General features: G+C 54.8%; 56 protein-coding genes and 1 pseudogene (1 of these 57 cut by a window edge). 21 read left to right on the forward strand and 36 right to left on the reverse strand.

Annotated elements, in window-relative coordinates; all coding sequences use genetic code 11:
* The 27 genes from GKG36_RS07125 to GKG36_RS07255 form a co-directional block, all read right to left on the reverse strand.
* Window positions 1–1,418 carry the beginning of a hypothetical protein gene (locus tag GKG36_RS07125; protein WP_154259923.1) on the reverse strand. It extends 8,149 nt beyond the left edge of the window, so the window shows 1,418 of its 9,567 coding nt (coding positions 1–1,418); it begins with the start codon at window positions 1,416–1,418; its stop codon lies beyond the left edge, outside the window.
* 21 nt (window positions 1,419–1,439) lie between these two features.
* On the reverse strand, window positions 1,440–1,946 hold the full coding sequence (locus GKG36_RS07130) for a hypothetical protein (RefSeq protein WP_154259925.1): 507 nt from the start codon (window positions 1,944–1,946) through the stop codon (window positions 1,440–1,442).
* Between the two features lie 15 nt (window positions 1,947–1,961).
* Entirely contained in the window at window positions 1,962–3,341 is a 1,380-nt protein-coding gene (locus tag GKG36_RS07135; protein WP_154259926.1) for a hypothetical protein, read from the reverse strand.
* Window positions 3,342–3,356: 15 nt separating this feature from the next.
* On the reverse strand, window positions 3,357–3,959 hold the full coding sequence (locus GKG36_RS07140) for a hypothetical protein (protein ID WP_005941694.1): 603 nt from the start codon (window positions 3,957–3,959) through the stop codon (window positions 3,357–3,359).
* A gap of 3 nt (window positions 3,960–3,962) precedes the next feature.
* Window positions 3,963–4,154 (reverse strand): hypothetical protein, encoded by a 192-nt coding sequence (locus tag GKG36_RS07145; RefSeq protein WP_005941692.1) that lies wholly within the window; start codon window positions 4,152–4,154, stop codon window positions 3,963–3,965.
* Between the two features lie 16 nt (window positions 4,155–4,170).
* The gene (locus tag GKG36_RS07150; protein ID WP_005941690.1) at window positions 4,171–6,072 is read right to left on the reverse strand and encodes a hypothetical protein; all 1,902 of its coding nucleotides are present in this window, start codon (window positions 6,070–6,072) and stop codon (window positions 4,171–4,173) included.
* 3 nt (window positions 6,073–6,075) lie between these two features.
* A complete protein-coding gene (locus GKG36_RS07155; protein WP_005941688.1) occupies window positions 6,076–6,459 on the reverse strand; it encodes a hypothetical protein in 384 nt (127 codons plus the stop codon).
* Between the two features lie 184 nt (window positions 6,460–6,643).
* On the reverse strand, window positions 6,644–6,919 hold the full coding sequence (locus tag GKG36_RS07160; RefSeq protein WP_005941686.1) for a hypothetical protein: 276 nt from the start codon (window positions 6,917–6,919) through the stop codon (window positions 6,644–6,646).
* A gap of 12 nt (window positions 6,920–6,931) precedes the next feature.
* Window positions 6,932–7,954 carry a N4-gp56 family major capsid protein gene (locus GKG36_RS07165; RefSeq protein ID WP_044953652.1) on the reverse strand — a complete coding sequence of 341 codons (1,023 nt, stop codon included), beginning with the start codon at window positions 7,952–7,954 and terminating at the stop codon, window positions 6,932–6,934.
* 58 nt (window positions 7,955–8,012) lie between these two features.
* The gene (locus tag GKG36_RS07170; RefSeq protein WP_154259928.1) at window positions 8,013–9,377 is read right to left on the reverse strand and encodes a ribosomal-processing cysteine protease Prp; all 1,365 of its coding nucleotides are present in this window, start codon (window positions 9,375–9,377) and stop codon (window positions 8,013–8,015) included.
* Window positions 9,378–9,395: 18 nt separating this feature from the next.
* Window positions 9,396–9,659: a hypothetical protein gene (locus GKG36_RS07175; RefSeq protein WP_005941680.1), complete on the reverse strand. Its 264-nt coding sequence runs from the start codon at window positions 9,657–9,659 to the stop codon at window positions 9,396–9,398.
* Window positions 9,660–9,671: 12 nt separating this feature from the next.
* Window positions 9,672–11,621, reverse strand: a complete 1,950-nt coding sequence (locus tag GKG36_RS07180) for a hypothetical protein (protein WP_005941678.1) — start codon at window positions 11,619–11,621, stop codon at window positions 9,672–9,674.
* A 154-nt stretch (window positions 11,622–11,775) separates the two neighbouring features.
* Window positions 11,776–13,236, reverse strand: coding sequence for a terminase family protein (locus GKG36_RS07185; RefSeq protein ID WP_005941675.1), 1,461 nt, complete (start codon window positions 13,234–13,236; stop codon window positions 11,776–11,778).
* Window positions 13,217–13,927, reverse strand: a complete 711-nt coding sequence (locus tag GKG36_RS07190) for a helix-turn-helix domain-containing protein (protein ID WP_005941672.1) — start codon at window positions 13,925–13,927, stop codon at window positions 13,217–13,219. Before GKG36_RS07190 ends, GKG36_RS07185 begins: the two co-directional genes overlap by 20 nt.
* A gap of 243 nt (window positions 13,928–14,170) precedes the next feature.
* Window positions 14,171–14,482 (reverse strand): hypothetical protein, encoded by a 312-nt coding sequence (locus GKG36_RS07195; protein ID WP_005941669.1) that lies wholly within the window; start codon window positions 14,480–14,482, stop codon window positions 14,171–14,173.
* Between the two features lie 159 nt (window positions 14,483–14,641).
* Window positions 14,642–15,526, reverse strand: a complete 885-nt coding sequence (locus GKG36_RS07200; RefSeq protein WP_154259929.1) for a hypothetical protein — start codon at window positions 15,524–15,526, stop codon at window positions 14,642–14,644.
* Between the two features lie 460 nt (window positions 15,527–15,986).
* Window positions 15,987–16,604, reverse strand: a complete 618-nt coding sequence (locus tag GKG36_RS07205; protein WP_154259931.1) for a hypothetical protein — start codon at window positions 16,602–16,604, stop codon at window positions 15,987–15,989.
* Window positions 16,601–16,819, reverse strand: coding sequence for a hypothetical protein (locus GKG36_RS07210; RefSeq protein ID WP_154259933.1), 219 nt, complete (start codon window positions 16,817–16,819; stop codon window positions 16,601–16,603). The genes GKG36_RS07205 and GKG36_RS07210 overlap by 4 nt, the downstream gene beginning before the upstream one ends.
* Window positions 16,816–17,574: a hypothetical protein gene (locus tag GKG36_RS07215; RefSeq protein ID WP_154259935.1), complete on the reverse strand. Its 759-nt coding sequence runs from the start codon at window positions 17,572–17,574 to the stop codon at window positions 16,816–16,818. Before GKG36_RS07215 ends, GKG36_RS07210 begins: the two co-directional genes overlap by 4 nt.
* On the reverse strand, window positions 17,571–17,756 hold the full coding sequence (locus tag GKG36_RS07220; RefSeq protein WP_154259937.1) for a hypothetical protein: 186 nt from the start codon (window positions 17,754–17,756) through the stop codon (window positions 17,571–17,573). The genes GKG36_RS07215 and GKG36_RS07220 overlap by 4 nt, the downstream gene beginning before the upstream one ends.
* 13 nt (window positions 17,757–17,769) lie before the next feature.
* Complete coding sequence (locus tag GKG36_RS07225; RefSeq protein WP_154259939.1) at window positions 17,770–17,988, reverse strand: hypothetical protein; 219 nt, start codon at window positions 17,986–17,988, stop codon at window positions 17,770–17,772.
* A gap of 1 nt (window position 17,989) precedes the next feature.
* A complete protein-coding gene (locus GKG36_RS07230; RefSeq protein WP_044953647.1) occupies window positions 17,990–18,262 on the reverse strand; it encodes a hypothetical protein in 273 nt (90 codons plus the stop codon).
* A gap of 53 nt (window positions 18,263–18,315) precedes the next feature.
* Window positions 18,316–18,564: a helix-turn-helix domain-containing protein gene (locus GKG36_RS07235; protein WP_154259940.1), complete on the reverse strand. Its 249-nt coding sequence runs from the start codon at window positions 18,562–18,564 to the stop codon at window positions 18,316–18,318.
* Between the two features lie 15 nt (window positions 18,565–18,579).
* Window positions 18,580–18,828, reverse strand: coding sequence for a hypothetical protein (locus tag GKG36_RS07240; protein WP_005941639.1), 249 nt, complete (start codon window positions 18,826–18,828; stop codon window positions 18,580–18,582).
* Between the two features lie 316 nt (window positions 18,829–19,144).
* A complete protein-coding gene (locus GKG36_RS07245; RefSeq protein ID WP_154259942.1) occupies window positions 19,145–19,390 on the reverse strand; it encodes a hypothetical protein in 246 nt (81 codons plus the stop codon).
* Window positions 19,391–19,403: 13 nt separating this feature from the next.
* The gene (locus tag GKG36_RS07250) at window positions 19,404–19,547 is read right to left on the reverse strand and encodes a hypothetical protein (RefSeq protein WP_154259944.1); all 144 of its coding nucleotides are present in this window, start codon (window positions 19,545–19,547) and stop codon (window positions 19,404–19,406) included.
* Window positions 19,544–19,768, reverse strand: a complete 225-nt coding sequence (locus tag GKG36_RS07255; protein ID WP_173012915.1) for a helix-turn-helix transcriptional regulator — start codon at window positions 19,766–19,768, stop codon at window positions 19,544–19,546. The genes GKG36_RS07250 and GKG36_RS07255 overlap by 4 nt, the downstream gene beginning before the upstream one ends.
* Window positions 19,769–19,932: 164 nt before the next feature.
* Between GKG36_RS07255 and GKG36_RS07260 the strand changes: the two genes are divergently transcribed.
* From GKG36_RS07260 to GKG36_RS07270, 3 genes are read left to right on the forward strand one after another with little or no spacing between them, the layout of a single operon-like run.
* Complete coding sequence (locus GKG36_RS07260; RefSeq protein ID WP_154259947.1) at window positions 19,933–20,307, forward strand: helix-turn-helix transcriptional regulator; 375 nt, start codon at window positions 19,933–19,935, stop codon at window positions 20,305–20,307.
* A 59-nt stretch (window positions 20,308–20,366) separates the two neighbouring features.
* Window positions 20,367–20,912, forward strand: coding sequence for a hypothetical protein (locus tag GKG36_RS07265; protein ID WP_154259949.1), 546 nt, complete (start codon window positions 20,367–20,369; stop codon window positions 20,910–20,912).
* Window positions 20,913–20,960: 48 nt separating this feature from the next.
* Window positions 20,961–21,482 carry a DUF4231 domain-containing protein gene (locus GKG36_RS07270; RefSeq protein ID WP_154259951.1) on the forward strand — a complete coding sequence of 174 codons (522 nt, stop codon included), beginning with the start codon at window positions 20,961–20,963 and terminating at the stop codon, window positions 21,480–21,482.
* Here the strand turns inward: GKG36_RS07270 and GKG36_RS07275 are convergent.
* A complete protein-coding gene (locus tag GKG36_RS07275) occupies window positions 21,461–21,646 on the reverse strand; it encodes a hypothetical protein (RefSeq protein WP_154259952.1) in 186 nt (61 codons plus the stop codon). The two genes, GKG36_RS07270 and GKG36_RS07275, sit on opposite strands and share 22 nt — an antisense overlap.
* Before the next feature lie 34 nt (window positions 21,647–21,680).
* Between GKG36_RS07275 and GKG36_RS07280 the strand changes: the two genes are divergently transcribed.
* The 6 genes from GKG36_RS07280 (at window position 21,681) to GKG36_RS07305 (ending at window position 29,605) form a co-directional block, all read left to right on the forward strand.
* Complete coding sequence (locus GKG36_RS07280) at window positions 21,681–22,100, forward strand: TIR domain-containing protein (RefSeq protein WP_154259954.1); 420 nt, start codon at window positions 21,681–21,683, stop codon at window positions 22,098–22,100.
* Window positions 22,101–22,291: 191 nt separating this feature from the next.
* Complete coding sequence (locus GKG36_RS07285; RefSeq protein ID WP_154259956.1) at window positions 22,292–22,504, forward strand: hypothetical protein; 213 nt, start codon at window positions 22,292–22,294, stop codon at window positions 22,502–22,504.
* Window positions 22,501–22,755: a type II toxin-antitoxin system RelE/ParE family toxin gene (locus GKG36_RS07290; RefSeq protein ID WP_154259958.1), complete on the forward strand. Its 255-nt coding sequence runs from the start codon at window positions 22,501–22,503 to the stop codon at window positions 22,753–22,755. Before GKG36_RS07285 ends, GKG36_RS07290 begins: the two co-directional genes overlap by 4 nt.
* 219 nt (window positions 22,756–22,974) lie before the next feature.
* Window positions 22,975–24,108: a site-specific integrase gene (locus tag GKG36_RS07295; protein WP_154259959.1), complete on the forward strand. Its 1,134-nt coding sequence runs from the start codon at window positions 22,975–22,977 to the stop codon at window positions 24,106–24,108.
* A 680-nt stretch (window positions 24,109–24,788) separates the two neighbouring features.
* The gene (locus GKG36_RS07300; protein ID WP_154259961.1) at window positions 24,789–26,651 is read left to right on the forward strand and encodes an ABC transporter substrate-binding protein; all 1,863 of its coding nucleotides are present in this window, start codon (window positions 24,789–24,791) and stop codon (window positions 26,649–26,651) included.
* A gap of 5 nt (window positions 26,652–26,656) precedes the next feature.
* On the forward strand, window positions 26,657–29,605 hold the full coding sequence (locus GKG36_RS07305) for a PAS domain-containing hybrid sensor histidine kinase/response regulator (protein ID WP_154259963.1): 2,949 nt from the start codon (window positions 26,657–26,659) through the stop codon (window positions 29,603–29,605).
* A 109-nt stretch (window positions 29,606–29,714) separates the two neighbouring features.
* On the opposite strand, the gene GKG36_RS07310 is transcribed toward GKG36_RS07305, so the two are convergent.
* The 5 genes from GKG36_RS07310 to GKG36_RS14575 all read right to left on the reverse strand — a co-directional run bounded on the left by GKG36_RS07310 (window position 29,715) and on the right by GKG36_RS14575 (window position 38,089).
* Window positions 29,715–32,291 carry a response regulator gene (locus GKG36_RS07310; RefSeq protein WP_154259964.1) on the reverse strand — a complete coding sequence of 859 codons (2,577 nt, stop codon included), beginning with the start codon at window positions 32,289–32,291 and terminating at the stop codon, window positions 29,715–29,717.
* Window positions 32,281–33,108, reverse strand: coding sequence for a transporter substrate-binding domain-containing protein (locus GKG36_RS07315; protein ID WP_154259966.1), 828 nt, complete (start codon window positions 33,106–33,108; stop codon window positions 32,281–32,283). The genes GKG36_RS07310 and GKG36_RS07315 overlap by 11 nt, the downstream gene beginning before the upstream one ends.
* Before the next feature lie 210 nt (window positions 33,109–33,318).
* Window positions 33,319–35,625, reverse strand: coding sequence for an ATP-binding protein (locus GKG36_RS07320; RefSeq protein WP_173012916.1), 2,307 nt, complete (start codon window positions 35,623–35,625; stop codon window positions 33,319–33,321).
* Window positions 35,626–35,650: 25 nt separating this feature from the next.
* Window positions 35,651–37,438 carry an extracellular solute-binding protein gene (locus GKG36_RS07325; protein WP_154259968.1) on the reverse strand — a complete coding sequence of 596 codons (1,788 nt, stop codon included), beginning with the start codon at window positions 37,436–37,438 and terminating at the stop codon, window positions 35,651–35,653.
* A gap of 252 nt (window positions 37,439–37,690) precedes the next feature.
* On the reverse strand, window positions 37,691–38,089 hold the full coding sequence (locus GKG36_RS14575) for a hypothetical protein (protein ID WP_173012917.1): 399 nt from the start codon (window positions 38,087–38,089) through the stop codon (window positions 37,691–37,693).
* Window positions 38,090–38,188: 99 nt separating this feature from the next.
* On the opposite strand from GKG36_RS14575, the gene GKG36_RS07330 reads away from it, so the two are divergent.
* The 4 genes from GKG36_RS07330 (at window position 38,189) to GKG36_RS07350 (ending at window position 41,354) form a co-directional block, all read left to right on the forward strand.
* The gene (locus GKG36_RS07330; protein ID WP_154259970.1) at window positions 38,189–38,536 is read left to right on the forward strand and encodes a DUF6054 family protein; all 348 of its coding nucleotides are present in this window, start codon (window positions 38,189–38,191) and stop codon (window positions 38,534–38,536) included.
* 1 nt (window position 38,537) lies between these two features.
* Window positions 38,538–38,897 carry a DUF2500 domain-containing protein gene (locus GKG36_RS07335; protein ID WP_154259971.1) on the forward strand — a complete coding sequence of 120 codons (360 nt, stop codon included), beginning with the start codon at window positions 38,538–38,540 and terminating at the stop codon, window positions 38,895–38,897.
* 217 nt (window positions 38,898–39,114) lie between these two features.
* Complete coding sequence (locus tag GKG36_RS07345; RefSeq protein WP_154259973.1) at window positions 39,115–40,050, forward strand: hypothetical protein; 936 nt, start codon at window positions 39,115–39,117, stop codon at window positions 40,048–40,050.
* A 395-nt stretch (window positions 40,051–40,445) separates the two neighbouring features.
* Window positions 40,446–41,354 carry a DUF4300 family protein gene (locus GKG36_RS07350; protein WP_243139144.1) on the forward strand — a complete coding sequence of 303 codons (909 nt, stop codon included), beginning with the start codon at window positions 40,446–40,448 and terminating at the stop codon, window positions 41,352–41,354.
* Between the two features lie 141 nt (window positions 41,355–41,495).
* Here GKG36_RS07350 and GKG36_RS07355 read toward each other — a convergent pair whose 3' ends face one another.
* The 3 genes and pseudogenes from GKG36_RS07355 to GKG36_RS07365 form a co-directional block, all read right to left on the reverse strand.
* Window positions 41,496–41,744, reverse strand: a complete 249-nt coding sequence (locus GKG36_RS07355) for a hypothetical protein (RefSeq protein ID WP_055192190.1) — start codon at window positions 41,742–41,744, stop codon at window positions 41,496–41,498.
* 26 nt (window positions 41,745–41,770) lie between these two features.
* Window positions 41,771–41,893 (reverse strand): annotated as a pseudogene (locus GKG36_RS15030) (Tat pathway signal sequence); the annotation flags it as partial.
* A 7-nt stretch (window positions 41,894–41,900) separates the two neighbouring features.
* A complete protein-coding gene (locus GKG36_RS07365; RefSeq protein ID WP_005941554.1) occupies window positions 41,901–42,764 on the reverse strand; it encodes an AraC family transcriptional regulator in 864 nt (287 codons plus the stop codon).
* A 249-nt stretch (window positions 42,765–43,013) separates the two neighbouring features.
* On the opposite strand from GKG36_RS07365, the gene GKG36_RS07370 reads away from it, so the two are divergent.
* From GKG36_RS07370 to GKG36_RS15035, 8 genes are all read left to right on the forward strand, one after another.
* Complete coding sequence (locus tag GKG36_RS07370; protein WP_154259974.1) at window positions 43,014–44,384, forward strand: glycoside-pentoside-hexuronide (GPH):cation symporter; 1,371 nt, start codon at window positions 43,014–43,016, stop codon at window positions 44,382–44,384.
* A 114-nt stretch (window positions 44,385–44,498) separates the two neighbouring features.
* Window positions 44,499–47,582: a glycoside hydrolase family 2 TIM barrel-domain containing protein gene (locus tag GKG36_RS07375; RefSeq protein WP_154259976.1), complete on the forward strand. Its 3,084-nt coding sequence runs from the start codon at window positions 44,499–44,501 to the stop codon at window positions 47,580–47,582.
* Window positions 47,583–47,609: 27 nt separating this feature from the next.
* Window positions 47,610–47,738, forward strand: coding sequence for a hypothetical protein (locus tag GKG36_RS14950; RefSeq protein ID WP_279236598.1), 129 nt, complete (start codon window positions 47,610–47,612; stop codon window positions 47,736–47,738).
* Window positions 47,739–47,854: 116 nt separating this feature from the next.
* On the forward strand, window positions 47,855–48,010 hold the full coding sequence (locus GKG36_RS07380) for a hypothetical protein (protein ID WP_243139145.1): 156 nt from the start codon (window positions 47,855–47,857) through the stop codon (window positions 48,008–48,010).
* A 700-nt stretch (window positions 48,011–48,710) separates the two neighbouring features.
* Window positions 48,711–48,929 carry a hypothetical protein gene (locus GKG36_RS07390; RefSeq protein WP_080545308.1) on the forward strand — a complete coding sequence of 73 codons (219 nt, stop codon included), beginning with the start codon at window positions 48,711–48,713 and terminating at the stop codon, window positions 48,927–48,929.
* Between the two features lie 183 nt (window positions 48,930–49,112).
* Window positions 49,113–49,577: a hypothetical protein gene (locus GKG36_RS07395; RefSeq protein WP_005924522.1), complete on the forward strand. Its 465-nt coding sequence runs from the start codon at window positions 49,113–49,115 to the stop codon at window positions 49,575–49,577.
* Between the two features lie 83 nt (window positions 49,578–49,660).
* Window positions 49,661–50,371 (forward strand): recombinase family protein, encoded by a 711-nt coding sequence (locus GKG36_RS14820; RefSeq protein ID WP_243145077.1) that lies wholly within the window; start codon window positions 49,661–49,663, stop codon window positions 50,369–50,371.
* A partial coding sequence (locus GKG36_RS15035; protein WP_243145078.1) for a recombinase family protein occupies window positions 50,290–51,152 on the forward strand: 863 nt, incomplete at its 3' end. The genes GKG36_RS14820 and GKG36_RS15035, both read left to right, overlap by 82 nt.

A 51,152-nucleotide genomic window follows, 5' to 3' on the forward strand; every position in this document is an offset into this window, starting at 1 on the left:
GCCTGCCGTGCCCGTTCCATCTGTCCTTCGTAGTATGCCCGCTTCACATTACCCACAATGCTGGCATCGCCGCCGTTCGCCTTTGCAAGCCCTGTGCCCACAGCACCGCCCAAGGCACCGGATGCGCCGCCCGTCAGGCCGCTTTCCAGCGCCGTTAAAAAGGTGTCGCTTTTAAACAGGTCTGCCGCCGCTTCGCTGTCGCCCAGCGTCGCATCAATAGCCTTGTCTGCATAGGTCTCCACAAAGGCCTGCATGGCATTGTCCACGCCGCCGGAGATGGCATTTGCCACCGCCGGGTACCGCTGTGCCAGCGTGCCGTCCGCCGCCACGCTGCGCACCATGTCAGCCAGTTTGCCCGCCAGCGTATTCTTTGCGTAGTCACTGCCCATGGTCTTTGCAAGGTCTGCTGCGCCCACACTGTTAATGGCCCAACCCGCGCCAAATTTTGCAAGGCCCCCGGCCAGCGTCTTGCCTGCACTTTCGCCCTTTTCAACGCTCTGGCCCATAGCTTCCGCACCGCCCTGCGCACTCAGCACCGGCAGCACCCATGCCGGGTCAATAGCCGCCACCGCAAGGTTCTCGCCAGCACTGCTCACGATGCCCAGCGCCTGCTTTGCAATGGGGCTAAGGCCCGCCTGTGCAGCTGCGGTCAGATCCTGTCCTCGCTTGTACAGCTGGTAACCAAAGCTCTTCTCCGGGTCTACGCTGTCATGCACTTCCGTTCCGGCAATGCGCGCCCGCATGTTGTCGATCTCCTGCTGCGTGTAACCTTTCTCGATCAGCTCTGCATCCGTGTAGGCATCGCTCTGCGTTGTTTGTGCCGCCGGGGCACTGGCCATTGCACCGCTGCTCTGTGCCAGCTGCAGCGTGTTGTCCCGTGCTGCATACCGTGTCTTTCCGCCGGTCATCAGGCGCAGCAGCTCCTGCTGCCGGTCGTCGCTCTGTACATCCTGCTGCAGCTGCTTCCAGTTGCTGCTGGTCGCTGCTGCATTCTTTGCGCTCTGTACGCCGGTCTCACCCGCCAGAAAAACCGAGGATGCCACCGTGTCTCCAATACCGCCAATGGTATTGGCCGCGCGCCGCGCTGCACGCTGTCCTGCAGGCAGCGCATCAAAGTCGGCAATGTACTGCCGCGCTTCGCTGATCTCCTTGCGGCTGTATCCCTTTGCCAGCAGTTCCGCATCGGTGTAGTCCCGTCTGCCCGCACTCTTTTCCGGCACTGCTGCGCTGGCTGCAGCACCGCTCACGCTCTGGGGCTGCATGGCGTTGTTTTTCTCGGCATAGCTCTGTCCGCCGGTGCCAATGCGCATCAGCGTCACAAGTTCCCGGTGCTTCGGGTCAGCGTCCATCCACTGGTTCAGCCGGTCAAAATCGCTGAAGTCGTCTGTCGCTTTCAGATCTTCCGTGTACTGCTTCACCTTCTGCGCAGTCTGTGCATATCAGCCTTCATCTCCGCTGGCAATGCCTGCAATGCGCTGGCGCTCAGTGGGCTGCACCGTTCCCGTCACCTTTGCCGCCGGAGCTGCAGTGCTCTTCGCGTTCAGCCATTCCGGCTGCGCAGTGCTGCTGCGTGTACCTGTACCGCTGTCGGTCACAATGCCGCTTTTGCCCGGATATGCCTGTGTTCTGCCTGTTTCCTGCGGCACTGCCAGCTGCAGCTTGTGGCCGCTGTCCGCGCCCGTCATCTGCGCCAGCACCCGTGCACCAAGGCCCGTGCCGGTGTTCTGCCTTGCAGCCGCAGCCGGGCTGGCAGCATTCTGTCCGCTGCTTTTCGCTTCCCAGCTTTCCCGCGCTTTTGCAATGCGTTCCGGTGTCCACTTGTCCGTAGTGTTTGCTGTTCCCGCAGCTGTACCGGTGCTTGCCGTCCGGTTTGTGGTGCGGCTGTTGTTTTTCGCTTCCCAACTTTCTCTGTCTTTTTTCAGTCTTTCCGGTGTCCATTTGCTCATAACTGCCGGTCTCCTTTATCGTTCCGCTTCCAGAATTTTCATAATGGACGACAGCGTGTTGTCCGTAATGCCGTCTGCAGAAAGTCTGCCCGCAATATCGTCCAGACTGTAACCCCTCGCCTGCATGCCGCGCGCCGTTGCAAGTCCGCTGCGCAGCGGACTGCTGCGGGTGTTTGCCTGCCCACTGGTGCCGTTGCTTCCCGCCGTGCTGTTTTTCAGCCACCCCGCGTCCGTCAGGGTCTGCTGGTAGAAGTCATACAGTGGGTCTGTCTTCTTCATCCCGGAGAATTTTGTTGCCATCGTCTGCAGCTGGCTGTTGGTAAAGCCGGTCGTTCCCGTCTTGCCGCTGCCAGAGCTTGTGTTTCCGCTCTTCGTTCTGCTCGTTCTGCTGCTCCCGCTGCCGGTCGTCCTATAACGGTTATTCAGTGCCAGCTGGTTTGCTGTGTAATTCAGCTGCCGCTGGTTCAGTGTGGGCGAATAGTCAATGCTGCCGGTATCTACGCCCGCCATCTGCAGGTAGTTTTTGGCTGCAGTGTCATTGCCACTTCCTGCCAGACTTGCACCCTGCAGCAGTGCCGCCATCTGATCCTGCTGTACACTGCTCATGCCCTGCCATGTATCCAGCATCGTCTCGTCCAAACCATATTTCGTCAGCACTGCTTTCGCTGCATCATCAAAGCCTGCCTGTTTGTATGCGGTGGCCTGCTGCAGCGCCGCCACCTGATCGCTCAGCTGAGTGCGTGCCAGACTGTCATTGTACTGTTTTTCCTTGAACTCGTTTTCCCACTTCTGCTGGCTGTACCCCTTGTACGCATCGTATCCTTCCATCACCGTGCTGCCAATGCCCTTCACGGCGTTCCACACATTGTTCCAGAAGTCGCTGTTCTCCTGCCGTGCCTGCTGGGTGCGGTCATAAAGGTAATTGCGCCAGTTTGCTGCATTGCTCACGCTGCTGTCATACTCGCCGCGTTCCAGTGCGCGCTGTCCCAGCAGGGTGTCCAGCTGGTCGCCCGCACCGGCAAGCTCCTGCTGCCACTGGGCCAGTGCGTCCGCCCGTGCTGCAGCAAGGGTGCTGCCGGTGTTTGCCGTCTGCGCCGCTGCTGCCTGATCTGCCGCGCTTTTTGCATAGTCCGCGCCATACCCGCCGGAAAGCGCATCTGCGGTCGCTGCTGCCGCATCTGCACCGGCATTCGCATTGCCCACCATCCGTGTCAGTGCGTCCTTGTAGCCGCTGTCTGCCGTGGTAAAGTCAAATCCCGCGCCGCTGGCCGTGCCCATCTTGTCCAGCGTGTCGGCAATGCCCTGCGCATACTGGTCATCGTAGGCCCCCGGCATGGCGTTTTCCGCGTCCTGCAGGCGCTGCTGCGCGTCGTTCAATCTCTTGATGGTTCCCATTCTTTTCTCCTTTCCTTAAATAAAGAACAGCGGCAGGATCTTCGCTGCAATGCCTGCCACCTGCAGCGCCCCGTTCATAAAATTCTGCCACCCGTTCTGCTTTGCGCTGTAAGCGTTGTCGTACTCGTTCTTTTTGTACTGTAGGCCTTCGGTCCAGTTGGCAAGGTCGTTCTGGTACTGGCTGTAGTCCTGCTTTTCCGCGCTCTGCAGCCCGCTCAGCTGCTGCTGCAGGCCGCTCTTCTCCGTGTTGTACTGGGCCTTGCTCTGGCTGTATAGGCTGTCCAGCACATTGTCCAAGCTGTTCATCGTGCTGGCATAGGCGTTCTGTCCCGCCTGCGTACCGTAGCTGGAGCCGTAGCCGCCGGTCATGGCGGCGGCATTCGCCTGCGCATTCTGGTTTGCCAGCTTTGCCTGCCGGGTGTACTGGTTCTTGTACTGCTGGTAGGCTGCATCTGCATCCGGGTCGTAATCAAAATCGCCCATGTTTTCCAGCTTGTCCATCACATCCTTGATCTGGCCCTGATACTTGCTCTGGTAGTCTGCAGGCTTCGTTTTCTCATACTGTTCCAGGTTGTACCGTGCCGTGTTCAGGCGGTCATTGTTTCCAAACAGTCCCATTTTTTATGCTCCTTCCCCGTTCATCCGTTCTAAAAATTCTTCCGAGCAGTTCTCCCGGTCAATGTTCGTCAGCACATAGTTCAGCTGTTCCGTCAGCTGGTACAGGTAATTCCGCAGCGCACGGGCATCTTCTGCCGGCATCTCACTGCTGAAGGAAGGCAGCGCAATGCCTTCCAGTCCCGCCAAACTTGCCATTTCTACGCTCCTTCTCTCATTTCCTCGGCTGTGCCGCGCTCACGCGCCCACCGGTCGCCGCCGCCAGCGTAAAGGCCACACTGCGCAGCACCATCTGCCCGGTGCCATAGATCTTCAGCTGCAGCGTATCTGCCCGCCGGGGCACAAAGGGCAGGTTGATGCGCTGGTGGTCCTTCCCTGCTGCGCAGGTGCCCAAAGTTTCAAAGGCTCCGCCGTCATAGCTTGCAGCCACCGTTACCACCGTGTGGGCCAGCGCATCCAGCCGCACCGTCACCCGGCTGATGTACTTGTCGTCCGGTACGCTCAGGCCAATGTCTCCGCTCACCGCTTCAAACTGCAGCGCCGTTTCCTGCCCTGCTTCCTCCGTGCCGCTTTCCCGGTCAGGATCTGCGGCCCACAGTACGCTGCCGTCCCACAGGTACAGCTGCTGCCCGGTGGATACCATCTCGGTGCCTGCAGCGCTTTCCTCGTGCCACAGGCCTTTTTCCGTGTCGTATACCAAAAGCCGTCCGGCCTGCGGGCCGCCTGCTTTCTGGTGCAGGTACAGGTAATACCGCATGTCCATGCTTCCCGCCATGGCCCAGTCCACCGCAGTCAGCCCGCTGGTGTCCAGCGCAGCGGATACCTTTGTCGGCAGGCTTCCGTCCCATGCCATCACCCCGTCCGGCGAAAGATAATACAGCGTCTCTGCGATCACGCACAGGCTGTTCGCTGCGTTTGCCGCCACGCCCCGGCAGCGCACGCTGCTCATCTGGTAATCGCTGGGCTTTGTGCCGTACAGTTTGTGGATGCAGTTTTCCTTGAAGAATAGCAGGTATCCCAGACAGCTTGCAGCGCCGGTAAATGCGCCGTCACTGCCTACGCTCACGGCATAGCTGTCCGCTGCAATGCCCTGATAGCTGTACCAGTTGGTCGGGTCGCCCAGAGCACAGGCGTAAATGGTGTTTTCCTTCCGGCTGCATCCCCACACCCGGTTTCCCTGTTCCGTCACAAAGTCCAGTTCCGGCACCCGCCGCTCCACCTTCACCGGTGCGGCCGCTGCGTCGTTCTCGGTCACGGTGCCGTCAGCGCTCTTCCATGTCACACTGGTCTCCGTCATAGTCCAGCTTCCGTAATACCGGTTGCTGTCCTCGGCCCGTGTCAGCACTGCCACCATCTCGTCGCCGTCCATGGTCTGGATCATCACCTCACCGTTCAGTCCTTTTGCCACTGCATTGCACACTGTGTCCGGCATCCCGCTTATGGTCACAGTGTCCCCCTCCCGGATCACTCCGCCGATCCCCGGACACCGGATCTTCACCGCGCTCAGCAGCACTTCCACCCACTTTTTGTTTTTTGCACTGTAGCGTAGCAGCACCGCATTGCTGTCATAGGCTTCGTTGCTGTCACTTTTCAAAAACAGCTGTCCGTCCTCCGGCTCTTTCGGTTCGGTCTTGCCTGCGCCCGCCGGGGTGTATGTCCGGCCTTCGGCATCGCAGGGGGTCACGGTCACGCTTTTCCCGCCCATCTCCCACTGTGCGCCAAGGCGCGTCAGTTCGCCGGTGCCCGTGTCAAAAGCCACCTTGTCAGGCCAGATCAGCACTTTCGTGCCCATGCCCGCCATGGCCTTGCGGTCATCGGTCAGCACGTTCTCCAGCACCACCGCACCGGTACGTACTTCTTCGTCCGGGGTGTATTCCAGCGTCTTTCCGCGGCAGATCAGCAGCCCATTCAGGTGGTACATTCCGTTCACACCCTGTACCGTCCGCACATTCCTGCGCATTTTCCGCGTCTGCAGCGCCGGGTATCCCCGGCTGGAAAAATTCATTTCCCCGCTGAACTCTGCCTCGCTGCAGCCGTATCCTTCGTTCAGCCCGCCAAAGGCCCGCAGCATCTGGCGGCTCGTCTGCAGCACGTTCAGGTTCGTTCCATCCATCATCCCTCAGTACCTCCACTGCGCACCAGCGGCCGGTGCGTACCGCTTCCGCATCCATACGGCAAATTCCTGCAGGTAGTCGCTGTACACCTGCAGCTCATTCATGGCCCGTGCTGTCTCGCCCAGCGCCAGATCCATCTGCGCACACAGCCAGTGCACATACAAAGGGCAAAAGGCTTCCGGTGCCAGCAGCACCGTTTCGTATTCCAATCCTTCGTTCCAGTTCACATCCGCACCCACAGCATCAAAGTCCGCCGTCCGGCTGCGCTGCACAATGCTCGTGCGCATCCGGGCATCGCACTGGTGCAGCCAGCTCTGTTTCAGGCTGTCCGTAAACTGGTTGTTCGGCCGCAGTTCATCGGCCTGTTCTATCGCCTGTCCGGCTGTCATCTTATCAAGTCTCCTTTCCGGTCAGCTCCTGCTGCGCAGGTCACGGCTCCCTGCGTTCTTCCTGCCGCAGCCAGCAGTCGCCTCTGCTGCAAAAACACCCGGCACAGCCATGTGCCGCTGTACCGGGTGTCTGTTTTCATTTTGCAAAATGCTCTTTTCTTTGCAAGAGCTGTGCTCTTCGGCCTTACACGCGCTGCGCCTGCTGCACAGCAGCGCTTTCCGCCGCCACGATCTTTGCCATTGCCTCGCCGTCCATCTCTTCGCTGTGGCGCAGCACCTCAGCAACCGCCTTCGGTACCTCCACGTCCACACCGCGCTGGATCAGGTAGGTCTCACCGTTCACGCCCACGAACACCGGCGTTTTGTAGCGCTGGTTGTCCTTGAACAGCCGGATCACCTCCGTGTCCTTTTCCGGTGCTGCCTGCACAGCGGCTTCGGTTTCCTGCTTCTTTACTGCCATGTTGGTTCCTCCTTAGTTTGCCAGCGCCTTTGCGCTGTAGCGTGCCGAGCAGCTCTCAATGCGCACCATGTACTGCTCGCTCAGCCGTTCCGCCGTCTTGGTGGCCTTCCAGCCCACAGAAGCACGCTGGTTCAGCGGGTCATCGCCGTAGCCCAGCTGCTTCACAATGTGCTGCATACCGCCGCCTTCCAGTTCGGTGGTCGCGTAGGCGTGGGCACCCAGTACCAGCGTGCTGTACACAGCCAGCCCCGCCGGGCAGCCATCGCCCTTCCACACCTTTGCCTCGCTGGAAACCACGAACCGCACGTTGTTGATCTTGCCGATCTCGCCGTTGAAGATCTCCTCCGGTGCCGCATACTTGTGCGCCTCGATCCAGTTCGGGTCCTTGCGGATATCGTAGCTGGTGTGCGGGTGCACAATGGCCACAAAGCTGTCGCCAATGGTGTCTGCGTTCTGGGTCTGCAGCAGCGCCACTGCCTGGTCGATCAGATCCACCGTCAGCTGTGCAGTGGCATCCAGATCCGCACGGCTGGTCACGGCGGTCTCCGCGCCGCCCGTTCCGATCTTCGGTGCATAGATCACGTTGGTGCCGCCGTTCAGGATATCGCGCACAATGGTGTCCATGGTACGGCCGCCCTGGCTTGCCAGCACATTGGTGGCCTGCACGATGTTGTTGTCAATGGCCGTCAGATCCAGCATGTCGGTCAGGGGCACCCAGCCGCCGTACTGGTGCACCTCGGCGGTCACGGTGGTCACGTTCAGCGCCTGACCTGCCGGGGTCACGCCCTCGGTCAGCGGCGTGGTGGCCTTGGGCAGCGCATCATACTTGCGGAACTCAATGGTCTTGCCGTTGTTCGCCGGAATCGGGTAACTGTCGCCGAACTGGTCATGCACCAGTGCAGGCTCTGCCAGATCCAGCAGGGTCTTTTCGTAGTAGGTCTTCATCTCAGCCGTCATACCGGCTGCGCCCGTGGTGTTCTGCAGCTGTGCGCTTGCATCCGCAAACATCTGCAGATCCAGTCTCTTCTTGCTCATTTGTTTATCCTCCTTCAAAAGGGTTTATCTTTCTCGCATTCTTCGCGCGGGAAATCTCTCACAGCACAATGCGTTCTCCGCGCTGTGCCCTGCGTGCCAGCTCTTTCCGCTGCTGCCGTGTCATGTGGGCCACATCCACCTTCATCTCGGCCGCGCCGCCGGGGTGTGTCCCGTTCTCAGCCGGGCGCTGGCTGCGCTGCTGGATGCGCGTCGCCACGCCCTGCTCCACCTGTTTTGCCGTGCGGGCCGTCTGGTTTTCCATCAGGCGGTCAAAGTAGGCTGCACGGTATGCCGCTTCCAGCCCCACGCCCCGCCGGATCATATCCGCCACGGCAGGGTTGTTCAGCACTTCGTCCAGCTCAAAGTCCGGGTAGCTGTTTTTCAGCTTTGCCGCTTCTGCTTCCCACCGGGCACGCACTGCCGCTGCACGCTGCTGGTGCTCCGCGGCCAGCCGCAGCTGTTCGGCCTGCTGCTTTTCAGCATTGGCGCGCTGCAGCTGGCCCTCCATGCGGTCCATCTCCCGCGCGGTTTTCACGCTGATGCCCCGCTGCGCCGCCAGCGTTTCATAATATTCATCGTTCTTCACCCGGCCGTTTTTCACGGCATCGATCAGCCCGTCCATGTTGCTCATGTCAATGCCGTAGGCTTCGGCCAGCACCTTGCCCAGCTCGTTCAGCTGCGGGTTTTCCCGGATGCTCTGCACCGCCATCCGCGCAGCATGCTGCATGGCCTCTTCAAACTCTTCCGGGTACTGCTGCATCGCCTTCGCAAAGGCATTCCGGCGCTGTTCCGGTGTCAGCTGCACGTTTTCTTCGGTTTCGCTGCCCTGCTCCTGCTCGTTGCCCTTGTCCGGTTCAGCTTCCTCCTGCGCCAGCCGTTCGGCATCGACTTTGGCTCCCTCATTGAGGGAGCTGCCGCCCGCAGGCGGCTGAAGGTTTTTTTCTGTCGTCACTTTTGCTGCTTTGCCCGGCCTGCTGCGCTTCGCAAGCCGCTCCTGTGCGGGCCGCAGGGCAGGCGGTGCCACCGGGCTGCTTTCGCCCTCTGAAGCTTGCGCACCGTCACCGGAACTGCCAGCTGCTGCACCGTCACCAAATAACTGCAGATCCATGTTGTCTGCATCGTTTGCATGCAGGTTCATGAGCTGCACATTCTCAGGGTACTGCTGGGCCAGCAGGTACAGCCCATCTATCACCAGCTCAAACTTCGCCAGAGTGTCAAGGCTCCGGTTCGCCTGTACACGCAGGATGTTGTCCCCGCCCGGGTCGCAGGTCACAGTGCCGCTATCCACGCTGTAAGCCAGGCTCTGCATCAGTGTGCTCACCGCCGCGCACACAATGTCCTGTCCTTTCGGCGCATAGCCCGCGTGTCCCGATGCCTGCAGGCTCATGTCCTTCCCTTTTTCGTCGTAAATAATGGTGATCATTTTATTCTCCTTCCCCGGTCACTTGTTCAGATCGATCTGCTCGATCGCCGCCCGGATCTCCATCGTTTCCAGATACATTCCCATGCGTTTCTGCTGCTCCCGCAGCAGTTCAAGCGGGCAATCATGCCTCGGCTCTTCCCTTCCGGTCCTTTCCGCCGCCTCGATCCGGTTGCAAAACCCTTTCAGTCTTTCGTACCGTTCCTTCGTCTGCCGGTACTCCGCTTTAAAGCGTTCCCGGTAGTCGTTACTGATCATGCCATCGATGGTGTCTTTCAGCTCCATGCCGTTCCTCCTTCACTTGTTCGGGTTGTTCACGTCCATGGCCCGCTTTGCGGCCTGGGTCGCCATGCTGTTGCTCCCGCTTTCGCCCACCACATCTCCCAGACTGTTGGTGGTGCTCTTCGCGTCCGCGGTCCCGCCGCCCCCTGTTCCGGCAGCACCGGCAGCCTGTCCGGCCGCGCTGGCTGCTGCGCTCACGTTGGTGCCGTTCTGCTGGTCAATGATGGCGGCCATCTTCTGCATCTGCTGTGCCATCTGCTGCAGCTGCTGGTACAGCGTGCCGTTCTGGCTCACCCTCTCCCGCACCTTCTCAATGCCTTCAAAGTCCATCATTTCCAGCGCAGCAAGGGCAGCATCGGCGTTGGCCGGTGCAAAGAATCCCAGCTGGTAGCACTCCTTTGCCGTCTCGTTCTGAGAAAGGCGGCTGAAAGTGCTTTTCTTTGCCGCGCTTACCGTAATGTCGAACACCGGCTCATGGTCGCCCAGCTGCACACCGCCCACATTGCCGCCGGGCACGGCCTGCAGCATCGCATTGCTGAACGGCACATACTCCACGCCGCCGCTCTCGCCGGTAATGCGGTATACCCGCTCTTCGTCGTAGAACTGCCGCATCAGCTCGATCACAAGGTAGCATTCTTTTGCAAACGTCCGGTACGCGCTTTTCAGCATATCGCGGCTAAGTTTGCTGCCCGCCTCCTGCAAAGCCGCAATGGCGCTTGCCGCTGTCAGGCCGCTGGTGGTTCCGCCCTGGCTCACATCCCGGTTGCCGCTGATTTCCTTCAGCTCGCTCACCCGTGCATCCCGGTAGCTGATGCAGTTGCCGCTCAGTACATTGGTCTGCAAAGGCCGGAAACTGTCGTCCGTCAGCCTGCCCACCACGTGCACGATGTCCTTGCCAAAGTCGGCCAGCTCTTCTTCGTTCACACCCGCTGTGTCGCTCAGCACATAACGGGCCTTTGCAGCCAGTTTCACGTTTTCGTCCATGGCGTGGTTCATCTCGTCAATGGCGGTCTGGGTGTCCTTCATCACATCAATGTATCCAAAGCCCGCCGGGCTGTCCTCTTCCCGGAACAGCGGGTCAAACACAAAGGGGTATTTCCCGTGGTCGTAAAAGCCCCGCTGGGCATACTGCGGGTCGTTCTCGCTGGCATACAGCACCACACCGTTGCAGTATTTGCAGTAATGCAGCACCGTCTGCCCGCCCTCAAGGGCCTTTTTGTAATACCAGTCCACCACAACGCTTTTGTCGCCGGTGTCAATGCTGTCGTCGTGGATGTACTTTGCCACATCCATGCTGCTGCCCGTGTGCCCGGCCATCTGCGGGTATCGCCCTTCCAGCTGGTCATTGTCCATAAGGCTCAAGCTGAACAGGTGCGGCGTGTCCTGAATATCTTCCACGCCCGGCTCCCAGTACAGCATCAGCAGGTTCACGCTCCGGATGCAGATCTCGCCAAGCCCGCCGCGCGCCTCCGGGTCCCAGAACACGCCCTTCACGCCGGTGCCGGTCTTCAGCTTGCGCCACCATGTGTCGCTGTACACGGTCTCGTAGTCGCACTGCTCCAGTACCGTGGGCAGGATCTTGGAAAGCGCTTTTGCTGTTTTCTCGTCGTCCTCTGCCCGCGGCAGCACGTTCGGTTCCGGGTAGTTGTCCATGGCATCGGCGTGCTTGTTGGCAATGCTGTTGAACAGCCATCCGCTGGAAGGCTTGGGCTTGCCCTGCATTTCCTTGTTTTCGTAATTTTTCCAGTGCCCCATGCGAAACCACAATTCGTTATCCACAATGCGCTTGTCAAGGGCTGCTTTTCCGGCCTTGTATTTCTGCAAAATGTCGTTTGCCTTGCGGATGTCCTCTTCCCCGATCACCTGCTGTGCGGGCAGTTCCGGCTCTGTCGTCAAGCCGTTTTCCCCCACCAATGGTGCTTCATCGAAGTGGTTGATAAACTGTTCAAATTTTCCTCCGTCCACGTTCCCGCTCCTTTTTTCTGATGCCGTTTATCGCTAGGGTCTCTTCTCGTGAAAATGCATTCGGAGCGGCCCACAGGCCGCGACAAATGCGAAAAATAAAAATCAAATTCCGCTGCATATGCCCAGAGCGCACGCGGTGGGCATTCAAATCGTTTCACACCCTCATCACCCGCGTCCGGCTCTTGCGTCTGTCCATGTCCAGCGGGTCATCTTTCATCGGCTGCACCGGTTCGGTCTTTCTGGGGCTGATGGGGTTTTCCATCAGCACATACCGGCACTCGTCGTAAATGTGGTCTTCCTGGGTGGTGTCAATGTCTTCCACCCGGCTCTCGTCGTACACAAGGTTCGGAATGGTGCGGATAAAATGCCTGCAGGTATCAAATACCTGAAACATCGGCCTGCCCTCGCCGTCAAATGCCAGCCGGTAGTGCAGCTGCATCTTGCCTGCAAGTCGCGTGTGGTCGCCCGGTGTCCAGAAGATGTAATTCGGGTGCTTTTCCTGCATGGCCGCAATGCTCTCGCCCTGACTCTCGTTGAAGATAGCCGGGTCTGCCACGCCGGTAATTTGCCGCCCGCGCAGCATTGGGTCGTTTTCCTCCGCTTCCTTGATGCGCCGCGCCTGCTCTACCGGGTCTATCTTCAAGCCTTCGTTGGGCACGCCGGTGCAGCCGTACAGCTCCTTGATGCGGTAAAGCCGTCCTTCCTCGTCCGCTGCGTACCAGCCAACGGAGAAAGGCTTTGCATAGCCAAAATCGTACCCGCGCCAGATGCGCCAGTGTGCCGGAATGCGGAACGGCTTGATCACATGCGTCCACCGCTGATCCTCGTAGTGGGCCGGGTCGTTGCGCCATTCGGTAAATACCTGCCCGTTAAAACTGTCCCAGTCGCCGTAGAGCAGCGCCTGCTTTTCCGCTTCCGGTAAGCTTGCCAGTGTGCCCAGATATCCCGGGTCGTTTTCCAGCAGCTTTTTGTTGTCAAACACCGTGGACGGGATAAACACCCTTGTCCGCCGCAGCTTTTCTACACTGCCGTCCGGTTTTTTCACATCCACCAGCTGCACCATCCTCGTGCCCGGTGGTGCCGGTGTAATGAACCGTGCCTTCACCCATCCGTGGCCAATGCCGCCGGGGTTTGCCGTGGCCCGCATGTACACTGCCGTGCCCGGCCCGGTAGGTCGGTTGCGGCTCATCAGGTAGCTGTATTCCTCCCAGGTAAAGTGGGTCAGCTCGTCCACGCCGATAAAATCAAAGGCTTTGCCCTGATAGTTGTATTTGTCCTGCGTGCGGAACATGCTGCCAAAATAGATCTTCGCCCCGCTCGGAAAGGTCCATACGTGGCTGGAGGCGTTGTACCGCGCTTTCGGGAATACCGGCTTGTAGTACTGCATCGTCTTGTCGATCAGCTCCGAAAGCTGCGGGTAGGTTTTCCGCACGATCAGCCCGCGGTAGTGCGGAATGTCCACCTGCCGCAGCGCTTCGATCACCAGCGCATCGCTCTTTCCTCCGCCTGCTGCCCCACCGTACAGCGCTTCGTCCTCGCTGCGGCGCATAAAGGCTGCCTGCTTGGGCTGCGGCCGCCAGATGACCAGTCGGTTTTTATACAGTTCCGCTGCCATCCAGCACCACCTCCTGCTGCCCACCCTCGTCCTGCCGCTCCATCAGCACCGCCGGGGCCGCGCTCTGGCCGCTGCCTTCGTCCTTCGGCACCAGTGCCGCAGCCTTTTCTGCTGCTGTCAGCAATACCGCTGTCACCTTGGCCGCGTCTTTGTCGCTCATGGCAAGGCTCTCGTATCGCTCCAGCTGCTTTTCCAGCTCGGTGCGCTCTTCGTCCGTCAGCTGCCGGTCGTAGGTCCCCGGTGCGCTGCGTATCACAAGGCCTGTCTCGGCAGCGTCCTGCAGGTTTTCTTCCTCGCTCTTCAGCAGCACGCCCAGCTCATAGTTTCTGGCCCGTGCATCCTCATCCAGACGCTGCTGCAGCTTTGTCCGTATCTCGGCGGCGCGCTGGTTCTCTGCTGCGCGCTGCTGCAGGTAGCTCACCTGTGCTTTTGCGCCCAGCGCCGCTCTGGCTGCGATCTCCCGCGCCGCTTCGGCCCGTGCTTTTGCAAATTCTCCGTCCGGCTTCTTTGCTTCCTCTGCCACCCAGCTGCGGATGGTGCTCTCCGGCACGCCGTATTTTCTCGCCACCGCACAGATGGAGTTTGTGCCGATCATGGCCATCACCACCTCGGCCCGCACCTTTGCCGGGTACTTTTTGCCCCGGCCCTGCCTGCCCGGCACGGTGTTTTTGCAGTATCTGCGCTCAGCCATGCCCGGCCCTCCTTCCTGTGCTGTTGCTTTCAGCCTACCACCAAACAGCCTGCAAAAACACTGCGGACATTTTGCGGTCGTCGCAGCGAGTACGGGTTGTGGCTCCCAGCGTCTGCTTCGGCCCTTGGGGCGGGCCTTGCATCCTGCTGGCCACGGCCCCAACAACTCCTCCCTGTTTCCGCCACTGGCGGCGGTCGTCGTTGTTGCATCACAAAACCACCGGATGCATCCGCACCCAGTGTTTCAGATCAGCCCTGCTTTTGCAGCAAACACCGCTGCCGTGCTCAGCGTTTCCAGCTCCTTGTGGTAGTAGGTCGTCCGCCCAATGTGCAGCCTTTCGATCGTTTCCGCCTCCGGCCGCTCTTCCAGATACCGCAGCCTGAGCAGAGCCGCACAGGTCCCGTCCGCCTCGGCATAGTAGTCCAGCACCTGCCGGATCACCCGTCCCCATGGGTCCGGCCCTGCGGCCGCACAGCCTGCCGCGTCCGCTGCTTTCTGCTTGCGCCCGTACTGCCGCAGCGCCTTTCTCACAGCCTTCTTCTGCTGTCTGGTCACTCATCCACCGCCTTTCACGGCTCTATCTGCTTTCCAAAATTTCCCTTCATTCGCAGTTTCGGCCCGTTTCCGTCACTGTCCGCGCATTTTTACGCTGATTTTGTGTATTTCTCCGCGTTTCGCGCAATTATTACACGCAAAATAAAATAATTTTATCTGTCAGGTGCGAACTTTCGCAAACCCTCTCCGCCGCAGGATCAGATACGCCTGCGCTTCGGTGGCCTCCCATCCGTCTGGTCGCGGCCTGTCCGCTTCGTACAGCTGTCCGGGGTCATAGATCATCACCTGTACCACCTCAAAACCCGGATAGTGCTGCTCCCACCAGTAGGCATTCTCTGCGCATTCGGTGCAGCCCTTGCGCAGCTGGCGGCGGCTCCACTTCGTGTCGCTGGGTGCCAGTTCTTCCGGCTGGCTCAGATTGCGTGTTTCAATGCAGGCCCGCTCTTTGTGGCCGTATATGTAGCCTATGGTCCCGTTCTTGCCCTGTCCGTCCACGCCCAGCAGCTTCTTCATGTCCATGCGGTCGGCGTTCATGGTGCCCAAAGGCTCGTACTCACCTGTTCCCGGCACGCGCCGCCGCCACAGATCTTCCAGCATTTCGCGCCATTCCCGCCGGTCGGCAGCTCCCATCCCCACACATTCGGCAAAGCCGTGCATGTGCAGCCGTCCAGCTTCGCCTTTGCGCACCGCCCATAGCATCATTCGTATCTTGTCCCGGTTCACACCAAAACGCTTTACCGTGGCACCGATCACCCGCCGCTTGTAGTTCTCCACATCTCGCCTGCAGGCTGCAAAGTCCTCCGGCAGATAAAGCTCTTCGTATGTTCCGGTCAGGAAAAAGCCGTCCCGGCCAAAGTTCGCAATGGCCTTGCGCTGCTTGCGGCGTAAGCTGGCGTGCTTGTTCCGCTCTTTCTGGCCCCGGTCGCTCTCCTTGTGCTTCTTGCCGCGCCTGCGGTGCTCCTGATCTGTCACTGCATAAATGCCAACGGCCATGTACTCGCTGCCGCACCGGTATTTCTTTTCCCGAATGTAGCTCTTCTTCATCTGGCCGTCCTCCTGCATCGGTATGCTGCCGGTGTTTGTTTTCTCTTCTGTGCCCATCACCGTCACAGAAATAACGGGTATACTAGCTCCCCAAAGCGCCCACCCCGGACGCTGTAAAAAGCGGTTCATCCTGCTATAAAATAAATGGTATAAAGGCTCCCGCCTGCCGCCGGTACGCTCCGGCAGCACCCGGCAGACTTTATCCTGCTGCGCTGTCGCCAAAGCCCCCGGCATCCTTTTGCCAGGGGCTTCCTCTGTTATTTTTTTCGTCTGCGCTGTCCTTTGTGCGCCATCCAGCCTTCCTTTACGTAGTCGCTCCGGTTCACTCTGTCCCGGGATACCATGTCCTTTGTGTAGGCTTTTTCTGCTTTCACCGCAGCCGCCCATGCCTTGTACTTTTCGCACGTCCCATGGCACGCCGGGTGCCTTCCCGGACAGTCTGGTTTGCAGCACCATGTGATCATGCCGGTGCCTCCGGTTTTCCTTCTGCAGCCCAGTAGCCGTAGCTCAGCTCTTTTTTGCCTGCTTTCCGAGCCGCAGCGTTGTAAAGGCACAGCTCATGCACATCTCGCTGCAGCTCGTCCGGCTTCTCAATTCCCGTGATCGGCGGCCTGCTCTTTTTCGGCACGCTGCTTCTGGCTCCCGGCGCATTGCACAGCACGCCCCGCCGTATCCTCTTCCGTGTCAGGCTGTAAATGCCCTGCGGCCTGCAGTGCCCGGCATAAAAAACATTCGTCACGGTCTGTGTGTTCTTAAACAGACCCTTTTCTACCAGCTCTGCGGCCGCGCCTTCGTGCAGCAGGTTTCCGTCCGCGTCAAACATGCTGTAAAGCCATACCTCCCGCATCTGGGTGCCGGTCCTGTGGTCCGGTTCTGCTTTCGGCTTTGGCTGCTTTTCTTCCCGCTCTAGCCGCCACTTTTTCGGCTTTGCCTTTTTCTTCTTCTGGTGGGCATAGCCTGTGCATACGCTTTCAGCGCGGTTGTAGTATCCCTGTTCCATCAGCTCCTGCGGTGTACCTTTTGCACGCAGTGCTCCGGTCTTTGCATCGTACAAACTGTAAACGTATTGCTTGCTCACACTCTTCCTCCATACAGTTCAAACTCCGCACCGTCTTCGGTGATCAGCACCCCGCCGTCCAGCGCTTTTGCCAGCTGCTGCAGCCTCTGGGCGCTCAGCTTTTCCAGCCCGCCGGGCTTGCACCATCGCCGCACATCAAGCGGCCTTGTGGCCAGCATCAATGCCAGCGTGCTTTCATTTTCGCCACGGTAGATCATGGCTTCCTTCAACGTCATCTTAAACGTCTCCTCTCCCAGCTTTCCGGCGCAGCTGCCTGCTGCAGAACTGCCTCGATCTTCTTTTTGATCTCACCCGGTGCCAGCACTGCCGTGCCTGCAGGCGCAGCGCAGCGGCCCATGGCTCCGGCCATGTTCCGCCGGAAGAAAGCATCTTTCTGTTCCTCATAGTCCCGGTCTGCCTGTTTTGCCCGCTCTTCGTCCGGGATGTCTTCCACAATAATGTCGTCGGTCTGCAAAGCGTCGCAGGCACAGCGGCGCAGGTGCTCCATGGCAACATCCAGCCCGTCCGCACGGCCTTCTTCATTCACCTGCCGGTAATTGGCAAGAGTCTCCTGCTTCAATCGGTTCAGCCGCCCGGCACCATATCCCAACAGCTCCATGCAGGCCTTTGCGTATAAGGTCCATACCATGCTGGCGGCCACATCGCCCGCCATGCGCAGCTGCTGCTCCCGTCGGGTACGCGGTGCACGCAGCACCGGCACCCGGAACTCCGGCTCCACGCCCTCCGGCATCCAGTTGTCCCGCATCGCCCTGCTCTGGTCGGTGCTGGGCATTCCTTTGCCGTTCGCCTGCATGGCAATGTTCAGACTTTCCAAGCCCAGCTCTTCGGCACGCAGCTCGATCCGGTTCAGTCGGTCCTTGCCCACACCAAAGCACTGGTGCAGCGCAATGATGATGCACCAGCGTGTCATTTCCGCAGTGCCGTCCCGCGTCAGATCCAGCTCCTGCCGCAGGTTCATTTTCTGCTTCACTGCTGTTTCACTCCTTCCCGGTACTGCTCAAACAGTGCGATCCAGTCCTGTGTGCTCAGCTGTTTGTCCCGGCTCGCTTCGCTCAAAAGCCGGTATGCACTGCTTTCCTTGTCGGCCGGGTGCTGCCAGTCCAGCTTTTTCAGCTCTTCGGCCATCCGGGCACGGTATTCTTCCAAGATCATCTTCGTTTCCCTTTCACGGCTCCCCGCGGTCGTTCATCCAGCTGGCAGCCAGTGCTCTGGCATCCGTCAGCTTGTCGCACAGCATGTTCACCGCGGTTTCCTTCATCCACTCCGGCAGCCGGTCGGCCTGCAGCAGAGCCGCACCCATGTCCCGCACAAGCTCTTCACCGTACTGCTCCATCCGCTGCCAGATCTCCGTTTCTTCCGGTGTCATGTTCATCGGCGGCCGCATCTCAGCCCGCCTTTCTCCGGCTTTTCGGCTTCACCGTGTCCGCCGGGGCTTTGTGTGCCTTGTTGCCTTTCCTGCTTTCCTTGTCCGCACAGCAGCCAAGGCCCAGCATGGCCAGCGCTGCCGCCAGCAGCACCAGCGCCGCAGCGGCCCAGCCCAGCATTTCCCAGCCGTTCGCGCTGTGCTCAATGCCGCTGGATACCAGCAGCGCGCCAATAGCCGTCACCATAGCTGCCATATACCACAGGCTTGCCCGGATGGTTGCTTTCAGTTTCACTTGTGTTTCCTCCTGTTTCGTGTTAAACTTCTGGTGATAGTGGCTCAAAACTATCACCCTGTAAGCTCGTCGGTGTTCGCTGCACCGGCGGGCTTTTTGTTTGGCCGGTTCAGTTTTCCCTGTTCCAGTGCCCGGTTCTTGTCAATGCGCCACAGCCGCGGTCCCACCTTTTCGGCAGGCAAAAGCCCGCTGCGGCACATCTTCTGCACCGTCTTTTTGTCAATGCTCATCAGTTCGGCGTACTGTGCCGGACTCAGATATGCCGGCAGCTGCCGCGCATCATAGATCCGCGCTTTTCTCATATTACGTCTGCCTCCTCAATCCGGGCTGAAGGTCTGAAACCGGCATTCTTCTCCCGTTTTCGCTTTTATGTACCCGGCATTCTCTGCATCCGCCAGGCTGTAAAAGTCAAATTTTTCTTTCAGGCACGCCAGCACCTTCCGCTGCATCGGCTCCGGCACGCCCGCCTGCCGCATCGCCATCAGGCAGTATCCCATGCAGGCTGCATTGCTCCACGGTTCACTCAGCCCTGCCAGTGCCTGCATGGCGTATTCTTTTTCCATCATTGCTTTTCTCCTTTCGTGCACTTCTCCTCCTTGACAAAGGCTCCCTCCCCGAGGGAGCTGTCGGCGCAGCCGACTGAAGGAGTCTCATGCGCTCTTGCCACTTCTCCCTTTCCTGTGCTACAATCATCTCAAAATAGGAAAGGAGGTATTTTCACGGCATCACAGTTTCAAATCCGTACCAAAGATATCCCATTGCTCGTTCATGCGCTGCAATCGCTCGAAACTGTACCGGATACATGGTTCGGATCTGTAGACGACCCTTCTTTGATCTCTGAAATGAAGAATGCTGCCCGCGCCCTTCCGGTCAAACTGCGGCTCAAGACTCTTCAGCTGTCAAGCCTCGATGTTCTGGCTCTGCAGCAGGCTTGCTGCTATCAGTGTTTAGAGTGCAAGCTTTCAAGGCAGGACTACAAACTGCTGGAAGACTATTCAAATCAGTTCGCAGCACTTCTGGCTTCTGGCAATCTTGGTATGTTACAGTAAATATCTTTCCTTGCGCGCCATTCATAAGCGCTGCTCTCTGTGCCCGCCTCAGGCGGGCTTTTTCTTTGTTTTCGTCCACATTCTCTCTCCTTTCATCTCCCGATCCACAGGTCCAGCCCGGCCGCTGCCAGCAGCACACCGGCAAACACCATGGGCGGGTAGCTGATCCACCATCCCACATTGAACACCACCGATCCGATCAGCCCGATCAGCAGTGACCACTTCCGGCGGCTCATGCGCTCTTCTCCGGGGTTGCGGGGTGGTCAATTCCGAAAAGTTCATTCGGAGTAACTCCCAGTGCCTTACAAATCGGTACAACATCATCTGATGTCAGCCGCTTCCTGCCACGTAGCAATGCGTTAAACTTCTTCGGGTCATACCCTGCTGCCCTTGCCACCGCAGATTGTTTCAAACATTTTTCATCAATGATTTTGTAAATCATGTCCGTTGCACTCATTCCATACGCTCCTTTCATGTACAAGTTTCTTGGACATTTTTACAGTAGCACAAGTTTCTTGTTTCGTCAAGAGCTTTGTACAAATTTCTTGTACTTTTGTCTTGACTTTTCAAGACAGCACCTTTATACTGACCATAGAACGACAATTTTAGGGGGTGTTACAAGTGTCCTTCGCAACCCGTCTCAGACAGGCCCGTGAGCAGTCCGGTCTTACACAGCAGGACCTAGCAGAAAAGCTTGGCGTCACAAAAAGCGCTATAGGAAACTATGAAAACGGTGTCAGCAGTCCAAAATGGGACGTTCTTCTAAAAATTTTTGACATTCTTCAGGTAGAGCCAAATTTCTTGTACCAGGACAGCTTTTCGTTAGACGTTTCCGAATCCCGTTCTCTTACCCCCCAGCAGTCCGCGCTGCTGTCGTCCTTCGATCAGCTCAATGAGGAAGGCCAGCAGAAGGCCGTGGATTATGTAGATGATCTGGTGCTCACCGGGCGCTATAAAAAATGTGCTGCGCTTGGCCTGGGCACAAAAGAAGCATAAATAAAAAAATTCCGTTTCGCTACTTGCCGAAACGGTTCGTTTGTACTGGAGTGATTTTCATGTTTTCTACTGGTATTTCTTACAATGAAGCCGAATCTGCCATTCAGAAACTTGACCCTTCCATGCGTGCAGACTATGAAAAAAGTCTCTCCGACCTCCGAAAAGCCGAGACCGTCTATGCGGAAGAAGGACGGCAAGCCATCAGTTACATGGGTTTGGCGCTCAACTTGGAGAATGCCATGCAGGAACTCGCCGCCACAAAGTCTCTCCTAGATCAGGAACGCGAAAAGTGTCAATTCCTCGACCGTAGTATTTTTCCAATGCTTCTTCTGCTCTGCGGTTTTTTGAGTGCTTTCATCATACCGTTGCTTGCACATTCTTTGTCTTTTTCACCCTTATTGGCCGTTGCTGGCTCTATCGCTTTTTCTGTCATTCTATCATTTATCGGCATCGTCTATACCTACGGAATTTCGGAGCACCTTGGCAAGGATCCTGATTTCTATTTGCTCTATAAATCCTCTCAAAAAGTAAAACTTGCCTTTTTTGTGCTTCTGCCCTTGATGGTTGAGACCATCTATGGAATTATTGAATATTTCCGCCGCTAATCATAAAAAAATCCCCGGCACAAATGTGCCGAGGAAGAAAGGATTATTATGGTTTCTTTTTGTGGGAGTAAGCCTCCCGAAGAGCCTTATTCTCCACCTGAGGTCGTACCTGGCGATATCAACAGCTACATCAAGAACCGCCTGGATGATCAGATCACCTGGTACGATAAAAAGGCTCAACAGGCCCAGCGCACCTATAAACGGATGCAGCTTACTGAGTTGATCGTTGCTACAGCCATTCCGCTGCTTGCCAATTATACAGCCAGCTGCCCTGCCATCGCTTTTGTTGTCGGTCTGCTTGGCGGTATCATTACCGTTATTGAAGGCACAGAGCGCCTTGGCCGCTATCATGAGAACTGGGTCGAATACCGCTCTGCCTGCGAAATGCTGAAGCATGAGAAGAATCTCTATCTCATGGACGCATATCCGTATGGCACCGACGAAACCAAAGAGCAGCTCTTCGTCCATAACATTGAAAATCTGCTTTCCTCTGAAGGTAACAAATGGAAAGCCTCCAATATCAAGGCCGCTTCTCCCAAAGAGAAAACTCACTCTGAGACCGGTTCATAAGTTTTTTCAAAGATATCCGGCTTACAGGGATATTTTTCCCCGTTCACGCCGGTGATGATCCAGTCTCCCGGCGAAGCATGCATAACGCCTTCCAGCGTTTCAATGTACATGTCCTTGTCCGTCTGATATGCGTCAACGATCACTCTTTTTTTCTGGAATTTCATACTGTCCTCCAATAGTTCAGAAAGGATGTTTAAAATGCCCGCTTTATATGATTATCGTATTTTTATCAGTCACGCATGGAAGTATGGCGAAGACTATGATCGACTGGTTTCCATGCTGGATCATTCTCCGTGGTTTTCATTTTATAACTACTCAGCTCCACAGGAAAAACCGCTTGCATTATCTTCCAGCAACGCCACCGATGCCGAAATCGAGCAAGCCATCACAGCCAAAATCAAAAACGCACAGGTCGTTCTTGTAATCGGCGGCATGTATGAGCTCTACCATAAATGGATGAAATACGAAGTAGACGAAGCTATGCGCATGGGCAAGCCCATCATTGCTATTATGCCCTGGGGCCAGTCATATATGCCGGTTGAGCTGCAAGCAAAAGCAACTCAGATCGTTGGCTGGAACTCCACATCCATCGTGAAAGCTATCCGCGATTTAGCCTGACTTATTTTATCATTTTTATCCAGCCTATGCAAGCTGCTCCATTCAAACGATTTAACGTAAATTTCATTTTTGTTATGTTGATATCATGCGTGAATTGCAATACAATAGACGCAAGGAAGACGATCTCATGGCAAATAGAGTTTCCCACCTGACGCGGATGAAGCGCCAGAAGAATAACCGGAGGTGTTTTTATGAGTGACCGAGAAAAAATCGTTCAGCTGCTGGATGAAGTTCCTGCCTATAAGCTTGGTTACATTCTGGCATACGTGCAAGGCCTGACCGCTGATGAAGATGCCGATGATGCTTATTGTGAGCAGCTTTACCAGAACTATCTGAAAGACCCGGATCGCGGCCAGACCCTCACGGAGGACGAAGTCTGTAAACAGCTCGGTATTGCTTTATGAGCTATACCATCCTGTACGAGAAGCCTGCCCTCAAGTTCATCCAGAAGCAGCCAAAAGAACAGCAGCGGCGTATCCTGGAAGCAGTTCATGCCCTGCCCGATTCCGGCGACATCAAGCAGTTGAAGGGTCACACCGGGCTGCTGCGGCTGCGTGTTGGTTCCTACCGCATCATCTACACGGTCGATAATGGCAGATTGATCGTTCGTATCATAGATGCTGGCAACCGCGGGCAGATCTATAACCGCTATTGACCTTCAGGAGCGCCCACCCGGCGCTCCTTTTTTACAAACGCAAAGAACCCCTCAGCTGTTTCCAGCCAAGGGGTTCTCTGCTCTGCTGTCTGTCCAAAAGAAAAGTAGGAGTTTCTATCATGGAATGCCTTGCAAATCCCGTCGCGTCTCCGCTTTTCTATTGTAAATCCAATATGATCCTTCTGCAACCCAGAATTTTTTCAGAGGAGGTGTGTACACATGGCAAACAAAAAAGGTTCCGATGGCCGTTACCGCTACCGTGTCTGCATCGGCAAAGATGAAACCGGTAAGCCCAAATACAAAAGCTTTTATGGTTCCACCGCAAAGGCAGCGCGTGCTGCTGCCGAAGCTTACCGCACAGCACTGGGCAAGGGAATGGATCCCGCCCAATCCAAAGCCACCCTTGCTACTCTGTACGATAACCTGATTGCTGCCAAAACAGCCAAAGGCATCGGGCAAAAGAGTCTCGACCGCTATGAAGACAATAAAAACCATTGGGGTCCGCTTCTGGATCAGCCTGCAGCAGACCTTCGCACTGCCGACTTTCAGCGGGTTCTTAACTCTCTGGCCCAGTGGCACAATGGCAAACCACCACTGTCCCACTTCACGCTGTCCAATCTGCGCAGCAGCGCCAAGGCTGCCTATGAACTCGCTATCCCAGAAGTGGTACAATACAATCCCATAGTTAAAACCACCTGCCCTGCCGGTGCTGATCCTGAGCACCGTGAGCCTATCACAGAGGAACAGCAGCAGTGGATCCGCGAAACGCCTCACCGCGCCCAGCGTGCTGCCATGCTACTGCTTTACTCAGGCCTCCGCCGCGGCGAAGCTACCGCCCTCACTTGGGCCGATGTCGATTTGAAAGAAGCCACGATCACCGTTCACAGCGGTTATAATTTCAAGGATAAAAAAATCAAGGATCCCAAAACAGAAGCCGGTGTCCGGGTCGTTAATATTCCAAAGATCCTTGTGGACTATCTCAAAACTCAGCAGGACGATTGCTTGTATGTACTGCATACTGTAAAGGGCCACCGCATGACAGAGCAGGCATGGAAAACTCTGTGGAGCAGCTACATGGCCGATCTGAATGCAAAGTACGGCTATCACGGCGAAGAAAGCAAAAAGCGCCCAGGCGGCCTGCCCATGCGCATTGAACCCTTTACACCTCACCAGCTGCGGCACACCTTTTGTACCCTGATGTACTTTGCCGGAGTCGATGTTCTCACCGCCCGTGATCAAATGGGTCATAAGGATATCAGCGTCACCCTCGGCATCTACACTTCTCTTGACAAAAAATTCAAGAAGAAGAAGATCAATCGTCTGGACTCCTATCTCAAGAAACAGACCGGCTAATTTGTAGTGGCGCAAAAGTGGCGCGCGTTGTTTGTATTTTTATCGTATTTATGTGTTTTATTCTAAATTCCATGCTCGCTCGTAATGAGCAGGTCGCCTGTTCGAATCAGGTCAGTAGCTCCAAAAATCCTACGAATTTACGTTTAGAATCGTAATTTCGTGGGATTTTTTTATTTAGTCTCGCAAGTTTTCGCAAAACCGCAATATCGCCCACAAAACAAGACAAAATAAAACGCCCCGTGACACCATTTCATAGGGCGTTATACGCATTTTTATGCTTTCTTTTGGACAGGCTTCTTGAGTTCACAATGTAGGTTTGTCAATGATGTGTTTCTGTGATGTTTGGTGTAGCAATTTAACTGTACCACAGAACGACTCATTCGTCTTTTTTCACTTTGTGACACATCTATTGTAATCCTACACAGCTTTTATTGTTCAATATATGAAATTTTATTGAAAATTTTTCATGGTAGTGGTAAAATATTTTTATGTCTTTGTCATTCTGTGCCCCTTCGCGGTAGAGGGAGAGCGCAAAACAGAAAAGACTCAAAAATTGCGGCATCCTTTCCGTGGGTGGGTTTTACAGCACACACTCTTGCGGGCGGTGATGTATGATCAGTAAGCAAAAGCAGCCAACCGCAAAACGATGGCTGTCCAAGAAGTGTGAGGAGGAGGATCGGATGAAAACAAAAACATTGCGCCGCCTATTTTCCATGCTTGTGGCACTGGTGATGGGGCTATCCCTGCTCACCGGATGCAGCGAAAAAAATGCGGAACGAACACAGGAGCAGGAAGACGCTCAGACTATTCAGGTGTATCCGTGGAGCACCAGCCTGTACGAAAACTATGCGCCCTATGTTCAGGCGCAGCTGCCGGACGTGAACATTGAATTCATCGTCGGCAACAACGATCTGGATTTTTACAAGTTTTTGCAGCAAAACGGCGGTCTGCCGGATATCATCACCTGCTGCCGGTTCTCGCTGCACGATGCGGCACCGTTGAAGGACAGCCTGATGAACCTTGCCATGACCAATGAGGCGGGCGCTGTGTACAACACCTACCTCAACAGCTTCAAAAACGAGGATGGCAGCGTGAACTGGCTGCCGGTGTGCGCGGATGCCCACGGCTTTGTGGTCAACCGCAGCCTTTTTGAGCAGTACGATATTCCCCTGCCCACCGATTACGCAAGCTTTGTAGCGGCCTGTCAGGCTTTTGAAAAGGTAGGCATCCGCGGCTTTACCTCCGATTATACCTACGACTACACCTGCATGGAAACCCTGCAGGGGCTTTCCGCTGCCGAGCTTACCACCACCGCGGGGCGCAAGTGGCGCACTACCTACAGCGACCCCGCCAGCACCGCGCGGGTGGGTCTGGACGACACCATATGGCCGGGGGCGTTTGAGCGGATGGAACAGTTCATTCAGGATACCCACCTTACAGCAGATGATCTTGCATTGAATTACGACGATGTGACCGGAATGTTCCGGAACGGAGAAGTTGCCATGTACTTTGGCAGCTCTGCCGGCGTGAAGATGTTTCAGGATGAGGGCATCGACACGATCTTTCTGCCCTTCTTCAGCCAGAACGGCGAACCGTGGATCATGACCACCCCCTATTTCCAAGTTGCCCTGAACCGGGATCTGGAGCAGGACACCGCGCGCCGCGAAAAAGCCATGAAGGTGCTGAACGTCATGCTCTCCGAACAGGCGCAGAACCGCATCGTCTCGGAGGGGCAGGACATACTGAGCTACAGCCAGAACGTTCCCCTGCGCCTGACCGAGTATCTGAAGGACGTCCGCAGCGTGGTGGAAGAAAACCACATGTATATCCGCATCGCCTCCAACGATTTCTTTGCCGTTTCCAAGGATGTGGTCTCCAAAATGATCGCAGGCGAGCTTACCGCTGAGCAGGCGTATCAGGCCTTCAATGCCCAGCTCCTTGCCGATGAGGAGCCTGCCGACAACGAGACCGTGCTGACCTCCGGGAAGGCCTATTCCAACGTATTCCACGCAAACGGCGGCAGCGCTGCCTTCTCCGTGATGGCAAACACGCTGCGCGGCGTGTATGGCACCGATGTGCTGCTTGCCACCGCAAACAGCTTTACCGGCAGTGTGCTGCAGGCGGATTATAACCAGAAAATGGCAGCTTCCATGATCATGCCGAACGGTCTGATGTCCCGCCAGCGCACCATGACCGGTGCGGAGCTGAAAGAGACCGTCCACGCCTTTGTGGAAGGCTGCGAGGGCGGGTTTGTGCCCTTCAACCGCGGTTCTCTGCCAGTGGTCAGCGGCATTGCTGTGGAGGTAAAAGAGAATAACGGCAGCTATACCCTGACCGGCATCACCCGGAACGGGCAGCCGCTGGGAGATAACGACACCGTTACCGTGACCTGCCTTGCAACGGAAAAGCAGATGGAAGCGCTGCTTGCGAGCGATAGCGGCACGTCTGCTGGCGAAGATACGTGGGTAAAAAACACATGGCGCGATTATATCTCCGGCGGCGCAGCGCTTGCAGAGCCGGAAAACTACATGACACTGAGGTGAGCGGAATGGCAGACGAAAAGCACGAATCCAAACGCAGCTGCTATTCCCGGCACAAGTGGCTGCCTGCCGCCGCTGCCATCCTTCTTTTGGTCTTTCTGGCAGCCGGTTTCAGCTTCCGGTACATCTCGTTTATGTCGCAGACCATCTATCAGGAAAGCACCTCGCATCTGGAAGAGGTACTGTATAAATCCAATAGTATGCTGAAAGAGATGGTGCGCAAAAACCTGACCTATCTGCATCTGTGCAACGGCTTTCTGAAAAACACCTCGAATGAGGATGAAATTCAGGCCTATATCGAGGAAGCACAGCAGGCAACCGGATTTGTTAACTTCTACTTTCTTTCCTATGACGGCAACTACATGACCGTGACCGGGGGAACCGGCTACCTTGGCCTGCAGACCAATCTGGACGAAAAGCTCTCCGATGGCGAGGATATCGTCGTGAATACGGCGCTGCCCGGCAAAGCCCCGATGCTTGCGTTCATCTGCCCCGAAACGCAGGGCAGCTACCGGGGCTTTGCCTACGATGCCGTTGCCATCACCTATTATAATGATGCTGTGCTGAGATTGCTGGACAGCTCTGCTTTTCAGGGCAATGCCAGCAACTATGTGATCTACCCGGATGGGCGGGTGGTGATTGACAATTCCGTAAATCGCAAGGAAATCATTTACAACTTCATTGCGATGCTGCGCGACCATTCCGACCTTTCCGAGGAACAGATTCTTGCCCTTTCGGATGATTTTGCGCAGGGCCGCAGCGGAAACCTGCGGGTCAAACTGGGCGACACCAGTTATTATCTGGTCTACGAGGATACCGCGGTCCAGAACTGGACGATGGTGGGGCTTGTGCCGGTCAGCATCGTCAATGCCAGTCTGGATAAGCTGTGGTTCCACACGGTGCAGATCGTGGCGGGCATCGCCTTTGGCCTTGCTGTGCTGATCATCCTGCTGATCCTGCGCAGAAGCCATACGACCCTGCGCCGGAAGGACACTGAGATCCTGTACCGGGACGAGCTGTTCCAAAAGCTTTCGCTGAACGTGGACGACGTTTTCCTGATGCTGGACGCAAAGACCTCCAAGGTGGATTATGTCAGCCCCAACGTCGAACGGCTGCTGGGCATCCCGTGGAAAGAAGTGCGGCAGGATGCCCGTGCTCTGGCAGCGCTGCACCCGAAGGATGACCCGGATCGCGACAAGAACTTTCTGGAAGGACTGCTCAGCGGGCAGCAACGCGAATGGGATTTCGAGTTTGAGCATCGGGAGACCAAAGAGCGGCGCTGGTTCCATAACATCGCCATGGGCAGCGAGGTAGAGGGCAGGACCAAGTATATCCTTGTCTTGTCCGACCGCACCGCCGACAGGCAGGTGAATCAGGCACTTTCGGATGCCGTTGCAGCGGCCGAGACTGCCAACCGCGCCAAAAGCACCTTCCTTTCCAATATGTCCCACGACATCCGCACCCCCATGAACGCCATCATCGGCTTTACCACGCTGGCACTCAGCAACATTGACGATAAAGACCGGGTGAAGGATTATCTTGCCAAGACCCTCGCTTCCAGCAATCATCTACTTTCCCTCATCAACGATGTGCTGGATATGAGCCGCATCGAAAGCGGAAAGATCCATCTGGAAGAAGTGGAAGTCAACCTTTCGGATGTGCTGCACGACCTGAAAACCATCGTCAGCGGGCAGATCTACGCAAAGCAGCTGGAGCTTTATATGGATGCCATGGATGTGACCGATGAGGATGTCTACTGCGATAAGACCCGGCTGAATCAGGTACTGCTGAACCTGCTGTCCAACGCCATCAAGTTCACCCCGGCGGGCGGCACGGTCTCGGTGCGGGTGCGGCAGCTTGCCGGAGCGGTGCGCGGCTGCGGGCAGTACGAGTTCCGCGTCAAGGACAACGGCATCGGCATGAGCCAAGAGTTCGCCAAAAAGATTTTTGAGCCGTTTGAGCGGGAGCGCACCTCCACGGTAAGCCGGATCCAGGGCACCGGCCTTGGCATGGCTATTACCAAAAACATCGTGGATATGATGGGCGGCACCATCGAGGTGCAGACGGCGCAGGGCAAGGGCAGCGAGTTTATCATTCGTGTGCCCATGCGTGCGCAGGCAGAGCACCGTCCGGTGGAAAAGATCACCGAACTGGAAGGCCTGAAGGCACTGGTGGTGGATGACGATTTCAACACCTGCGACAGCGTGACAAAGATGCTGGTCAAGGTGGGCATGCGTGCCGAGTGGACCCTTTCCGGCAAGGAAGCGGTGCTGCGTGCACGGCAGTCCATCGAAATGAGCGACGCCTACCACGCCTATATCATCGACTGGCGCTTGCCGGATATGAACGGCATCGAAGTCACCCGCCAGATCCGCAGCCTGAACGATGATACGCCCATCATCATCCTGACTGCCTACGACTGGTCCGACATTGAGGTGGAGGCAAAGGCTGCCGGTGTGACCGCCTTCTGCTCCAAGCCCATGTTCATGTCCGACCTGCGCGAGACCCTGATGAACGCCATCGGCCAGACACAGACGGATGAGGCGCAGGAGCTTCTGCCGAAAAAGAACACCAACTTCAAGGGCAGGCACATCCTGCTGGTAGAGGACAACGAGCTGAACCGCGAGATCGCGCAGGAGATCCTGTGCGAGTACGGCTTCCGGGTCGATACGGCGGAAAACGGTGCCGTGGCGGTGGAAAAGGTAAGCACTGCCGCACCGGGCAGCTATGATCTGGTGCTGATGGATGTGCAGATGCCGGTGATGGACGGCTATACCGCCACCCGGCAGATCCGCGCACTGGGCGACCCTGCACTGGCAAAGATCCCGATCCTTGCCATGACTGCCAATGCATTCGATGAAGACCGCCGCAATGCCTTGGAAAGCGGCATGACCGGCTTTTTGTCCAAACCCATCGTGATCGGCGACCTTGTGCAGGAGCTGCGCAAAATTTTGTAACAAGCCGCCTGTCAGGCATAAAAAAATAAAGCACCCGCAGCAATTTGCTCACCGGAGATTCAAAACCTCTGTGGCGCTTGCTGTGGGTGCTTTTGCTTTTGGGCGCTGTTTATTTCAGTACATCTGCAAGGACCTGCAGCAGGTGCGGAATATCCAGCGGCTTTGCAATATGGCCGTTCATACCGGCCTTCAGTGCATTCTGACGGTCTTCCTCAAAGGCATTTGCCGTCATTGCAAAGATTGGGATGCCAGCCTTTGCGGCATCCGGCAGCGCACGAATCTGCCGCGTTGCCTCGTAGCCGTCCATGTTGGGCATCTGGATGTCCATGAGGATCAGGTCATACTGTCCGTCTGCCGCCTGCTTCATCTTCCGGACGGCGATCTCGCCATCCTCGGCAGATTCCACCTCAAAGCCCGCTTCCTTCAGGATCTCCACTGCGATCTCACGGTTCAGCTCGTTGTCCTCCACCAGCAGGATCTTTTTCCCTTTGAAGGCCTCCGCGTTCAGCTGCACCGGCCTGCAGGCAGGCTCTGCACCGAACGGCTCTGCCAGCACTCTGCGCAGCTCCGAGAGGAACAGCGGCTTTTCGCAGAAGGCGGTAACACCGGCAGCGCGGGCTTCCTCTTCAATATCGGCCCAGTCGTAGGCGGTCAGGATGATGATGGGGCAGCTTTTTCCGATCACCTTGCGGATCTGCCGCACGATCTCGATGCCGTTCATATCGGGGATCAGCCAGTCGATGATGTAAACGCTGAATTCATCCCCCTGCTCCATGGCATACCGGGTGCGGATCACCGCTTCCCTGCCGGAGATCGTCCACTCCGGCCGCATCCCGATCTTGGACAGCATGGTGCTGACGCTCAGGCAGGTGTCGGTATCGTCGTCCGCCACCAGTGCCCGCAGCCCTTCCAGCTGCGGGAGCTGCCTGAGCTCCACCTTTTGTCCGCTGAGCGCAAAGCAGAGATTCACGATGAACTCGCTGCCCTTGCCCGGCTCGCTCTCAATGGCGATGGTGCCGCCCATCAGGTCCACAATGTTCTTGGTGATGGACATGCCGAGGCCGGTACCCTGAATGCCGCTGACGGTGGAGTTTTCCTCACGGGCGAACTCCTCAAAGATGTGCTTCTGGAATTCCTCGCTCATGCCGATGCCGTTGTCCTTGATGCGGAATTCATAGCAGGCCCGGCCCGCAGGCGCACCGTTTTTCTCAGCAATGCGAATGCTGATCATACCGCCTGTGGGAGTGAACTTGATGGCATTGGACAAAATGTTCAGCAGGATCTGGTTCAGCCGCAGCGGGTCGGTGATGATATCCTCGTTCTCCACATCCATGGTATCAATAAAAAGCGACAGCCGCTTTGCCGAAACATTGGGCTGAATGATGGAGCGCACATCGTGGACGAGGTCCGGCAGATGCACCGTTTTTTCCTCGATCTTTACCTTTCCGCTCTCGATGCGGCTCATATCCAGCACATCATTGATGAGGGAAAGCAGATGCTGGCTGGAGGTGGAGATCTTTTTGAGGTAGTCCAGCACCTGTTCCCTATTGTCGATATGGGTCGCAGCCAGCGAGGTGAAGCCGATGATGGCGTTCATGGGGGTGCGGATATCGTGGCTCATATTGAACAGGAACTCCCGCTTGGCGCGGTTTGCCGCCCCCTCGTGCTGAAGCGCGATCTCCAGCTTGCGGTTCTGTTCCTCCAGCTGGGTCTGGTACTTCCTCTCCTGCTCTTTTTTCTGCAGCTCCATCTCCTGCACGGAGCGGCGGCGCAGCAGCTGAAGGATCATTACAAGCAGGATGTAGCCGACCAGAACCGTCAGGATCAGCAAAAGCGCCTCCCGGAAGATTATTTTTTCATCCGTGTACGCATAGAGATCGAAGGATCTGCCATGGCAGAACATCCCGAAATAGCAGCCGGAGCCGTTCCAGCCCCTGGTATGGGTCAGCTTCTCTGCGGCCCCGGCTTTGCGGATCCCCTGCGCCAGCGGACTGCCTGCAACATCCTGCCCAATCAGCTCCGGGCGGTTTGCGGCAACGACCTGATTGTTCTGCACGATGAACAGCGTGCCGCTGGTTTCTGCCGGGTAGCCATCCAGTATGCTCTGGATGGACAGCGCCGTTTCCTCCACAAATTCCGCCGGGGTGTACCGGTAGGCAAGCAGGAGCAGCTCTGTGCTTTCTGCCCGGTGCACCGCAACATCCACAGCAGAGCCATCTTCCAGCAGGACGCGCTTCACATAGGTCTTTCGCGGGTAAGACAAAACGTCCAGAACAGCGTCATTTTTCAGCTGGTCGCCAAACCGTTCATAGCCGATGCCGTTGGTCGTGGACTCGCACCGGAGCGTGCCATCCGGTCCCAGAACCGAAATGCCGGTGAGCCAGAGCTTTTCTGTCTGCCTGTTCAGGCACTGCGGGTCGGAGAGGTCAAGCGCAGGATTCTCTGCCAGCTGATGGACTGCGACCGCCGTGCGGCGGAGTGCCTTTGCCGTGATAGTATCGTTGTGCTTTTCAAAGCTGGTGGACTGGGATTTGACAAACTCAAGGGTCTGGCAAAAGCGTTCCTCTGCTGTGCGCATTGCCCGCCAGCTGGAGAAAAAAGCAACACCGGCCATCAAGAACACGCCGATGATCAGATAGGCTGTCCATATCCTTTTATCCGGGGTGGTTCTGTTTTTACGCGCCAATTGTGTCCACCTCCAGATACTGCGAAGCATTTTCAAGGTATCGGCCAATGATCCGCTCCAGCGTGCCATCCGCGCGCATCTGCGCAAGGGTATCGGTCAGCTGGCTGTCCAGCCCGCGGGTGTCGTTCTTGGCAAAGGCGATGCCCAGCCCGGTGACCAGCAGCGGTTCCTCCAAAATGCGGAAGTCTACGGCATTGTCCTTCATATATTGCAGGATGCCTGTCTCGTGGGCGGCGATGCCGTCCACATAGCCGCAGGCCAGCATTGCGTACTGCACACTGCGGTTTTCGATGCTGAGCACCTCCACCGTCTGCGGGATGCGCGGGTCGGAGCCGCTGAGAAAGATCTCCTCCGGCTTGCCGGTGCTCTGCACGGCGACGGTCTTGCCGGCAAGGTCGCTGAGGGATCGGATGCTGCTGTGGGCATCCACCGCAACCACCTGACGGCTCACCATGTAAGGCCCCGCCCAGCGGTATACCTCTTCGCGTCCGTCCATGGAAAAGCAGCCCCAGATACAGTCGATGGCGCCGCTTTCCACAAGATTTGTTTTCTGCTCCCAGTTGATCGTTTCAAACCGGGCAGCATACCCCATGCGGCGGAACGCCTCGGTGGCGATCTCCACATCGATCCCGGTGGGAACACCGTCATTGTTCAGATAGATATAAGGTGGATAGCTGTCGCTTCCCACAACGATTTGTGCAAGACCGCTGTCTTTCGCTTCCTTTTCTCCGCAGGAAGTCAGACTGCTTACGGCAGCAGCAGCCGCCAGCAGCGTGCATCCGTTCAGGAATGCACGGCGTGAGATTCTGTGTTTCATTCGGGCTTTTTATACTCCTGTTTTGATCGCATCTGCAGCTCAGTTGTGCTGCTGTAATTCTTCTTTCAGGGCAGCTTGGATATCCGTCAGGCATTGCAGCAAGAGCGGCTTCCTGTTGATGAAGTTTTTCCAAAAGCTGCTGCTCACGCGCTTTGTAATATTCCTCGATCTCGGAAAGTGTATTCACGTTCTAATCTTCTCCTGCATCATTCACATCGTTTGTGTGCTTCCTCTGCGGAAACGCGCTTGTCCGCTATTTATTTTCGGGGGGATAACACGGAAGCGTTTTACCGTCTGCTCCAGCGCAGCGATATCCACAGGTTTGGACAGGTGCTCGTCCATGCCGGCTTCCCTGCTCTTCTGCATATCCTCAAGGAAGGCATTGGCGGTCATGGCAAGGATGGGAATGATTCTGCCCAGCGGATTTTCACCGCTGCGGATGCGGCGGGTGGCTTCCAAGCCGTCCATCACCGGCATCTGCACATCCATCAGGATCATGTCGTACTCGCCGGGCTTTACGCTGGCAAAGGCATCCACGATTTCCTGACCGTTGGAGCAGATGGTGCAGCTTGCGCCATTGGCTTCCAGCAGCATTTCCAGAATTTCGGCGTTGATGGCGTTATCCTCGGCGCAGAGGAACTTCATGCCGGACAGAGGAGAAGTTTCTTCCTCTTCCTCCGGGAGCACCTGTGCCTCTGGCACCGTATCTGCTTCGGCATCAACGGGAAATTCCAGCACCACCTCAAAGCGAGTGCCCTTGCCGGTGGTACTCTCCACATTGATAGAGCCGCCCATCAGGTCAACAATGTTCTTGGTGATGGCCATACCAAGGCCGGTGCCCTGCACCTTGTTGGTGCCGGAGCGTTCCTCGCGGGTAAAGGGGTCAAAAAGGGTCTTCTGGTAGGCCTCGCTCATGCCAATGCCGTCATCCTGCACCACAAAGCGGTATCGGGCGTAGTGCTCGTTTCGGGGCAGCTCGTCCACCTCAAACCGGATATGCCCGCCGGTGGGCGTATACTTGACTGCGTTGGAGAGAATATTCATCAGCACCCGATTCAGACGGTTGGGGTCTGCCAGCACGTTTTCGTGCTGCAGATGGGTGTTTACCGTAAAGGTCTGGCGGCGCTGGCCTGCCTGCTGGCGGATGATGCTGTCCAGCTGGCTGATCTGCTGGGGCAGATTCGTTTTTTCCACATTCAGGGTGGTCTTGCCGCTCTCGATGCGGCTCATGTCCAGAATATCGTTTATGATGCCCAGCAGCAACTGGCCGGAGTTTTCCAGCTTGTCCAGATGTTCGGCCAGCTTTTCCGGCTGGTGCAGCTCGTTTTTCATCAGAGTGGTAATGCCGATGATGGCGTTCATGGGGGTGCGGATATCGTGGCTCATGTTGGCAAGGAAGTCCGTCTTAGCCTTGCTGGCGCGCTCGGCGGACTGTAACGCCTCTGCGGCAATGTCCTGTGCCTGCCGCAGCTCATCGTTTACCTGCGTCAGATGGATGTTGTATTGCTCCAGACGGAGGTTCGCTTCTTTTTCTGCCTGCAGCTCCTGCTGCTGCTTTTGCCGCAGGAGAGACCAGCCGACAAAAACTGTTATGACCGAGAACACCATTGCAATGACGATGATGATGATCATGACGATGCTGACCAGCTTCTGCGTATTCACGGCCACATATTTTGCCGGAACAAGGAACGCCAGTGTCCACTGGGCGTTTTCCATCTGCTTCAGGGCGTAGAAATACTCGGTCCCGTCCAGCACGGCGTTGGAATAACAGGAGCCTGTGCGGTCAAGCCGCTCCTTTGCCTCCGCAAAGGAAGAACCGTGCAGATAGGACATCCAGGAGAGCACGGTGTATACATTGTGTCCCTTCAGCAGCTCGGTATCATTGGCGTTGAACAGCTTGAAACCGTCGTTATCCAGCACATAGACGCTGTTGTTATTTTCGTAGGCATCACAGCGGAAATAATCGTTCAGTTGGGTCATGCTCTGCGAAATACCAAAGTAGCACAGGGTGATCTCTTTTTCTCCGCTTTGCAGTGTGATGGGGGTGGAGAGCTTTTCCAGAAACACCATCCGGGAGTCGTCCACGGTCAGCGAGTTGGAAACGTAGCTGACCCACTGCGGAGAGTCTGCCAGATAGTTCATTTCCCTTAGCAGCCCCATGCCGCCATTCTCGGTATAGTAATGTCCGTCAGAGTCCACGGCAACCAGTTCGATCTGTCTTTCATGGTAATTGGAAAGCTCCGACAGCTTTTTCAGATAGCGATAGAACTCGGTATCGGTCTTTAACGGAGTGCAGTACAAATAATTGCATTGTACATTCACCTCGTCCCAGTGGGTGTCGATCACATCCTCCAGACTGCGGAACATCTGGTGGGTGACCTCTTCCATCTGGTTCAGCCGCTCATGGTAGACAAGGTTCTGGATGTAGGTCTGGCTCATGATAAAAAGGGTCAGGATGACCGCAACAATGACAAAGCCGGTGCCCCAAAGCAGCTTTTTATATAGGTTGTTGTTCACATCCGGTATCTCCTGTCCGTTCTGTTCAGCTCCATGCAGTGTCTGCCCGGCTGATGGTGGTGTATGCACCAAAGAAGGCTTTTGCGGCATCCATGCCCACCACGCCGCTGTCTGTGACCGTGGTCTCCGCAGCCAGCTGGTCACTCACACCGCAGATGGCAACCTGATAGGTCTTGCCCGCATCCGGCTGCACCGGGCTTACCAGCACATAGGGGTAGCCCTTGCCGTTGCCGTAGGCATCGTAGCCCGTGGCCAGCAGGTCGTTGATCTGCTGCCCGGTCAGGGTAACGGTCTGGATGGTGCGGTTCCAGCCGGTGGGCAGGATCACCGAAAGGTCGTAATCCGTAATGCCCTTGGCGTACAGCTTGGCCGCTACGCCGTGATGGTTCTGATCGGTGGGGTTGCCGGGGATCCATGTGCTCAGCGACACCAGCGCAAGGTCGCTGCCGGTAGCCTGTGCAAAGCAGCGGCCCACCAGCATGGCGCAGTCCTCCTGCGAAAGCTCCTCCGTAACGGTAGTGATGGTATCCGGGGTGTTGTTCACCACACTATCCTGATCCTCGTCCAGCTGACGGACCACATCCTCCATGGTGGCATTGCCCTTCATGAAGTCCAGCATTTTAAGGCCAGTGGTCACGATGGTGTTTTCCCAGCCGGAATAGATAAAGGGCGCGGTGTTGCCTGCATTCAGGGCATCGGCGATGTCGGCATAGTAGGTGCCGTCCGCTTTTGCGTCCTTGAAGGGCAGCAGGCTGCTTTTCAGCGCCGTTGCGGGCTGCAGAGCGCTGGTGCCTGCAACGGTGGAAAGCACACGCATCACCTTGAGCGCATCTTCCAGCTTCTGGGGGTCCTGCTCCAGCTTTTTATTCAGACCGTAGAAGCGGTTCACATTCAGCACAAAAACGTTCTGGGTGCCGTCCTCCGAGAGAAACGGCATCAGCCCGTATTTATCGGCGTTGCCGTCTGCCTCCACGATGCCGTTGGTGCCGCCCATCAGAAACAGGGTGTTGCCCTCGGTCATCCTCTGCCGGGTCACATTGTCGTCAAGAGCGTCGCCGGTGTCGTTCAGCATCCCGATGTCCTTCCACTTCTGGACATAGGCCATCGCCCGCATCATGCCGGGGGTATTGCTGACATTCGCCTTACCGGACAGATAATCCCGCTGCCACAGCCTGCCGTCCAGTGTGCCGAGGAAATCGGCGTCCGCAATGTTGCACAGATACTGGAAACCATAGCCCGGATACTGGATCTGCGGCAGACAGAGATCGACCCCGGCTTCCTTTGCCTTTGCAGCCAGTTCTTCCAGCTCAGCGAAAGAATTGGGCAGCTCCCAGCCGTATTTTTTCAGCAGGGTCTTGTTGTAGGTGATGCCGTAGCAGTTGTAGGTCGAGGGCAGCAGGTAGATGGCACCGTTGTCGAACACGTCCTGCAGACGGGACTCCACATAGTTATCCGTAAAATCGTAGCCGGAAAGGTCCAGCAGTTTGTCGGAGACCAGATCGATCCGGGGGTCGTAGTAGGTCAAGGTGCAGACGTCCGGCAGGTCGCCCGCCGCAAACATATTCTGCAAACAGGTGGTGGTGTTATCGCCGCTGTAGGGCACGACCTCGATGTTCACTTCCGGGTAAACGCTGTGTACCTGCTCAATAAAGGCTTCTATCTCCTTATAAGGTGCCATAAAGGTAACGGCTTCGTGCGCATCGTCTTTTTTAGCCGTTTCGGTCTTACCGCCGCCGCAGGCAGTCAACGCCGCCGTGGCTGCCGTAATGCCGCAGACCTGCAAAAAAGAGCGGCGGGAGATCTTTTTCATCATATAAATTATACCTCCCTCACATTATCGGAAAGTGCAGTAGCACAGTGCTGCCCTAGCTATTCTTACACATCCCATAGGAATCCACACACCCGCGGCCTGTCCGCATGAGCTTTGCGCCGAGCTTCCATAAAATAACATTATTATTGTACCATTGCAACAAAAGTGTTTCAAGTTGTTTTTGAAGGCTTTTACATACGAAAGAACTTTTTATATCTGATTCTGCCTTTTGCATGGCATAAAATGCAAAACGACCTATTGAGGAAATAATCGTAGATGGTTAGCATGAATGGAAAAAATGTGCAGGCTCATCATCAACACTAAACCACCCAGTGTGAAGAAGAGCTTTTCACATCCGGCGGCTGCGTGGATCAGCTGCTGCCAAAGGCCCCTTTTCTGCATAAACAAGATCCAGCCCATGGAGGCAATGTAGCCATGCCGACACCGAGATGACTGAGCATTATCTCCATGTTCTACAACACCGGCACCCGGCTGGGGCTTATCCACGAAACAGGCCATCGAAAAACTGAAACTGCTGACCGATGCAGAGTTTGTCGAACTGGAATTTCCCCCGGACTGATTATTGCCGCCTGCGGGCGGCGTACATAAAGTATTTTGTTCTTCCAAAAGATATGCTATAATCAAATTAGACAAAATTCCTCTCTTCAAGCGATTTCTCCGCAATTTTCCTGTGGCTCTGCTCGTATCAAAAATAAGGGACTGAATTTTAATTGTCAGAACGGAGGAACCATTATGGCAATCTTTGAAAAGACCATCCGAAACAAAAACTTTGACAAGCTGCTTCGGAAGCTGGAACAAGAAATCCCGGACAGCAGTTGGTCGGCAGATTTAGAGGCAGGCAGTGATTTCAAAGAGGGCGATGCCCGGTGCAGTGTCCGTGTATTTGAGCGGTACAGCATGATGGGCGGCAACCGCCTGAGTCTGACACTGACCATGTTCCAGAATGCGGACAGTCCGATTCGGCTGTCTGCCATCACCGCAGGAGGCAGTCAAGCGGTGTTCTTCAAGGTGAACACCCTCGGAGAAGAATCTTTTCTGAACGATGTAAAGAACCTGCTGGAAGAAATTTTGGAGGAATAAGATGTTTTACGCTGGAATTGATATGCTGTTCAGCATTCTGTTTCCCATCCTGTTCCTTGTGGTTTTGGGCATGATCCTATACACCATCATCGGAAATATCAGCACATGGAATAAAAACAACCATTCGCCGCGGCTGACCGTTCCGGCAACGGTTGTGGCAAAGCGAACGGAAGTTTCTCGCCACCATACAGACAATACGATGGCGCATACGTTCACGACCTATTATGTGACCTTTCAGGTAGAGAGCGGCGACCGCATGGAGCTTACCGTAAGTGGTTCGGACTACGGAATGCTTGTGGAGGGCGACATTGGAAAGCTGAGTTTTCAGGGCACCCGCTATCTTGGGTTTGAGCGGAGCTAAGCGTTCTCCTACATTATACAGTATCGTATCACATTCACCCATTCTCCTCGGAATGCCTGATGCTGAAATTTTTAGCTTCGACAATGGCACGATTCATCCTTGTCAGTATGAAGATACGGACAGCTACGTTATCACCAAAACATTTGTAAATAATCGGCAGCATTTTTTGAACCAGCTTCTGAACGAAGAAACATAATGCCGGGAAAGGACATTCCATATGAGTGATTCTACGTTGAAAGAACTTTGGCAGCAGGTCGCAGAAAAGAAAAGCTGTGAAGCAAAACAGAAAGAACTGACCGCCCAGAGAGATACGCTTGCTGATCGTCTGAAAAAGCTGGAAAAATCCAAGCTGGCAGAGCAGGCTGATGTGGACCGTCTGGAGGGACACAGCCTTGCCGCATTTTTCTATCAGGTCATCGGAAAGATGGATGAGAAGCTGGACAAGGAACGGCAGGAAGCCTATGCAGCCCGCGTCAAGTACGATGCTGCTCTCCATGACCTTTCTTCCGTTGATGCCGACTTGGATCAGATTCAAAATAGACTGGCACGGCTGTCCGATTGCGAAAGGCAGTATCAAGCTGCTCTTTCCGAAAAAATCAAAAGTATCAAAGCATCTGCCCACCCTGCCGCACAGCAGGTTGCGGAAAGCGAAAGCCGTATTGCCGCGCTGAAAGTCCAAAAACGGGAGCTGCTGGAAGCTATCAACGCCGGAAAGACCGCCCTGCATACGGTCAATGAAGTTCTGGAAACCCTCGACAATGCCGAGGGCTGGAGCACATGGGACGTAATGGGCGGCGGTTTGATGGCCGATCTTGCCAAGTATGAGGAACTGGACGATGCACAGGAACAAATCGAACAGCTCCAAGTGGAACTGCGGCGGTTCAAAACTGAGCTTGCCGATGTTGAGATTACCGCAGACCTTCAGGTTACGGTGGACAGCTTTCTGAAATTTGCAGATTTCTTCTTTGACGGCCTCTTTGCAGACTGGGCGGTTCTGGATCACATCAATCAGGCTCAGAGCAGGGTGGAAAACACCAAGGATCAAATCAAGCGTGTCCTTGCACTTCTGAAAAAGATGCGCGAAGATGTTGATGTCCAAATCGCTGACGAAAAAGAAAAGCAGGAGCAGCTTGCGGTGGAAACTGAGCTGTAGGGCGATTCCATCAAGGCGGCGGAAACGAGGTTGGCCGAAATCGCCGTGCCGCGCTTCGCAAGTTGGTATCCTCCGTCTATCTGGAAAGCGATTTGAACCTTCCATTCAGAAAAAGCGGAAAATTCTTATTCCAACTTGGGTATACTCCTGTTGTGTCCGACATGAAGAAAATCGTTCAGAAAACTGCCGCATTGTCTTTCCCCAAATGGGCGTTAGCCGTATGGGATATGGATACTTCAACATTATATATGGTCAAATACGACAGAAGTCATTGATTTTCTTTGTTTATCTGTGATACCATTCGTTACGAGACCAACGGCGTTGCTCTCTTCGCTTATGGTTGAGACTCCGGCACTCAAAGAAACTTTCCGAAAAACACAACGAGGTGACCATTTTTGAAACGTCGAACTTTTCTTGTTTGCACCGCTGCACTTTTTTGCAGTGCGTTTCTGGCAGTGGGCTGCACTCAAAAAACCTCTCAGCCCGTCCTTCAGCAAATTGAATACTCCAATTTGGCAGATTCGGATACACAAGCTCTTCTTTCCAAGCTTTTGCAGGATGCCGGCGTATCCGACCTACGGATACAGACCTTCTTTGATCATGTGCAAAAGTTCAACAATGCTGTGGACCCGGCATGGCTCACCACAGGGTTTGAAAATGCCAAGCCTTCGGATCTGAAATACGATCCTTACTCCATGCAGGACGCATGGACGGAAAAATATGACACCTTCCCCGGCTGGAACTGTCGGATCACTGCTTGTGGGCTGTTCGGTGATTTTATCACTGTCACGGGCAAGGCAGACCTTGACTCAGCCGAGGACACCCTGTTTATGGACTATGAAACACTGGATTCTGACCCGGAATCCCTTTGCGGCGACGAACGGCAAAAGTTTGATGCGCTGTTCGCCCCGGTTAAAACCACCAATACGACCGATATTCCTACCCATTTGAAAACGATTCAGCAGGAATGGAAGAAACGCGGTCTCTCTTTCGCGGAAGATGATAAGATCCGTCTTGTCTCCGTAGTCCTGCACGATCAGTTCTCTGAAACGGACAATTCTCTTATGATCGGTCATGTCGGCGTTATGCTTCCCACATCGGATGCGGTATATTTTGTCGAAAAGGTCGCTTTTCAGGAGCCGTATCGCTTGTTGAAGTTCAAAAATCGAACCGAGTTGAGCGATTATCTGATGCTGAAATACGACAACTCGTGGGGACAGGATACTGCCCACACCTTTATTATGGAAAATTCAGACCTGATGGACGGCTGGCGCATTCTTGACGAACAGGAAAATGCAAGCTGAAAGTATATTATTCGTTGGAAGCCGTTCGATCTAACAGACCTTTCGCCCTCTGATGCCAAAAAGACGCTGCAACCTCTCACCCAGAGGCGGCAGCGTCCCTTTTTATATCGGAATATTTTTGTTCGCAGGGGAACTCCGGGCTTATGACAGGGTATGTATAATGTGCAGAGCCATATCAGCATTTTCTTTGTCCACAAACACCTCTGTGACATACCTCGGTTTTATGCCGAGAGTTCCAATTCTCGCTTGGTCAAATGTGTTATGCCGATTGACATCTTTGGATTTGCAATAGAATTTAATTCCAGCTGCCGCCAACGCATCCGTGATGCGATTGCATTGGTAAGGGTCAGAAACTGTTGCAACTAGCGATTTGAAAAAATGCTCTAACATAAAGAGACCTCCTTGTATACACTCTAATCTCGTACAAAGCCATCCGGCACATAATGGTCGCTGTATCCATTCGGGAGCTGTTCCAACGGTTCGCCGTCAACTTGATATGTCAGGTACATCTCAACAGGCAGGAACTTCTGAATCAAGGAATCTTTCTCATTTTTCAGTAGATTCTTCCAGATTCTTTCGGTACTGTGCCGGACTGACACCATACTCTTTCTTGAATACCCGGCTAAAATAGAGTGGGTTATCATACCCTACGATCTCTGCAATTTCTCCAATATTGTATTCGGTGTTCTCCAATAAGCTTTGTGCATTTACCATCCGAAGGGACAGGATGTATTGTGCAGGGCTTATTTTCATGTACAGCTTAAAATTACGGATAAACCAGTTCGTACTGATATGCAGCGATTCTGCGTAATCGTCCACACTGACCTTTGTATTATAATTCTCGTTAAAGTAGGCAACGGCGGCTTCGATTTCTTCGGGGATGCTTGTAGTTGTTTTCTCGCTTTCCTGCTGTTGCCTGCTTACTAAAAGCAGAATGATGTTGAAGAGAGAAGCAATATAGTCTTCATAGCCATATTCACATTGTTGCAGTTCCCGGATGATCTTTCGGAACAGCATTTTGTAATCCGGCAGTGTGCCGCTGTAAAAAACGTGCTTGTCCAAGGGTATTCCGTGATAGTTCAGGATGTTTTTGACATCGTATCCTGTAAAGTGAATCCAGAACACCTCTGGATGATCTTCTACATAGTAGACATACTTCTGGATTTCTTTCGGCTGATAAAGCACCATGTGTCCAGAAGTCACCACTTCCTCAACACCATCGAACCAGAAGTGTGCTTTACCAGATGCCACATAGAGGATTTGATAGTCTCTGCGACCCTTTGCCCAAAAAGTAGGTAGCTTAGGGCGTTTTTTCAAGCGATAAGTGCCGCAGCTGCCTACGACCAGCGGCTTTGAGTAGTCTTTGAAATCCAAACGGGAGTTGTTCAAATATCCTGAGTTGAAATACATCCCTGCGTCCTCCTCATCTTCAGAGATTTTACAGTGATTTGGAAAATGTTCTATCAAAAAATTACAAACACTTTGATTTTGTGCATATTTTGTTCCATCTTGTCTATATCTTTTCGTTCCATTAGATTCTATAATATTTTCAGACGGAACGCAAGAGATTTGGGCAACTTGCGTAATGAGAATTCCAGTCTGAAGTGCGCAGCAGATTGGTCGCGCCCACACAAAACAAGCAAGATGGGAGAAAGCACAATGACTGAGAAACGTTATCTAAAGTGGTATAATAAAGTCGGCTATGGTTCAGGCGATATTGCAGGCAACGTGGTGTATGCATTCCTGTCCTCCTTCGTCATGATCTATCTGACCAACACCGTTGGCCTGAACCCCGGTATTGTCGGCACTCTGATTGCAGTTTCCAAACTGCTGGACGGTGTGACGGACATTTTCTTTGGTTCTTTGATTGACAAAACGCATTCTAAGATGGGCAAAGCCCGTCCTTGGATGCTGTACGGCTACATTGGCTGTGCCATTACGCTGGTGGCAATTTTCGCCATCCCGACCAATCTGGGACAGTTTGCACAGTACGCATGGTTCCTGATCGCATATACTCTGCTGAACGCTGTATTCTACACTGCCAACAACATTGCTTACTCTGCACTGACTGCTCTCGTCACGAAGAACAGTGCCGAACAGGTCGAGATGGGTTCTTGGCGTTTCATGTTCGCCTTTGCCACCAGCCTGCTCATCCAGTCCATCACGCTGGGTGCTGTTACGGCATTGGGCGGTGGTGCTGCCGGTTGGCGCACTGTTGCAATCATCTACGCCATCATCGGTCTGCTTGTCAACACCCTCTCCGTTTTCTCCGTGAAGGAACTGCCGGAAGGCGAATTGGTGGATACCACCGACAAAAAGGAAATCGAGCAGGACGAAAAGTATAATCTGGTTCAGGCTGCAAAGCTGCTTGCTGGTAACAAATATTATATGATGATTTGCGTCACCTACATTTTGCAGCAGATCTACGGTGCCATGATCAGCATGGGCACCTACTATGCAACCTACATCCTTGGCAACCAGAATCTGTTCGGTGTATTCTCTTGGGCAATCAACATTCCTCTGATCATCGCACTGGTGTTCACCCCGACCTTGGTTGCAAAGTGGAATGGAATGTATAAGCTGAATGTAATGAGCTATACTCTGGCAACGATTTCTCGTGCACTGGTTGCTGTAGCTGGTTACATGGGCAGCGGCAATGTGACCTTGATGCTGCTCTTTACTGCAATCGCAGCTCTTGGTCAGGGTCCTTGGCAGGGCGATATGAACGCTGTGATTGCTGCTTGCTCTGAATATACTTGGCTGACGAAGCATAAGCGCGTGGATGGCACGATGTACTCCTGCACTTCTCTCGGTGTGAAGCTGGGCGGCGGCCTTGGCACCGCCATCACCGGCTGGCTGCTGGCTGCAAGCCATTTCGATAGTGCGCTGGCTGTCCAGCCCGAATCCTGCATCAATATGCTGAAGATCATGTATCTGGTGATCCCGTTTGCTCTGGATGCCATCATCACCTTCCTTCTCTCTCGTATGAAGGTCGAAGAAGCAAATGAAAAACTGCGTGCAGCAGTCTGATAACAAGCCATTATCATTTCTCCTTCATCTGCTGTTCCCCGGAGGAATCCAGCGATTCCTCCGGGGAGGCTGGAGAAATATTATAAAATTATAAAAGGTAAATGAGGAAATACTATGGCTGCATTTGATTTTGCAAAAGTAAAAGATCCCACCTTTTTCAAGGAAAACGTGCTGAATGCTCATGCAAGTTTCCGTACTTACGCTTCCCGCGAAGAATATCGGACAGGCTCCTCTTCTTTGGCGCTGAAGCTGGACGGCATCTGGAAATTTGCCTACGCAAAAAACTACACCAGTGCCATCCCCGGCTTTGAAAAGACAGATTACGATTGCAGCGGCTGGGATGACATTCATGTTCCGGCACACATCCAGATGGAGGGCTACGACATTCCCCAGTACGCGAATATTCAGTATCCGTGGGATGGCCGTGAAGAAGTACAGCCGGGTGAGATCCCGCAGCGGTTCAATCCGGTGGCAAGCTATGTAAAATACTTCGAGCTGCCGGAATCCATGCAGGGCAAACCCGTCCACATCGAGTTCGAGGGTGTGGAAAGCGGCATGGCTCTTTGGCTGAACGGGTCTTATGTGGGTTACACCGAGGACAGCTTCTCCGCACACGCATTCGATCTGACTCCCTATCTCCAGCCGGGCGTGAACAAACTTGCTGTGCAGGTGTTCAAGTGGACTTCCTCCAGCTGGTGCGAAGATCAGGACTTCTTCCGCTTCTCCGGCATCTTCCGCAGCGTGTGGCTGTACGCCATCCCCACCGTGCATCTGGAAGATATATCCGTCAAAACGCTGTTTGCCGGGGATGATTTTACTCATTCCACGCTGGAAGTTGCATTGCAGGCGGAGGGAAAGGGCGCGGCCCGTCTGACCCTGCGCCGCAGTGAGCTGGAAGTGTTCTCCGAAAAGATCGCACTGAACGGCGGTTCTGCTCTGTTCAGCCATGCGGTGGAGAATCCCCACCTGTGGAGTGCAGAGGACCCGGCTCTGTATGAACTGGAAATCGAGCTGCTGGACGATGCAGGCCATCTGGTAGAGGTGACCGGGCAGAAAGTCGGTTTCCGCAAGTTCGAGCTGAAGAACAATCGGATGCTGCTCAACGGCAAGCGCATCGTGTTCAAGGGTGCCAACCGTCATGAGTTCAGCTCCATTACGGGTCGTGCTGTGGGCGTACACACCCATGAGGAACTGCTTCGGGACATCATCACCATGAAGCAGAACAACATCAATGCCATCCGCACCAGCCATTACCAGAATCAGGATGCACTGTACGACCTGTGCGACGAGTATGGTCTGTATCTGATTGCAGAGAACAATCTGGAATCCCATGGCACATGGGATATCCATCAGGCGGGCTTTCGCGGCATCGAGGGCGTTTTGCCCAATGATAAGCCGGAGTGGAAAGCTGTCTTGTTTGACCGCATGAATTCCACTTACCAGCGTGACAAAAACCATCCTGCTGTTCTGATCTGGTCTCTGGGCAACGAATCGTTTGGCGGTGAGACCCTGCTCCAGATGGCAGAGATGGTCCGCCGCTTTGATGACACCCGTCTGGTGCATTACGAAGGTGTGGTCAATGATCCCCGCTTCCTCGAAACCACCGATATCGAGAGCCATATGTACAGCACTGTGAAGGACATTAAAGAGTATCTGGCACAGGGCGATAAGCGGCCTTATATCGAGTGCGAATACTCTCATGCTATGGGCAACTCCAACGGTGCTTTGCACAAGTACACGGAACTTGCCGACCAGAAGGACTGCGGCTATCAGGGCGGCTTTATCTGGGATTACATCGACCAGTCCATCTGGAAAAAAGACCGCTACGGCAAGTGGTTCCAAGCCTACGGCGGCGACTTCGGTGAGCGTCCTACCGACTATAATTTCAGCGGAAACGGCATTGCCTACGGTGGTGACCGTGCTCCTTCTCCCAAGATGCAGGAGGTCAAGTTCTGCTATCAGAACATCGCCATTTCCATCGACAACTCTGGCTTTGAAGTCTGGAACAAGAACCTGTTCACCTCTACGGATGCTTTCGACTGCGTTGCTCTGCTGCATCGTGATGGAAAGTTGTATCAGCAGCAGGAACTGCCCAATATTGATGTTGCTCCCGAAGAGCGTTCCAGCTTCCCGCTGCCGTTTATGGTCCCTGCGCTCCCCGGTGAATATGCAGTGACCATCAGCTTCCGTTTGAAGGAGGACACCAGCTGGGCAAAGAAAGGCCACGAAGTCGCCTTTGGACAGGGTGTGATCGCTGCAGTCCGTTCCATTCCCAGCAAGAAGGTCGCACCGTTTACCGTCATGCACGGCACCCACAACATCGGTGTCCGGGGTGAAAATTTCGATGTTTTGTTCTCCGATCTGAATGGCGGCCTGACTTCCTACCGCTATGCTGGAAAAGAGATGATTCAGGAGATTCCCCGGCCCAACTTCTGGCGCGCTCCCACCGACAACGACTGCGGCAACAACATGGGCGGTGTTCGCGGCCAGTGGAAGCTGGCAAGCCTGTACGCTACCGCCAAGGGCATCGGCAAGGAGATCCCGTCTGTTCACGGCGGCACCATTCTCCAGAACCCCACCTGCGAGGTGGAAGCCGACAGCGTGGTCGTGACCTATCTCTATAACCTCCAGACCAGCCCCTCAGCAGAGTGCAGCCTGCAGTACCGTGTGTTCGGTGATGGCCGCATCCAGACCACCCTGCACTATGACCCGGTGGAAGGACTTGCAGCAATGCCGGAGTTCGGCGTACTGTTCAAGATCGACGCTGACTACGACACGGTGGAGTGGTACGGAAACGGCCCTGCGGAGACCTACTGGGATCGTCAGCATGGTGCAAAGCTGGGCATTTACCAGAACAAGGTCGCAGACAACATGGCACAGTACCTTGTGCCGCAGGAGTGCGGCGCAAAGACCGCTGTGCGCTGGGCAAAGGTAGTGGACCGCAAGGGTCGCGGGCTGCTGTTTACCGCAGATGCCGCAAAGCCCATGTTCTTCTCTGCGCTGCCCTACACTCCCCATGAAATGGAGAGTGCCAAGCACCCCTACGAGCTGCCCCCGGTCCATTACACGGTCATCCGTGCTATGGGCGAGCAGATGGGCGTTGGCGGCGATGACAGCTGGGGTGCCAATGTCCACCCGGAGTATATTCCTGATGTGACCAAGCCTGTGGAGTTCACCTTTACGTTCCGTGGCATCTGATGATTGCCCGCAAATGAGGTGTTCTCTGTGAAAAAAGCGAAAGATCAGTCTGAATCTGAACCAGCCGAACTAGCATCCCTTGTTGGAGAACGAATCAGAAAAATCCGCAAAGAAGAGGGGTTAAGCCTAGAGCTTTTTGCTTTAAGCCATCAATGAGCCACCAGCCGCAAGTGCAGGGTGGAAAACTTCCGCGCCCTTGCGCCTGATAAAAATTGGAACTTTGATTTTCTCGCCCGACTTTGCCACGGTGGGACGATCAAAGGAGCGTGCGTTTGAACAAAAAGAAAAAGTCCGCAAATACTTTCCCTTATCCCGATGAAGTCATTGACCGTCTGGCGCAGGCATTCTACCCGGCCATCCTTGTCTGCTGGAACAGCGAGGAAGGTCAGCGGTCACTTGTCGGGGCGGAGGCCCCTCCATCTTGCTAACGCAAGACCGTTCGGTCGCCTAAAAGCCCCACTGGGGCTTTCATTGCTCCGCTGCGCTGCGCAAACGCGAGCTTGCCTTGGCAGACGGAGCAGGCTCATCATGCAAACAACGAAAAACAGGAAGTTCCCGCTTGCTGGGTATCCGTAAAACAGTTTTCGAAAAATGACACGGCAACTGCCTGTCAGGATTGGTTACGGAGTACCCGGCTAGGCCGAGGAAGCATCAAGTCCCATGTCCGCACCGTTAAGGTGTTGGGTATGGGGCTTTTTGCATTTCAGGAACGTATACACCTCTGGAAAGGTGTAACACACTAGACTTTGTACCAAAGTCGTGTGCCAAGGGTGCTGCGCCCCTTTGGAATCCCTGCTTACATCGCCTGTGGGCGATGTAGATTCGCCGCACAGAAAGCTCTCACAAAAGGCACACCCGGCTGTCTGCGGCGAGGAGAAGGCACTTCTGCGGAAGTGTAATAACCCACTATGACACTTTCATCCCTGTGGTCTGCAAAGTGTAGTGGGCTCTCCGAGGGGGAACGGCTGTATAGAGTGCGTTTCGGGCAAATCGCCGCATACGTGTATACGGAAGATGGGTACGCACGTACGCAGTAAATCGGCCAAGTTCTCCCATGTAGAGGGTGTAATTTCGATAAAGAACGTGGTATAATTGACTCAACAAATCGATTTGTGGAGGCGATTATTTATGAAAAAAGAAACCAAGAAATCTATCTTATTCTATGCAGCTTCTGCTCTGTTATATATGGCTTCACTTATTAGCTTCATAAGTGGAAATGATAATTCTATGGCTGTTGTATGGTTGTGTCTTGGTTCATCATTTCTTTGCCTTGGCTCGACGCATCTTTGTTTAGGTTTGTCTCGTAAGAAAAAGGGAAACGACAAAACCGATGCAAGCAATAAATGAATTCCTAGTATATCGCACTCACTCCTAAGCAGGGTTTGGGGCAGGCACGCCCCAACAAGAAGCTGTCCCAAAAGGGCAAGAATTTTCAAGAATTGAAAATTTGTGGCCACGAGACGATTCTTGCTCTCACGAAAACCCATACTTTTTGAAAATCCGCTTTTCGCAGCCAAAGGAGGATGCACCATGAAAAAAGAGATCGAAGCCTTCGTCAACGCAGCCAACGAGCAGGAGTTGGAAGCCGCATGGAATAACCTCTCGGCAGAGGAACAGCGAGTTTTCGAGCAGCTCATGGAGGAAGACTCACCCGAAGATGCACTGGCATTTTTTGCCCAGCTGTATGACGATGCCCCGAAGGAGCAAGCCAGCGAAACCGTGAGCATCTCCGAAAACGAAATCTATTTCAAGCGGCAGCCCTTGACCGAAGAGCAGAAGAAGCACGGCTCCTATGTAGATGAGAACGGCAATCTCCATGTCAAGAACCTGTCTGCATTCTGGATTCCTGAACTGACCACCACGGAGAAAGTCGGTCACACCACCTACACCGTGACCGGCAGCTATGAGGGCAAGGAATCCTTTTTGAAGAAACTGGAGCGCATTGTTGCCAAGAACGCCCAGCAAAAATTTGAAGATGAGGGTGCAGACGAATGACAACTGCGTCCAATTCTGCTATACTTGATCCGGTAACCAATCCTGTACTGACAGTTGCTCCACAGAATAAGGAGGACACAACAATGTCTGGAGCAACGAATAAAATCACCGCACTTTACTGCCGACTGTCGCAAGAGGACGCACGGCTCGGCGAAAGCCTGTCCATTGAGAACCAGAAGGTCATCCTTCTGGAATACGCCAAAAAGAACCACTTCCCGAACCCGGTGTTCTTTGTGGATGATGGCTACTCCGGCACGAACTATGACCGTCCCGGCTTTCAGAGTATGCTGGTCGAAATCGAAGCAGGGCGTGTAGGAATCGTTATCACGAAGGATTTGTCCCGACTGGGGCGCAATTCTGCCTTGACTGGTCTGTACACCAACTTCACCTTTCCCCAGTATGGCGTTCGCTACATCGCCATTAACGACAACTACGACACCATTGACCCGAACAGCGTAAACAACGATTTTGCGGGCATTAAGAACTGGTTCAACGAGTTTTACGCCCGCGATACCAGCCGCAAGATTCGGGCCGTTCAGAAGGCCAAGGGAGAGCGTGGAGTACCGCTGACGGTTAATGTTCCGTACGGCTATGTAAAAGACCCGGAGAACCCGAAGCATTGGCTTGTTGACCCGGAAGCGGCTGCGATTGTGAAGNGGCTATCCTTCTGGAATACGCCAAAAAGAACCACTTCCCGAACCCGGTGTTCTTTGTGGATGATGGCTACTCCGGCACGAACTATGACCGCCCCGGCTTTCAGAGTATGCTGGTCGAGATCGAAGCAGGGCGTGTAGGAATCGTTATCACGAAAGACCTGTCCCGACTGGGGCGCAACTCTGCCTTGACGGGTCTGTACACAAACTTTACCTTTCCCCAGTATGGCGTTCGCTACATTGCCATTAACGACAATTACGACACCATTGACCCGAACAGCGTAAACAACGATTTTGCGGGTATTAAGAACTGGTTCAACGAGTTTTACGCCCGCGATACCAGCCGCAAGATTCGGGCTGTCCAGAAGGCCAAGGGAGAGCGTGGAGTGCCGCTGACGGTCAATGTTCCGTACGGCTATGTAAAAGACCCGGAGAACCCGAAGCATTGGCTTGTTGACCCGGAAGCGGCTGCGATTGTGAAGCGCATCTTCTCCATGTGCATGGAGGGACGTGGGCCGACCCAAATTGCGAACCAACTGTGGGCAGATAAAGTTCTGACTCCTACCGCCTACAAGTTGAGCCATGGCCGGAGCACAAACGCACCTGCCCCGGAAGACCCTTATCGCTGGGATAAAAGAGCAGTAAGTTTGATTCTGGAACGCCGGGAGTACACTGGCTGCACAGTCAACTTCAAGACCTATACTAACTCTATCTGGGATAAAAAGAGACATCTGAATCCTGTGGAAAATCAGGCTATCTTCCCGGATACACATGAGCGCATTATTGACGATGATGTGTTTGAAAAGGTTCAGGAGATTCGCAGCCAGCGTCACCGTATGACCCGAACAGGCAAGAGCAGCATTTTCTCCGGTATGGTCTACTGCGCTGACTGCGGTTCCAAGATGCAATATGGTTCGTCCAA

It is taken from the genome of Faecalibacterium sp. BIOML-A1 (genome assembly GCF_009679715.1).
GTDB classification, from domain to species: Bacteria; Bacillota; Clostridia; order Oscillospirales; family Ruminococcaceae; genus Faecalibacterium; species Faecalibacterium taiwanense.

Excerpts from the sequence above, each read along its gene's own strand:
- GKG36_RS07225 (WP_154259939.1), bottom strand. The coding sequence starts at position 17,988 with ATGCGGCCGCCGATGAACATGACACCGGAAGAAACGGAGATCTGGCAG.
- GKG36_RS07255 (WP_173012915.1), bottom strand. The coding sequence starts at position 19,768 with ATGAGTGCAACGGACATGATTTACAAAATCATTGATGAAAAATGTTTG.
- GKG36_RS07390 (WP_080545308.1), top strand. The coding sequence starts at position 48,711 with ATGAAAAAAGAAACCAAGAAATCTATCTTATTCTATGCAGCTTCTGCT.
- GKG36_RS07140 (WP_005941694.1), bottom strand. The coding sequence starts at position 3,959 with ATGGGACTGTTTGGAAACAATGACCGCCTGAACACGGCACGGTACAAC.
- GKG36_RS07130 (WP_154259925.1), bottom strand. The coding sequence starts at position 1,946 with ATGAGCAAATGGACACCGGAAAGACTGAAAAAAGACAGAGAAAGTTGG.
- GKG36_RS07200 (WP_154259929.1), bottom strand. The coding sequence starts at position 15,526 with ATGAAGAAGAGCTACATTCGGGAAAAGAAATACCGGTGCGGCAGCGAG.
- GKG36_RS07155 (WP_005941688.1), bottom strand. The coding sequence starts at position 6,459 with ATGACAGCCGGACAGGCGATAGAACAGGCCGATGAACTGCGGCCGAAC.
- GKG36_RS07250 (WP_154259944.1), bottom strand. The coding sequence starts at position 19,547 with ATGAGCCGCCGGAAGTGGTCACTGCTGATCGGGCTGATCGGATCGGTG.
- GKG36_RS07160 (WP_005941686.1), bottom strand. The coding sequence starts at position 6,919 with ATGGCAGTAAAGAAGCAGGAAACCGAAGCCGCTGTGCAGGCAGCACCG.
- GKG36_RS07270 (WP_154259951.1), top strand. The coding sequence starts at position 20,961 with ATGGTTTCTTTTTGTGGGAGTAAGCCTCCCGAAGAGCCTTATTCTCCA.
- GKG36_RS07290 (WP_154259958.1), top strand. The coding sequence starts at position 22,501 with ATGAGCTATACCATCCTGTACGAGAAGCCTGCCCTCAAGTTCATCCAG.
- GKG36_RS07370 (WP_154259974.1), top strand. The coding sequence starts at position 43,014 with ATGACTGAGAAACGTTATCTAAAGTGGTATAATAAAGTCGGCTATGGT.
- GKG36_RS07220 (WP_154259937.1), bottom strand. The coding sequence starts at position 17,756 with ATGATCTTGGAAGAATACCGTGCCCGGATGGCCGAAGAGCTGAAAAAG.
- GKG36_RS07345 (WP_154259973.1), top strand. The coding sequence starts at position 39,115 with ATGAGTGATTCTACGTTGAAAGAACTTTGGCAGCAGGTCGCAGAAAAG.
- GKG36_RS07355 (WP_055192190.1), bottom strand. The coding sequence starts at position 41,744 with ATGTTAGAGCATTTTTTCAAATCGCTAGTTGCAACAGTTTCTGACCCT.
- GKG36_RS07170 (WP_154259928.1), bottom strand. The coding sequence starts at position 9,377 with ATGATCACCATTATTTACGACGAAAAAGGGAAGGACATGAGCCTGCAG.
- GKG36_RS07325 (WP_154259968.1), bottom strand. The coding sequence starts at position 37,438 with ATGATGAAAAAGATCTCCCGCCGCTCTTTTTTGCAGGTCTGCGGCATT.
- GKG36_RS07240 (WP_005941639.1), bottom strand. The coding sequence starts at position 18,828 with ATGATGGAAAAAGAATACGCCATGCAGGCACTGGCAGGGCTGAGTGAA.
- GKG36_RS07235 (WP_154259940.1), bottom strand. The coding sequence starts at position 18,564 with ATGAGAAAAGCGCGGATCTATGATGCGCGGCAGCTGCCGGCATATCTG.
- GKG36_RS07365 (WP_005941554.1), bottom strand. The coding sequence starts at position 42,764 with ATGTATTTCAACTCAGGATATTTGAACAACTCCCGTTTGGATTTCAAA.
- GKG36_RS07305 (WP_154259963.1), top strand. The coding sequence starts at position 26,657 with ATGGCAGACGAAAAGCACGAATCCAAACGCAGCTGCTATTCCCGGCAC.
- GKG36_RS07280 (WP_154259954.1), top strand. The coding sequence starts at position 21,681 with ATGCCCGCTTTATATGATTATCGTATTTTTATCAGTCACGCATGGAAG.
- GKG36_RS07145 (WP_005941692.1), bottom strand. The coding sequence starts at position 4,154 with ATGGCAAGTTTGGCGGGACTGGAAGGCATTGCGCTGCCTTCCTTCAGC.
- GKG36_RS07375 (WP_154259976.1), top strand. The coding sequence starts at position 44,499 with ATGGCTGCATTTGATTTTGCAAAAGTAAAAGATCCCACCTTTTTCAAG.
- GKG36_RS07265 (WP_154259949.1), top strand. The coding sequence starts at position 20,367 with ATGTTTTCTACTGGTATTTCTTACAATGAAGCCGAATCTGCCATTCAG.
- GKG36_RS07395 (WP_005924522.1), top strand. The coding sequence starts at position 49,113 with ATGAAAAAAGAGATCGAAGCCTTCGTCAACGCAGCCAACGAGCAGGAG.
- GKG36_RS07185 (WP_005941675.1), bottom strand. The coding sequence starts at position 13,236 with ATGGCAGCGGAACTGTATAAAAACCGACTGGTCATCTGGCGGCCGCAG.
- GKG36_RS07165 (WP_044953652.1), bottom strand. The coding sequence starts at position 7,954 with ATGAGCAAGAAGAGACTGGATCTGCAGATGTTTGCGGATGCAAGCGCA.
- GKG36_RS07175 (WP_005941680.1), bottom strand. The coding sequence starts at position 9,659 with ATGGAGCTGAAAGACACCATCGATGGCATGATCAGTAACGACTACCGG.
- GKG36_RS07190 (WP_005941672.1), bottom strand. The coding sequence starts at position 13,927 with ATGGCTGAGCGCAGATACTGCAAAAACACCGTGCCGGGCAGGCAGGGC.
- GKG36_RS07300 (WP_154259961.1), top strand. The coding sequence starts at position 24,789 with ATGAAAACAAAAACATTGCGCCGCCTATTTTCCATGCTTGTGGCACTG.
- GKG36_RS07330 (WP_154259970.1), top strand. The coding sequence starts at position 38,189 with ATGGCAATCTTTGAAAAGACCATCCGAAACAAAAACTTTGACAAGCTG.
- GKG36_RS07150 (WP_005941690.1), bottom strand. The coding sequence starts at position 6,072 with ATGATGGATGGAACGAACCTGAACGTGCTGCAGACGAGCCGCCAGATG.
- GKG36_RS07210 (WP_154259933.1), bottom strand. The coding sequence starts at position 16,819 with ATGACGTTGAAGGAAGCCATGATCTACCGTGGCGAAAATGAAAGCACG.
- GKG36_RS07135 (WP_154259926.1), bottom strand. The coding sequence starts at position 3,341 with ATGGGAACCATCAAGAGATTGAACGACGCGCAGCAGCGCCTGCAGGAC.
- GKG36_RS07335 (WP_154259971.1), top strand. The coding sequence starts at position 38,538 with ATGTTTTACGCTGGAATTGATATGCTGTTCAGCATTCTGTTTCCCATC.
- GKG36_RS07275 (WP_154259952.1), bottom strand. The coding sequence starts at position 21,646 with ATGAAATTCCAGAAAAAAAGAGTGATCGTTGACGCATATCAGACGGAC.
- GKG36_RS07285 (WP_154259956.1), top strand. The coding sequence starts at position 22,292 with ATGAGTGACCGAGAAAAAATCGTTCAGCTGCTGGATGAAGTTCCTGCC.
- GKG36_RS07295 (WP_154259959.1), top strand. The coding sequence starts at position 22,975 with ATGGCAAACAAAAAAGGTTCCGATGGCCGTTACCGCTACCGTGTCTGC.
- GKG36_RS07315 (WP_154259966.1), bottom strand. The coding sequence starts at position 33,108 with ATGAAACACAGAATCTCACGCCGTGCATTCCTGAACGGATGCACGCTG.